The following is a 55,986-nucleotide window of genomic DNA, read 5'->3' on the forward strand; positions in this document are numbered from 1 at the left end:
CGACTACACGGGCCAAAATCTCGTCGTCGGTTTTATTTGGGCTGTTGTGAGGTCGCCGGGACAGTTCGGATAAAGACCTCAAGTCGCCGTCGTGCCGGGCAATCCACTTATCGACGGTAGGTCGGCTAACGTCAAAGCGGCGTGCCAACTGGCTTTTGGTGAAGTTGCCAGAAAGCCAATCAGCTACCAGCTTGATTCTTTGATTCATGGGGGACTCTTGGTTCCAGGGCATGATCAGTTACCTCCTGATCATGCGTATTAGCCTGTAAACCATGTCCCCGGTTAGAAATGTAAACGATGTCCCCGGTTTGTACCGGGGCAAGCCCCCTCCCACACTCGACCGCATTCCAAAGGATGTACTCGGTTAAATGTGGGAGGGGGCTTGCCCCCGATAGGGCCATCAGCTACGCAGCGTAATCACCGGCCAACCCCGCTTCTCGGCTTCAGCGCGCAGATTCGGATCCGGATCCACCGCCACCGGATGCGTCACCTGCTCCAACAGCGGCAGGTCATTCATCGAGTCGCTGTAGAAGTAACTGTCTTCCAGGCTGTACCCCGTCTCTTCCAACCACCGATTCAAGCGCGTCACCTTGCCTTCACGGAAGCACGGCACATCAGTGCTGCGCCCGGTGTAGCGGCCATTTTCCATCTCGCACTCGGTGGCGATCAGCGTCTCGACGCCCAGGCGTGCGGCAATTGGCGCGGTGACGAAACGGTTGGTGGCGGTGATGATCACCAGCTTGTCGCCAGCGGCGCGGTGCTTGGCCAGCAGTTCAGCGGCCAGGGGCAGCATGATCGGCTCGATGCAGTCGCGCATATAGTCGTTATGCCATTCGTCCAACTGGGCCATCTCGGTGCGGCCGAGGATTTCCAGGCAGAAGTTCAGGTAGGCGGCGTTGTCCAGCTTGCCGGCCAGGTAGTCCTGGTAGAACTCGTCGTTGCGGGCTTTGTAGGCGACCGCGTCGAGAATCCCCCGTTCGCAGAGGTAATCGCCCCAGGCGTGGTCGCTGTCACCGCCGAGAAGGGTGTTGTCCAAGTCGAATAAAGCCAGGCGCATTGCAGTTACTCGCTGAAAAGTCTGTAAAAAGGCGTCCAGAATACGGTCTTTTCACAAGAGTGCACATAAGGTAAGAAGCCTCGTTGCCGCTGGAACAACCTTTGTGGAACAATGCGGCGACATGCGTTTGCGAGGTTGTTGCCGTGATCGACCCCGATGGTTTCCGTCCTAATGTCGGGATTATTCTTACGAATGATGCCGGACAGGTGCTATGGGCTCGCCGAATCAACCAAGATGCCTGGCAGTTTCCTCAAGGCGGAATCAACCCCGACGAAACCCCTGAAGACGCCTTGTACCGTGAGTTGAACGAAGAAGTCGGCCTTGAGCGTGAAGATGTGCAGATTTTGGCCTGTACCCGGGGCTGGTTGCGCTATCGTTTGCCGCAACGCCTGGTGCGTACCCACAGCCAACCGCTGTGCATCGGCCAGAAGCAGAAATGGTTTCTCCTGCGCCTGATCTCCAACGAGCAGCGGGTGCGGATGGATTTGACCGGTAAACCGGAGTTCGATGGCTGGCGTTGGGTCAGTTATTGGTACCCGTTGGGCCAGGTGGTGACATTCAAGCGCGAGGTTTATCGTCGCGCTCTCAAAGAGCTTGCCCCGCGCCTTTTAGCGCGCGACTGACGACGGAGTTCGACCCCGAGCCATGCTCAATACGCTGCGCAAGATCGTCCAGGAAGTTAACTCCGCCAAGGATCTCAAGGCGGCGTTGGGGATTATTGTGTTGCGCGTCAAGGAAGCCATGGGCAGCCAGGTCTGCTCGGTTTACCTGCTGGACCCAGAGACCAACCGTTTTGTGCTGATGGCCACCGAGGGCTTGAACAAGCGCTCCATCGGCAAGGTCAGCATGGCGCCCAATGAAGGTCTGGTGGGCTTGGTGGGGACGCGTGAAGAACCCCTGAACCTTGAAAACGCGGCCGATCACCCGCGTTATCGCTACTTTGCCGAAACCGGCGAAGAGCGCTACGCCTCGTTCCTCGGCGCACCGATCATTCACCACCGCCGCGTCGTCGGCGTATTGGTCATCCAGCAAAAAGAACGTCGCCAGTTCGACGAGGGCGAAGAAGCCTTCCTCGTGACCATGAGCGCGCAGCTCGCCGGGGTTATCGCCCACGCCGAAGCCACTGGCTCGATTCGCGGCCTGGGCGGCCAGGGCAAGGGGATCCAGGAAGCCAAGTTCGTCGGTGTACCGGGTTCACCGGGGGCGGCGGTCGGTACTGCCGTGGTCATGTTGCCGCCGGCCGACCTCGATGTGGTGCCGGACAAACACGTCGACGACATCGACGCTGAAATCAAACTGTTCAAGACGGCCCTGGAAGGCGTGCGCGCCGACATGCGCAACCTGTCGACCAAGCTGGCCACCCAGCTGCGCCCCGAAGAGCGCGCGCTGTTCGACGTGTACCAGATGATGCTCGACGACGCGTCCCTCGGGAACGAAGTCAAGACCGTGATCAAGACCGGCCAGTGGGCCCAGGGCGCGCTGCGCCAGGTGGTCACCGATCACGTCAACCGTTTCGAATTGATGGACGACGCCTACCTGCGCGAGCGGGCCTCGGATGTGCGTGACCTCGGCCGCCGTCTGCTGGCCTACCTGCAGGAAGACCGCACCACCAACCTGGTCTATCCCGACAACACCATCCTGATCAGTGAAGAACTGACCGCCACCATGCTCGGCGAAGTGCCTGAAGGCAAGTTGGTGGGCCTGGTCTCGGTCCTCGGTTCGGGTAACTCCCACGTCGCGATCCTGGCCCGGGCCATGGGCATTCCGACGGTGATGGGCCTGGTGGACCTGCCGTACTCCAAGGTCGATGGCATCGACATGATTGTCGATGGGCATCGCGGCGAGGTGTTTACCAACCCCAGCGAAGTCCTGCGCAAGCAATACGCCGAGGTGGTGGAAGAAGAGAAGCAACTGGCGCTCGGGCTCGATTCCTTGCGCGAACTGCCGTGCGTGACCCTCGACGGCCACCGTGTACCGCTGCTGGTCAACACCGGCCTGCTGGCCGATGTGGCCCGCGCGCAACAGCGCGGCGCCGAAGGCGTGGGGCTGTACCGCACCGAAGTGCCGTTCATGATCAACCAGCGTTTCCCGAGTGAGAAGGAGCAGCTGGCGATTTATCGCGAGCAACTGTCCGCCTTCCACCCCTTGCCGGTGACCATGCGCAGCCTGGACATCGGCGGCGACAAGTCACTGTCGTATTTCCCGATCAAGGAAGACAACCCCTTCCTCGGCTGGCGCGGTATTCGCGTTACCCTCGACCACCCTGAAATCTTCCTGGTGCAGACCCGTGCCATGCTCAAGGCCAGCGAAGGCCTGAACAACCTGCGCATCCTGCTGCCGATGATCTCCGGCACCCATGAGCTGGAAGAAGCCTTGCACCTGATCCACCGTGCCTGGGGCGAAGTGCGCGACGAAGGCGCCGACGTACCGATGCCGCCGATTGGCGTGATGATCGAAATCCCGGCGGCGGTGTACCAGGCCAAGGAACTGGCGCGGCAGGTGGACTTCCTGTCCGTGGGCTCCAACGACCTGACCCAGTACCTGCTGGCCGTGGACCGCAACAACCCGCGGGTAGCCGACCTCTACGACTACCTGCACCCGGCGGTGCTGCAAGCCCTGCAACACGTGGTGCGCGACGCCCATGCCGAAGGCAAGCCGGTGAGTATCTGCGGTGAAATGGCCGGCGACCCGGCGGCGGCGGTACTGTTGATGGCGATGGGCTTTGACAGCCTGTCGATGAACGCCACCAACCTGCCGAAGGTGAAGTGGATGCTGCGCCAGGTTGAACTGAGCATGGCCAAGGATCTGCTGGCGGAGTTGATGACCATCGACAACCCGCAGGTTATCCACAGCTCGCTGCAATTGGCGCTGAAAAACCTGGGGCTGACGCGGATGATCAACCCGGCGTCTGCCAAGACCCTTTAATGGCGATACGCAGCCCTCGCCCGTAGCAGCTGTCGAGCGCAAGCGAGGCTGCGTCGGGCGCGCTGCTGGGTAAGACGGCATCAGCGTCAGAACTTGAGTTCTACCTCTCCGAGCCGCCCACCATGCGGTCCAAAGCTGCGCTCCACCATCCGCCGCGTGCCATCGGCATTCACAATCAACGCGGTGCTCGCCCGTGTCCCATAACTGGGGCTGGCGATAAACACACTCGACAGCAAACTCTCCGTCGCCAACCCCACGCCGGTATCCGGCAGCTCGGCAAACGGTGCAGTCTGCGGATCGCTCAGAATCTCCAGTAGCGCTTCGGGCTGGGGATCGTTCAGCAACTCACTCAGCGCGGCTTTGGCCTTAAGCAGTTTCGGCCAAGGTGTATCCAGCCCTGCATTGGATAACCCATACACGCCCGCTTTCAACTGCGTCGGCTCGGTGTGATTGGCGTTGTAATGCCACAACTCTTCCCGCGTCCCCAGCAGCAGGTTAAACCCGGCATATTCAATCGAACGGCCGTTAACGTCGGCCAAATACTGGTCAATCGGCAGCGAACCACTGAGAAACCGTGCCACCAGCTCCCCGCGGGACTTGCGTGCCGGCGGCTGGTGCGGATCACGGATATTGGTCAGGGCCGCAAACCGCCCATCGGCATTCACGCCCAGCCAGGTGCCGCCCGCTTCCTGGTCGCGGCCGGCGTAGACTTCGGGCGCATCCGGCCACTGCGCCAGCGGCAGGCTGGGGCGGGCGTAGAACTCATCACGGTTGGCCGCGACGATCAGCGGCTGGGCATGGCCCGGCCGCCAGGCAAAAACAATCAGGCACATCAGGCGATTCCCGTTTGTGTTTTTTGCCACTCTACCCACACCGGCAGCGGCGTTCCATCGTATCCAGTTGGGTCGCATGCCTTCCATCCGTTAACATGCCGGACCTGGTTTGGGGGCTCCCATGGAATTTCTGCTGTATTTGCTGCTGGGCGCGTGCGCGGGCGTGCTCGCCGGGCTGTTTGGCGTGGGCGGCGGGATCATCATCGTGCCGGTGCTGGTGTTCAGCTTCACCTTGCAGGGCTTCGACCCGCAGGTGCTGACCCACCTGGCCGTGGGCACCTCCCTGGCGACGATCATCTTTACCTCGGTCAATGCCGTGCGTGAGCACCACCGACGTGGCGCGGTGCGTTGGCCGATCTTTGTCTGGATGACCGTGGGTATCCTGCTTGGCGCCGGTTTTGGTGCGCTGACCGCCGAGGCGATTTCCGGCCCCCACTTGCAGAAGATCATCGGCGTATTCGCCCTGATCATCGCCGTGCAACTGGCTCTGGAGGTCAAGCCCAAGGCCAGCCGCACGGTGCCGGGCAAGCTCGGCCTGACGGTGGCCGGTACGGTGATCGGCTGGGCTTCGGCGATTTTCGGCATCGGCGGCGGCTCGCTGACCGTGCCGTTTTTGACCTGGCGCAGCGTGCCGATGCAACAGGCGGTGGCCACCTCGTCCGCCTGTGGCCTGCCGATTGCCCTGGCCAGTGCGTTAAGTTTCATGATTCTGGGCTGGCATGACCCGCTGTTGCCCGCTCATAGTCTAGGGTTCGTGTATTTGCCGGCACTGCTGGGCATTGCCCTGACCAGCATGGTGTTTGCCCGTTTCGGCGCACGCCTGGCGCACCGGTTGTCGCCGCGCTTGCTCAAGCGGTTGTTCGCCGGTTTGCTGTTTTGTGTCGGTTTGAATTTTTTGCTGTAACGCAGGCTTAATCGCGCCCGGGCATGGTCCGGTCGCCATAACGAATGATTTAACGAGGAGTCGCAATGCTGCCTTACCCGCAGATCGACCCGGTGGCCCTGGCCATCGGTCCGCTGAAAATCCACTGGTACGGGTTGATGTACCTGATCGGCATCGGCGGTGCATGGCTGCTGGCCTCCCGGCGCCTGAACCGTTTCGACCCGACCTGGACCAAGGAGAAGCTCTCCGACATGGTGTTCTGGTTGTCGATGGGGGTGATCGTCGGCGGGCGCCTGGGGTATGTGCTGTTTTACGATCTCTCGGCCTACATCGCCAACCCGACGCTGATCTTCGAAGTGTGGAAAGGCGGCATGGCATTCCACGGTGGCTTTATCGGCGTGATGATCGCGGCCTGGTGGTTTGGCCGGCGCAACGGCAAGTCGTTCTTCCAACTGATGGACTTTGTCGCGCCGCTGGTACCGATCGGCCTGGGCGCCGGGCGCATCGGCAACTTCATCAACGCCGAGTTGTGGGGCAAGCCGACCGATGTGCCGTGGGCCATGGTGTTCCCTCCGTTCAGCGACCCGGCGCAACTGCCGCGCCATCCGTCGCAGCTGTACCAGTTCGCGTTGGAAGGCGTGGCACTGTTCCTTATCCTGTACCTCTTTTCGCGCAAACCGCGCCCGACCATGGCCGTTTCCGGCATGTTCGCGCTGTTCTACGGGATCTTCCGTTTCATCGTCGAGTTCGTGCGCGTGCCGGATGCCCAACTGGGTTACCTGGCGTGGGGCTGGCTGACCATGGGACAAGTGCTCAGCCTTCCGATGATCCTGATCGGCCTGGGCCTGCTGTGGTGGGCGTACAATCGCCCGCAACCGCTGAAGCACACCGCGCTTTAAATTCGAATGCCGAGGCCCGCGAGGTCTCGGCTTCAACGATACGGGTAATGACATGAAGCAATATCTCGAACTACTGAACGACGTCGTGACCAATGGCCTGACCAAAGGCGACCGTACCGGCACCGGCACCAAGGCCGTGTTCGCCCGTCAGTATCGGCATAACTTGGCCGACGGCTTCCCGCTGCTGACCACCAAGAAGCTTCACTTCAAAAGCATCGCCAACGAGCTGATCTGGATGTTGAGCGGCAACACCAACATCAAGTGGCTGAACGAAAACGGTGTGAAAATCTGGGACGAGTGGGCCACCGAAGACGGTGACCTGGGCCCGGTGTATGGCGAGCAGTGGACTGCCTGGCCGACCAAGGATGGCGGCACGATCAACCAGATCGACTACATGGTGCACACACTCAAGACCAACCCCAACAGCCGTCGCATCCTGTTCCACGGCTGGAACGTCGAATACCTGCCGGACGAAACCAAAAGCCCCCAGGAAAACGCGCGCAACGGCAAGCAAGCCCTGCCACCGTGCCACCTGCTGTACCAGGCGTTTGTGCATGACGGCCATCTGTCGATGCAGTTGTACATCCGCAGCTCCGACGTATTCCTCGGCCTGCCGTACAACACCGCCGCCCTGGCGCTGCTGACCCATATGCTGGCCCAGCAATGCGACCTGATTCCCCACGAGATCATCGTCACCACCGGCGACACCCACGCCTACAGCAACCACATGGAGCAGATCCGCACCCAGCTGGCGCGCACGCCGAAGAAGCTGCCGGAACTGGTGATCAAGCGTAAGCCGGCGTCGATCTACGATTACAAGTTCGAAGACTTTGAAATCGTGGGCTATGACGCCGATCCAAGCATTAAAGCCGATGTCGCCATTTAAGGGCTGTCTCGGTCAAAATGTGGGAGGGGGCTTGCCCCCGATAGCGGTGGATCAGTTAAGTGAAGAATGACTGACACACCGCCATCGGGGGCAAGCCCCCTCCCACATTTTGATTCGGTTACCAGGCTGAATTAATGGCCATGGCTTCTGCCTACGTGTGAGGGCTCTGCCTCGCTGGCGGCCACACCGCCGTTGACCTCCAGCCGTTGCAAAATCCCGCAGTGATCCCCGCCGCCACAGCGTTGGCGCAGGTCCAGCAATTGCTCCTGCAACGCCAGCAGCCCGTCAATCCGCGCTTTTACATGGTGGATATGCTCGTCGATCAACGCATTCACGTTTTCACACTGGTCCTGGGGGCTGTCCCGTAGCCCGAGCAGGCTGCGGATTTCTTCCAGAGTCATGTCGAGGCTGCGGCAGTTGCGGATAAAGATCAGCCGCTCGGTGTGCGCCTGGGTGTACACGCGGTAGTTGGCTTCGGTGCGTGCCGGGGGTGGCAGCAGGCCTTCCTTCTCGTAATAACGGATGGTTTCCACCGGACAGTCGGTCAGTTTGGCCAGTTCGCCGATCTTCATTACAGCAATCTCCAAATGGGTGCTTGACCCTATAGTGGCTACAGGGTCTTTACTTGGCAACAGGCACCTTACGGACGCGACCTGATGAGCGACTCCATTCACACCCCGCACAAACACGACCATGACCATGATCATGGGCCGAAGAAACTCACCCCCGTGCACGATCACGGCCATGGCGGTTCCTGCTGTTCCGGCGCGCCCGCGCCTGCGCTGGTGCAGTTGAGCGAGGCGCTCACCGCCGGCTCGCGCCTGAGTACCTTCCGCATCGAAGCCATGGACTGCCCCACCGAGCAGACGCTGATCCAGAACAAACTGGGCAAGCTGGCCGGTGTGCAGCAGCTGGAATTCAACCTGATCAACCGCATCCTCGGCGTTACCCATGACCTGCCGAGTACCGCGCCGATCATCGATGCGATCAAATCCCTGGGTATGCAGGCCGATCCGATCGTGGAGGGCACCCCGGCCGCCGAGCCGCCCGCCAAGAAGCATTGGTGGCCGCTGGCGTTGTCCGGTGTGGGGGCGTTGGGCGCCGAAGTACTGCACTTCACCAATGCCGCGCCCACTTGGGTGATTGCGCTGGTAGCGCTGGTGTCGATCCTCAGCGGCGGCCTCACCACTTACAAGAAGGGCTGGATCGCCCTGAAAAACCTCAACCTGAACATCAACGCCTTGATGAGCATCGCGGTCACTGGCGCGGTCCTGATTGGCCAGTGGCCGGAAGCGGCCATGGTGATGTTCCTGTTTACCGTGGCCGAGCTGATCGAAGCCAAGTCCCTGGACCGTGCGCGCAATGCCATCAGTGGCTTGATGCAGATGACACCGGAACAGGCCACGGTTCGGCAGGCTGATGGAAGCTGGGTCGAAATGGAGGTCAAAAGCATTGAGCTGGACGCAATCGTGCGGGTAAAACCCGGCGAGCGTATCGGCCTTGACGGTGAAGTCACCGCCGGCCAGTCCACCATCGACCAAGCGCCGATCACCGGTGAAAGCCTGCCGATTGAAAAGACCGTCGGCGATAAGGTCTTCGCCGGCACCATCAACCAGGCCGGTTCCCTGGAGTACAAGGTCACGGCGGCTGCCAACAACTCCACCCTGGCCCGCATCATCCACGCGGTGGAGCAGGCCCAGGGCGCACGGGCACCGACCCAGCGTTTTGTCGACAGCTTCTCGAAAATCTACACCCCGGCCGTGTTTCTGTTCGCCTTGGGCGTGGCCGTAATCCCGCCGCTGTTCATGGCCGGCGCCTGGTTCGACTGGATCTACCGCGCCCTGGTGCTGCTGGTGGTGGCGTGCCCGTGCGCGCTGGTGATCTCCACCCCGGTGACGATTGTCAGCGGCCTGGCGGCTGCAGCGCGCAAAGGCATCCTGATCAAGGGCGGTGTGTACCTGGAGGGCGGTTACAAGCTTGACTACCTGGCCCTCGACAAGACCGGCACGATTACCCACGGCAAGCCGGTGCAAACCGATTACCTGGCACTGTTCCCCACTGTCGAAGACAGCGCCCCGGCCCTGGCCGCCAGTTTGGCCGGGCGCTCCGATCACCCGGTGTCCCTGGCGATTGCCAATGCGGCTGTGGATAAAAACCTGCCGGTGCACGTTGTGGATAACTTCGAAGCCCTGGCCGGTCGCGGCGTGCGCGGCGATATCAATGGTCAGACCTACCACTTGGGTAACCACCGCCTGGTGGAAGACCTTGGCCTGTGTTCGCCGGAGCTGGAAGAAAAGCTGTTCGCCCTGGAAAAACAGGGCAAGTCCGTGGTGCTGCTGCTCGACAAGTCCGGTCCGCTGGCGCTGTTCGCCGTGGCCGACACGGTCAAGGACAGCAGCCGCGAAGCCATCCAGCAACTGCATGAGCTGGGCATCAAGACCCTGATGCTCACCGGCGACAACACCCACACCGCCCAGGCGATTGCGGCCCAGGTCGGCATCGATCAGGCCCAGGGCGACCTGTTGCCCACCGACAAGCTGCACGCCATCGAAACCCTCTACGGCCAAGGCCACCGGGTGGGCATGGTCGGCGACGGCATCAACGACGCCCCGGCCCTGGCGCGCGCCGAGATTGGCTTTGCCATGGCCGCGGCAGGTACCGACACCGCTATCGAGACGGCCGACGTGGCCTTGATGGACGATGATTTGCGCAAGATTCCGGCATTCATTCGTTTGTCGCGGCAAACGTCGAGTATCCTCAAGCAGAACATCACCCTGGCCCTGGTGATCAAGGCGATCTTCCTGGTGGTCACGTTCCTGGGCTTGGCGACCATGTGGATGGCGGTGTTCGCCGACATGGGCGTGGCCCTTCTGGTGGTGTTCAATGGCCTGCGCCTGTTGCGCAAATAGAGGATGAGAGGGTGGTGTGCTGAGTGCCGAGCTGAAGGCGTTTTTTATGGTTGCCCGCCTGGGCAGCATCACCCAGGCGGCGAAAAAACTCGGCCTGAGCCAGCCCACCGTTACCACCCAGATTCGCAACCTGGAAAGCCAGTACGGCGTCGAGCTGTTCTACCGTGGCGGGCGCCGCCTCACCGTCAGCGACGAGGGCGCGCGCCTGCTGCCGATGGTCAAGACGCTGTTGCAGCAGGAAGCGGATATCGAGTTTTTACTGCGCAACAGCGGCCAGGTCCAGGGCGCACTGAGGATTGCCGCCACGGCGCCGTACTACATCCTCGACCTGGTCAAAGCCTTTCGCGAACGCCTGCCGCAGGTGGAGGTGTCGGTGGAAATCGGCAACTCCCAGCAGGTGCTTGAAGCCTTGGATGACTACCGCGTCGATGTCGCTGCGTCCTCGCAGTTGCTCGAAGACCCGCGCCTGATCCGTCGTGTACTGGGCACCGACCCGTTGGTGCTGGCGGTACACCGTAACCACCCACTGGCCAAGCTCGACCATGTGCCGCTGAGTGCCTTGGCCGGGCATACGTTGTTGATGCGTGAAGCCGGCTCCACCACGCGACGGCTTACGGAAGAGATGCTGCAAGGCGCCGGCGTGAGTTACGGGCCACTGCTGGAAATCGGCAGCCGTGAATCGATCCGCGAAGCGGTGCTGCGCAATATCGGCATCAGCATCATCGCCCGCCAGGAAGTGCCCCATGACCCGCAGCTGAAGGTGCTGACCCTCGAGCATGCGCCGCAGATTCCCGAGTACCTGTACTGCCTCAAGGAAAGAAAAGGCGCTCGTCTGCCGGCGGCGTTTCTGGGGTTGGCGCAGGAAATGTCGCCGATCTAAAGCCTTTTAGTGGCTTTGGGGACCAATCGGGGGCAAGCCCCCTCCCACAGGTGCCCGCATTTCCATGTTGGAACTCGGTCAAGTGTGGGAGGGGGCTTGCTCCCGATTGCGGTAGACCAGGCAGCTTACCGCTAAGCGTCCTACACAAATCTGCGAATACCACTATCGCCGCCTTTTGCCTTCCTGCCATAAGAGCGACGCATTGCCTGCCTAGCATCGCCTTCATCAGTTTGATGAGGTGCCACCATGAACACAGCCCTGACCCAACCCGGCGCGCCGATGCAAGTGCGCGGTATCCAGAAACGCTTCGGCGCCTTTACGGCGTTGGACAATGTGTCACTGGACGTGGCTGCCGGCGAGCTGGTGTGCCTGCTCGGCCCTTCCGGCTGCGGCAAGACCACGTTGCTGCGCTGCATCGCCGGCCTGGAACGCCAGGACAGCGGCGAACTTTACCTGGGTGACCGCGATGTTTCCCTGCTGCCGCCCCAGGCTCGCGACTACGGCATTCTGTTCCAGTCCTACGCGCTGTTTCCCAATCTCACCGTCGAAGCGAACATCGGCTACGGCCTCACCGGCAGCGGTCGTGATGAAGTGCGCCAGCGCGTCGGCCAGATGCTTGAACTGGTGGGGCTGCTTGGCAGTGAAAAGAAATACCCCGGCCAACTCTCCGGCGGCCAACAGCAGCGGGTCGCCCTGGCCCGTGCGCTGGCACCGGCGCCGTCATTGCTGTTGCTGGATGAGCCGATGTCGGCCCTCGACGCCCGCGTGCGCGAGCATCTGTGCACCGAGCTGCGCCAGCTGCAACGGCGCCTGGGTATCACCACCCTGATGGTCACCCACAACCAGGACGAAGCCATGTTGATGGCCGACCGCATCGCCGTGATGAACAACGGCAAGGTCGAGCAATACGCTACGCCCCAGGAAATCTACGACCGCCCGGCCACGCCGTTTGTGGCGGAGTTTGTCGGCCAGGGCAACTGGCTGCCGTTCAGTCGCAACAGTGCCAGCCATGCCCAGGTCGGTGGGATGAACATGCGCCTGGCCGAGGACGCCGGCGTGGCCAGGTCCGGCCGGCTGTTCTGCCGCCCGGAAGCGATCAGCGTCAACCCGGCGGTGCATGAGGAGAACCTGTTCCCGGCCAAGGTCCGCGAGATCACTTTCCTCGGCAACCGCTGCCGCATGAGCTTTGAGCTGGAGCAACTGCCCGGCCATCCGCTGCTTGCCGAACTGGCCCCGGAAGCCATGCCGCGCCTGGGCGCCCAGGACATCTGGGTAGCCTTGCCGCCGCGCAGCCTGCAGGTGTTTGCCTGAGATGGCCGCTGTCTTGACTCTGGCGCGTCAAACGTCACGCGCCGAAACCGGCGACCGTATTTTCGTGGTCGGCGGCAAACTGCTCTGGCTGGTGCTGCTGGGCATCGCCGTATTGCTGCCACTGTTGGCGATCTTCTGGCGCGGTTTCAGCAGCGAGGCCGGGCAGGGCGGTGGCCTGGTCGCCGCACGGGAGTTGGTCACCAGTGCCAACTTCCACTGGCTGCTGGGCAATAGCCTGAAAGTCTCCCTCAGCGTGGCGGCCATTGTCGTACCGCTGGCCTACCTGTTTGCCTACGCCCTGCAACGCACGTTGATTCCCGGCAAGGCCCTCTGGCGCGGTATGTCGCTGCTGCCATTGATGGCGCCGTCGATGCTGCCGGGGATTGCACTGGTCTACCTGTTCGGTAACCAGGGCCTGTTGCGCGGGCTGTTCTCGGACAACATCTACGGCTTCTGGGGCATTGTCCTCGGTGAGGTGATCTACACCTTCCCACATGCCCTGATGATTTTGCTGTCGGCGCTGTCCCTGGCCGATGCGCGTTTGTTCGATGCGGCCTCAAGCATGGGCGCCAGTCCTGCCCGGGCGTTTCGCAGCATCACCTGGCCGGCCACGCGCCAGGCGGTGTTTGCCGCGTTTTGCCTGGTGTTCACCTTGACCATTACGGATTTCGGCGTGCCCGTGGTGGTGGGCGGGGATTACCAGGTGCTGGCGCTGGAAGCCTACAAGGCGGTGGTCGGCCAGCAACAGTTCGGTCGCGGTGCGTTGATCGGCATGGTGCTGCTGCTGCCGGCGCTGTTCAGCTTTGGCGTCGATGCCTGGTTGCGTCGTCGCCATGGCGAGGCCATGAGTGGCCGCGCCCAGGTCTTCCAGCCGGCGCCGTCGCGTTTACGGGATGGCTGCTACCTGCTCATCGTGCTGCTGATCTGTGCCGTGTTGCTGCTGGTGTTCGGCATGGCGGTGTACTCCTCGCTGGTGAAGTTCTGGCCGTACAACCTGTCGCTGTCGCTCAGCCACTACCAGTTCGAAGACACGGCCGGCGGCGGCTGGCTGGCCTATCGCAACAGCTTGACCCTGGCGTTGTGCACGGCGTTGATCGGCAGCGTATTGATCTTCACCGGCGCCTACCTGATGGAAAAGACCAAGGGCCAGAAGGGCCTGAACCTGGCGCTGCGCATGCTCAGCTTTGTGCCGATGGCCGTGCCGGGGTTGGTGCTGGGCCTGGGCTACGTGTTCTTTTTCAACCTGAGCGGCAACCCGCTGCATGTGTTCTACGGCACCATGACCCTGCTGGTGGTGTGCACCATTGCTCACTACCTGACCACCGCGCAGATGACCGCCACCACCGCGCTGCGCCAGCTGGACGCCGAGTTCGAAGCGGCGGCGCTGTCGCTCAAGGCGCCGCTGTATCGCCATTACTTGAAAGTCACGGTACCGATCTGCCTGCCGGCACTGCTGGACATCGTGCGCTACCTGTTTGTGTCGGCGATGACCACCGTGTCCGCCGCGATCTTCCTCTACAGCCCCGACACCATCCTCGCCGCCGTCGCCGTGTTGAACATGGACGACGCCGGCAATGTGGGCGGCGCGGCGGCCATGTCGACCCTGATCCTGTTCACCTCAGGCAGCGTTTCGCTGCTGCTGGCGTGGGCTTCACGTGGCGCCTTGCGCCGCTCCCAAGCCTGGCGCCAGACCGCGCCCGGCCAATAACCATCCCTGAAGGAGGTGCTCCATGTTCAAGCCCCTGGCGCTGGTCGCTGCCGTACTCACTGCATTCAGCCTGAATGCCTTCGCCAAGACCGAGTTGACCGTGTACACGGCCCTTGAAGCCGAGCAGTTGAAGACCTACAAAAAAGCCTTCGAGCAGGCCAACCCTGACGTCGAGATCAAATGGGTCCGCGACTCCACCGGCATCATTACCGCCAAGCTGCTGGCAGAAAAAGACCGCCCGCAGGCCGATGTGGTCTGGGGCCTGGCCGCGTCGAGCCTGGCGATCCTCGATCAGCAAGGCATGCTCGATAACTACGCGCCGAAGGACCTGGACAAGATCGGCAAGAATTACCGTGACGCCGCCAACCCACCGGCCTGGGTCGGCATGGATGTGTGGGCGGCAACCATTTGCTTCAACACAGTCGAAGCCGAGAAACAGGGCCTGACCAAGCCGGTGAGCTGGCAAGACCTGACCAAGCCCGAGTACAAGGGCAAGATCGTGATGCCCAACCCGGCCTCGTCCGGCACCGGCTTCCTGGATGTGAGCGCCTGGCTGCAAACCTTCGGCGAGAAGCAGGGCTGGCAGTACATGGACGACTTGCACCAGAACATCGGCCAGTACGTTCACTCCGGTTCCAAGCCGTGCAAGCTGGCGGCTTCCGGTGAGTTCCCGATTGGTATTTCCTTTGAGTATCCGGCCGTGCAGCTGAAGCGCCAGGGCGCGCCGCTGGACATCATCCTGCCGAAGGAAGGCCTGGGCTGGGACATCGAAGCCACTGCCGTGATCAAGGGCACCGCCCATGCGGACGCCGCCAGAAAGCTCGCCGACTTCTCCGCCAGTACAGCGGCGATGGACCTGTACAAGGACAACTTCGCCGTGCTCGCCCAGCCGGGGATCGCCAAGCCGCAGACCGAATTGCCGGCCGACTACGAGCAGCGGTTGATCAAGAACGACTTCGGCTGGGCGTCGAAGAATCGCGACAGCATCCTGGCTGAGTGGCGCAAGCGCTATGACGGGAAGTCGGAGAAGGTGGCGGGGCAGTAAGGTTTTCGTTAGGGCTACTGGCCTCATCGGGAGCAAGCCCCCTCCCACACTTGACTGCATTCACAAATCGAAATGTGGGAGGGGGCTTGCCCCCGATAGCGGTCTTGAAAACAGGACATCACTAAATGACACACCACAGCGACCTGCTCATCATCGGCGCCGGCATCCTCGGCCTGTCCCACGCCTACGCCGCCGCCAGGCGCGGGCTCAAGGTCAAGGTGTTCGAGCGCAGCGCCACACCCCTGGGCGCCTCGGTACGCAACTTCGGCCAGGCGCTGGTCACCGGGCAGCCGCCGGGGCCGATGCTTGAGCTGGCACGGCAAAGCCGTGATATCTGGGGGCAATGGGCTCGGGTTGCCGGCCTGCAGCTCAAGCGCAACGGCTCGTACCTGTTCGCCCGTACCGAAGCCGAAGAGCATCTGCTGGAAGCCTTCTGCGCCGGCCGCGCGCGTGAACACGGCTATAACGTCGACCTGTTGCAAGGCGCGGCGTTGAAGGATCTGTATGGCGGCCAGTTCCGCCATCACCGCGCCGCGCTGCATGGCCGGGACGACCAGCAACTGTATTCGCGTGAGGCGATACCGGCGCTGATCCACTACCTGAGCCAGCAACTGGGTGTGGAATTTTACTTCTCCACCCTGGTGCGCGATGTCGAACCGGGCCAGGTGCACAGCACGGCGGGCAGTTTTCGTGGCGAGCAGGTCATCGTCTGTTCCGGCCACGATTATCAAACCCTGTTGGCCGAGGCCATCGCCGAACTCAACCCGCAGATCTGCCGCCTGCAAATGCTGCGCGCGCGGCCTGCGTTCAACCTGAACCTGCAACACGCCTTGCTCACCGGCCTCAGTTGCGTGCACTACGGCGCTTTTGCCGACCTGCCTGAGGCCGCGCCGGTACAGGCGCAGATCCTGCGCGAGGCGCCGCACTTGCACGAGCACGGGATTCACCTGCTGATCAGTCCGACGCCCCATGGCGAACTGATCATCGGCGACTCCCACGACTACGGCAGCGATGCCTCGCCGTTCAATGCCGAGCAGGTGGATGACTGGATGATCGAGTTGGCCGAACAGACCTTGGGTTGCAAGATCCAGGTGATGGAACGCTGGCAGGGCGTCTACGGCGCCAGGGGCCCGGCGCCGTTTTCATTTGTGCAGGCCGCACCTGGCGTGAGCGCCGCCTTGATGCACACCGGTGTGGGCATGAGCGTGGGGCCGGCGATGGCCGAGCGCAATATCACAACCCTGTGGGGGCCGGCGTGATGAGCCCGGAACAGGCGATTGCCACAATCTTCGCTTTGTACGAGCAGCACGGCGCGGCGGATTACATCGGCGAGCCGGTGTCGCAAATCGAGCACATGTCCCAGGCCGCGCAGTTGGCCATGGCCGAAGGCTTCGATGATGAAGTGGTGCTGGCGGCGTTTTTCCACGATATCGGCCATCTGTGTGGCCAGGGTGGCGAGAACATGGGCGGTTATGGCGTGGTCAGCCATGAACGGTTGGGCGCGGATTATTTGCGCCGCGCAGGCTTCAGTGAGCGCCTGGCCAGGCTGGTGGAGTACCACGTCCAGGCCAAGCGCTACCTGACGTTCAGCCGGCCGGACTACTACGCATGCTTGAGCGAGGCGAGCCGCCGCACCCTGGGTTACCAGGGCGGCGTGATGACGGCCGAGGAGGCCTGCGCCTTTGAACAAGACCCGCTGTGCCAGATCAGCCTGCGCCTGCGCCACTGGGACGAACAGGCCAAGCAAATGCACGTGCCGGTGCTCGACCTGCAAGTGCTCAAGGCCAAGGCTCGGCAGCTGCTGGCGGCTTAAGCCTCGTCGAGGCGCTGGGCCAGGGCTCCGACCTGTTCCTGGCGTTCTGCCTGGCTCAGTCTGGCCTGGGGGTTGAGGGACGACCATTGCGGGTGGGCGCGGGCCTTGTGCAACGCGTCCGGCAATTTGCCTTCGCGCCAGGTCTTGTCCTGGGGCGTATCGACCTTGATGCTGTGCATCGCCGCATGGCCGCGCAGGTTCAGGGCCTTGAGCAACTGGCGCTGGCGCAGGGCGAGCAGGCGCAGCACGCTGTCATCCACGGTCAGCTCGCGCTGGCCCTTGATCTTGCCCAGCAGGCGGCTGCCGTAGCTGCGCGCGGTCTGCAATGCGCCACCGGCGATGGCGCCCGCCAGGGCGGCGGCGCCGAGGGTCAGCCCGCCGACCAGCAGGTCCACACCGGCTCCGGCCGCTGCGCCTGCAGCGATGCCACCGCCGACGCGCACGCCGAGTTGCTTGAGGGTTTCCGGGTTGAACAGGTCATCCCCCCAGCGGCCGTCGAGCAACGGCAAGTCGCTGGCGGCGGCGTCCTGGGGGCGGAAGCCGAACAGCTTGAGCAAGGCCTCCACGCATTTTTGTTCGCGCTGACGCACCGCCTTGCGCAAATCGCTGATGGCTTGTTGCTCATCTTCAGTCACCACGCTGCGTCGGCACGCGGCGCAGTCGATCAGCAATTCGGCAATCAACCGCGCGGCACTCTGTTGACGGGCCTGGCGTTGGGCTTCTTGGTCGAGGATCAGGCGCTGCAACTGCGGCCGGGCGTTTTCCAGCAGCAGGGCGAGACTTTCATACAGGCGACGTTCGCCGTCTTCCGGCGGCGCGACGCTGTCGAAACGCACCAGCGCATGCAGGCCCAGGCGTGCCAGGGCTTCGCGCCAGTCCGGCTCGCGGTGGTCGCTGCTGCTGACGAAGTTGAGCACCGGCAGCAACGGTTTGCCACAGCTGGCCAGCACTTGCAGTTCATCACGGTACTTGGCCAGCACCGGTTCGCGAGCGTCGATCACATACAGGCCGGCGTCCGAGGCCAGCAGTTGGCGCAGCACCTTGGCTTCCTGTTCAAAGCGCTGGCGGGCTTCGCTGCCTTCCAGGAACCGGGCCAGGCGGGCCGGGCCGTCCAAGCGTTCACCGGGGCGATCCAGGCGTTCCAGGTAGTCGAGCAGGGCGATGGCATCTTCCAGGCCGGGGGTGTCATAGAGATCGAGCAAGGCTTCGCCGTCGACCGACAAGCGCGCGCCTTCGACATGCCGCGTGGTGCTGGGGCGATGGGAGACTTCACCGAACCCGACGTCACGGGTGAGGGTGCGCAGCAACGAGGTCTTGCCGACGTTGGTGTGGCCGACCACCGCGAGTTTCAGTGGCTTAGTCATGACCGGTCTCCAGCCAGTTCAACGGCGCGCAGTCGGCGAACGGCAGCTCCAGTTGTTGCAGCGCGCTGTGCCAGTCGCCCAGGCGCTCGGCATCCAGCGCCTGGCCGGGCGGGGCTTGCAGCAGCCAGACACGGGTGGCGGCTGCGCTGCGTGCGAGTTCGGCGATCAGTGCCAGGCTGCCACGGTCCGGCGAGCGGCGCGGGTCGCAGACGATGGCCAGGCGCGCGGGCGGGAAGCGGCTGAGTTGCTCCAGGAGCTTGTTGCGCGATTCGCGGCTGTCGAGGATGCCGGCGTTCTTAACCTTCGCCGGCAACTTGGGCGGCCAGGGATGTTGATCGTCCAGTTCGATGGCGACGAGCAAGGCGCCGTCGCTTTCCAGCGCACTGACGCCGCCTGTGACGGGGTGCAGTTGTTCCGGCGCGGCGTCGTTGACGCCAAGGCGCTCGCTGCTGGGCATCAGGCGTTCGCGCAGTGGGCTGTAGCCGGGCAGGTTGAGGTCGAGATGCAAGGCGGCGCGCCCGCGTTTCCAGCGCCACAGGCACAGCAGGGCTAGGATCAAGCGGGGCAGCAGGCCGTAGACCAGCAAGACGCCGACCAGCCAGGCGGCCCATGCCTGGCGGGCGCTTTCGATGTTCAGTGCGGAGTCGCCGCTGGCGCGGATCATCTCGACGGACGGTACGTTGAAGCCCAGCAGGGCGGGCAGGGTGCCGAGGGCCTGAGTCACGGCGACGAAGGTGTCGGCGCCGAGGATAGTGGTTTCCCACACAAAGCCGTAACGGCGGGTGGCGAGCAGCGTCAGCAGAATCACCAGCGCGCTGAGCAGCGCCAGCAACCACAGGCTGTTGACCAGCACACCGACCGCCCAGCGATTGAGTTTCTGCCGTTGCAGCAACAGCAGCAACGCCGGGGCCAACTGGGCGGCCTTGGCATCGCGCGCAAGCTTTTCACTGAGCCACAGCCACAGCCGCCCGAGACTGGCGCCGTGCTCGCCGGCAAACAGCAGCCCCAACGCCCAGCTCAACAGCAGGATCAGGTTCAGGCCGAGCAGGCTGCCCAGGGCCCAGAACACATTCACCGGGGCCAAGCCGTTGCCCAGCGCAGCAAAGGCCAGGCCCGCGCCGCTGATGACGGCCACCACCGCCAGCAGCACCAGGGCCAGGCGTGCGCCTTGCAGCCAGCGCGTGAGGGCGGCGGTCAGGCCATCGCGCTCGGCCAGGTGCAGGGCGCGCTGCTGGATGCGCGTCGGCAGATCGCCGCCCGCCGTGCGGGCGAGGCGATTGGCTTCCTGGTCTTCCAGGGGGCCGGCGTGTTCTTCACGCAGGCGCACGGTTTCCGTCAGCCAGAGTTTTTGCAGGGGGGTCAGTGCGGTCACGCGTCTTCCTGTCGTGCAAGTGAGCTTGGAGCATAACCGCTGGTTCGTGGCTCTGGTATTCTCGTCGCCATGAAAAAAACTCTCCCTTTAAGCCTGATCGCAGCCCTCGGTGAAAACCGCGTGATCGGCGTCGACAACAGCATGCCCTGGCATTTGCCGGGGGATTTCAAATATTTCAAGGCCACCACGCTCGGCAAGCCGATCATCATGGGGCGCAAGACCTGGGACTCCCTGGGCCGACCGCTGCCGGGGCGCTTGAACATTGTGGTCAGCCGTCAGACCGACCTGGCGCTGGAAGGTGCGGAAGTTTTTCCGTCACTCGATGCCGCCGTGGCGCGGGCTGAAGCCTGGGCGTTGGAGCAGGGCGCGGATGAGCTGATGCTGATCGGCGGTGCGCAGTTGTATGCGCAGGGGCTGGAACAGGCGGATCGCCTGTACCTGACACGCGTGGCGCTGAGCCCGGAAGGGGATGCGTGGTTTCCGGCGTTTGATGCGAGCCAGTGGAAGTTGGTGTCGAACGTCGAGAATCCGGCGGAAGGGGACAAGCCGGCGTACAGTTTTGAGGTTTGGGAAAAGGCCTGACTGGCACCCGATTAGTCAGACTTGCAAAAGAAGCCTCGATGCGCCACTGTAATGACCAATGTCTTTACAGTGAGGGCTGCCCCATGGCCTCTATCAACGTACGTATCGACGACGACCTTAAGGCTCGTGCTTATCACGAGTTGGAAAAGCTCGGCGTCACCCCATCGGAATTAATGCGTCAAGCCTTGCAGTACGTGGCAGACCGCGGCCAGTTACCTTTCAAGCCTGTCCTCATGACTGAAGAGGATGAGGCATTGTTGGCAACAGTTCGGGAACGGCTGGCTGCGCCCCAGCGGGTGAAGGTCTCACTGGATGACCTATGAACTGGGTTTCGATGCACGGGCTTTGAAGGAATGGCACAAACTGGGCGATACCGTTCGTCAACAGTTTAAAAAGAAGCTGGTCGAGATCCTGAACAATCCACGTATTGAAGCCAGCCGTCTGCATGGCTTGCCCGATTGCTACAAAATCAAGCTACGCAGCACCGGTTATCGGTTGGTGTATCAAGTCATTGATCAGGAGATCACGGTGTTTGTCGTGGCTGTCGATAAGCGTGAGCGTGATGAGGTTTACCGAAAGGCTGCTGATCGTTTGAGCTAGCAGGGAGTGAGGTCCCTGCTAGCTTATTCCGTCAGGCCTGCGCCAACTCCCCATGCTCATCCGCATCCAACAACGCTTTATCCGTCTGCCCCATGATCTGGCTGGTAATTGCCCCCGCCGTCATCGAGCCATTCACGTTCAGCGCCGTACGACCCATGTCGATCAGCGGCTCCACGGAAATCAGCAGCGCCACCAGTGACACCGGCAAGCCCATGGCCGGGAGCACGATGAGTGCGGCAAAGGTCGCGCCGCCGCCCACGCCCGCCACACCGGCCGAACTCAGGGTCACAATCGCCACCAGGGTCGCGATCCACAGCGGGTCCAGCGGGTTGATGCCCACGGTCGGCGCCACCATCACCGCCAGCATGGCAGGGTAGAGGCCGGCGCAGCCGTTCTGGCCGATGGTCGCGCCAAATGAGGCGGCGAAGCCGGCGATGGATTGCGGGATGCCCAGGCGGCGGGTCTGCGCCTCAATGCTCAGCGGGATGGCCGCCGCGCTGGAGCGGCTGGTGAAGGCAAAGGTCAGTACCGGCCAGACCTTGCGGAAGAAGCGCAGCGGGTTGATCCCGGCCAGGGACAGCAGCAGGCCGTGCACCACGAACATCAGGCCCAGGGCCAGGTACGACACCACCACAAAACTGCCGAGCTTGATGATGTCCTGCAGGTTGGAACCGGCGACCACCTTGGTCATCAGCGCCAGTACACCGTACGGCGTCAGCTTCATCACCAGGCGCACCAGGCGCATCACCCAGGCTTGCAGGGTGTCGATGGCGTTGAGCACCTTCTGGCCTTTTTCCACGTCATCCTTGAGCAGTTGCAGCGCGGCAACCCCGAGGAAGGCGGCGAAAATCACCACGCTGATGATCGACGTCGGCTTGGCCCGGGCCAGGTCGGCGAACGGGTTGGCCGGCACGAACGAGAGCAGCAACTGCGGGATATTCAGGTCGGCGACCTTGCCGGCGTAATCGCTCTGGATCACTTGCAGGCGTGCCATTTCCTGGGTGCCGGCCACCAGGCCTTCGGCGGTGAGGCCGAACAGGTTGGTCAGGCCGATACCGATCAGCGCTGCAATTGCTGTGGTGAACAGCAGCGTACCAATGGTCAGGAAGCTGATCTTGCCCAGGGACGAGGCGTTATGCAGGCGCGCCACGGCACTGAGGATCGAGGCGAATACCAGCGGGATCACGATCATTTGCAGCAGTTGCACGTAACCGTTGCCGACCAGGTCGAACCAGCCAATGGAGGATTTGAGCACGGGGTTGCCGTCGCCGTAAATGGCGTGCAAGGCCGTACCGAACGCTACGCCGAGGACCAGGGCGAACAGAACCTTCTTGGCGAGGCTCCAGTGGGTGCGACGGGTTTGTGCCAGGCCCAGCAACAGGGCCACGAACACCAGCAGGTTGAGAATCAGGGGCAGATTCATTGAAGCTCCGTTGAGAAGGCAGCCAATCGCGTGAGCCTGCGATTGCGAACCGGAAATCCTAACAGCTTGAAATATATTGATTTAATACCAATATGGAATGGTGACTGTCGTTTTTGGAATAAGCTGCTGACGCTCCGGCGTATGTCCGTGACGGAATCAGGACGCACACCGTCGTGCTTGCGTTGGGAACTGTCACAGGGATTTGTTAGCGTCCATGTCTTTCACTCAGGGAGACAACGCCTATGAAGCTCGCGCCGAAATTACTAGCCGCCGCATTCTGCCTCGGACTCGCCAGCCAGGTGTTCGCCGCCACCGAGTTGAAACACTGGCCGGCACCCGCCGCCAAACAACTGAACGAGATGATCGCCGCCAACGCCAACAAGGGTAACTTCGCGGTGTTCGACATGGACAACACCAGCTACCGCTACGACCTCGAAGAATCCCTGCTGCCCTATATGGAAAACAAGGGCCTGATCACCCGCGACAGCCTCGACCCGTCGCTCAAGCTGATGCCGTTCAAAGACACCGCCGACCATAAGGAAAGTCTGTTCAGTTACTACTACCGCCTTTGCGAAGTCGACGACATGGTGTGCTACCCGTGGGTTGCGCAGGTGTTTTCCGGCTTCACCCTCAAGGAACTCAAGGTCCAGGTGGATGAACTGATGGCCTCCGGCAAACCAGTGCCGGTCAGCTATTTCGAAGGCGACGTGGTCAAGCAGTCCGAGGTACAGCCGCCGAAGGTCTTCACCGGCCAGGCCGAGCTGTACAACAAGCTGATGGAAAACGGCATCGAGGTGTACGTAATGACCGCCGCGTCGGAAGAACTGGTGCGCATGGTCGCCGCCGATCCGAAGTACGGCTACAACGTCAAACCCGAGAACGTGATCGGCGTGACCACCCTGCTCAAGGACCGCAAGACCGGCGAACTGACCACCGCACGTAAACAGATCGCCGCCGGCAAATACGACGAAAAAGCCAACCTCGGCCTGGAGCTGACCCCCTACCTGTGGACCCCGGCGACCTGGATGGCCGGCAAGCACGCGGCGATCCTCACCTACATCGATGAATGGAAAAAACCGGTGATCGTCGGCGGCGATACGCCGACCAGCGACGGTTACATGCTGTTCCACGATGTGGACGTGGCCAAGGGCGGCATCCACCTGTGGATCAACCGCAAGGACAAATACATGACCCAACTCAACGGCATGATCGCCAAGCATGCGGCGGCCCAGGCCAAGGAAGGGTTGCCGGTGACGGCGGATAAAAACTGGGTGATCGTCAAGCCGGACGAGATTCAGTAACACCGGGTCGCCTGCATCCCAGGCAAGCCAGCTCCCACATTTTTAAGGTGTTCACACATCAAAAGGTGGGAGGGGGCTTGCCCCCGATGGCTGTCTGAATAGCACTACAAAACCCAGCCTAAAATAGATATCAATTGCGAACCAATCTCATCCTCTGCTAGCGTGCGCACTTCCTGAACCCTCCGTTCTTCTCAAGGTAGTGCTGTGCCCTCCTGGAATTCGCAGATCGCGCGCCTGTTCGCGGAGCAGAAGAAAGCCCTCGAAGCCTTCGTCACTCGCCGCACCGGCAGCGCCCAGGTGGCCGCCGACCTGACTCAGGAGTCGTTCCTGCGCCTGGCTCGCATGGACTGCGGCGAAAAGATCGATAACCTTCCAGCCTTCCTCTTCACCATCGCCAGCAACCTGGTGCGCGATCACCAGCGCCAGGCCATCCGCCGTGAGCGCCTGGACGCGGGCGAGCCCAGCGAAGAGCTGCCGTGCAGCAATCCGGGGGCCGACGAGCAATTAGCCGCCTACCAACAGGAACAACTGATGCAGGATGCGATCCTGGCGTTGCCCCCAGCGACTCGGCAGATCTTCCTGCTTTATCATGTCGACGAACTTTCCTACCGCGAGATTGGCGAACGTCTGTCGATCACGGCACGCAGTGTGGAATACCAACTGCGTCGCGCCTTGATTGAATGCCGCGCGTACATCAAGACGCGGCTTGCCTGCGATGAACAAGGACGTCGCTCATGACCGCCACCCCCACTGCCGACGTGTTGTTCGACGAAGCGTCCGGCTGGTATTTCCGCCTGCAGGCCGAGGACGTGACGCCGGCCGACATGGACGCCTTTGCCGCCTGGCTGGGGCAAGGCCCGGCCCAGGATGACGCCTGGCAGGAAGTGCAGGCGATGCTCGGTGGACTGCGCGAACCTGCGCGGGTGATTCGCCGCGCCGAACAGGCCGCCTGGCGCAAACCGGCGCGAGCCTGGCAGCGTTGGGCGTGTGCTGCGGCGGTGCTGCTGGCCGTGGGGCTTACCGTGCAGAACACGCCATGGCTCGATCGCCTGCGCGCGGACTACGCCACCGGCACCGGCGAGTCGCGCAGCATCGAACTGGCCGACGGCTCGCACCTGCAACTCAACACCGACAGCGCGGTGCAGATCCGCTTGAGCGGGGGCGAACGGCAAATCCGTTTGCTGCGTGGCGAAGGCTTTTTCGACGTCACCAAGGATCCGACACGGCCGTTCGTGGTGCAGTCCGGCGACGGCTGGGTGAGGGTGGTCGGGACGCAGTTCAGCGTTGCGCGGCGCGATGCGCAGACGCGGGTGCAGGTGGCGCAGGGCAAGGTGCAGGTCAGTGCCGGCAGCGGTGAACCGGTGTACCTGGAGCCAGGGCGGGCCGTGGAATATCAAGGCCAGCGCCTGGCCGAGGTGCATGCTTTCGACCCGGCCAGCGGCTTTGCCTGGCGCCAACGGCAACTGGTGTTCCGCCAGCAGCCGCTGTCGGAAGTGGTGAGCGAGTTGAATCGCTATTGGCCCGGCAAGACTCTGGTGCTAGGTGATGCGCTGCGCAACCGCGTGGTGTCGGGTGTGTTTGAAATCGACAAGCCCGAAGCCGTGATCAAAGCGCTGGAGTACACCCTCAACCTGCGTGCCGAGCACTACACCCCGTATTTACTGGTGTTGCGCGAAGGCAAGGCATCGTAATCGCAACTTTTTGAAAAAACTTTCAGGGTTTCTCCCCAGGCACTCGTCCTTGATCACTGAGGCGTAAATAGTAAGCACTCTCAAGTAGTGCGGCGCCGATCACAGACTTTTTGCACCGGGGAGCACCATCCATGGCACATCGATTCGCCGCACGGTCCTTGTTGGCACTGGCCATTTCCATGGCCTGTGGCACTGCGCCGCTGTATTTGCAGGCCGCCGAAACCACCCAGGCCCAGACCTACCGTTTCGATATTGCAGGGCAAAGCCTGGACGGTGCGCTGGCGGCGTTTTCGGCGGTGACGCGAGTTCAGGTGCTGGTGTCGGGTGAGTTGACCCAGGGCGTGCTGTCGCCGGGTGTCAAAGGCAACTTCGGCCAGCGCGAAGCCTTGGGGCAACTGCTCGGCGGTACCGGGCTGAGTGCGGCGTTTATCAACGCGGACACCGTGACCCTGGAAAAGCGCATGGACACAGGCTCCGCCATCGAAGTCGGCGCCACCACCATCAGCGCCGAACACCTGGGCGCCACCACCGAAGGCAGCGGCTCCTACACCACCGGCGCAGTGACCCTGGGCAAGGGCGAACAGAAACTCAAGGACATCCCGCAATCGGTCAGCGTCATGACCCGCAAGCAGATGGACGACCAGAACACCACCAAGCTCTCCGAAGTGGTCAAGCGCACGCCCGGTCTGACCGCGACCAAATCCCCGGGCCCCGGCATGTTCATCTTCTCCCGTGGCTTCGAGATCGGCACCCTGCAATACGACGGCGTCGGCATCCCGCGTAACACCTACGCGCTGGGCAGCTACCTTACCGAAAACATGGCGATCTACGACCGCGTCGAAACCCTGCGTGGCCCGGCCGCCTTGCTGCAAGGCGCCAACAGCCCCGGTGGCACCATGAACCTGGTGCGCAAGCGCGGCCAGCAGGCGCCTACGGTGACCGTCACCGCCAAGGCCGGTTCGTGGGATCACTATGGCACCCAGGTGGATGCGGGTGGTCCGCTGAACGCCGAAGGCACGTTGCGCGGCCGCTTTGTGGCGGATTACGACACCACCGATTCCTTTGTCGACTATGCCGGCGGCTGGAATCAGACGGTCTACGGGGCGGTGGACTACGACTTCACGCCTGACACCAGCGTGGGTGTTGGTATCAGCAACCAGAAAGGCCATTCACGCCCCAACTTCATGTCGCTGCCCCGTTACGCCAACGGCAACGATATTGGCCTGTCACGCTCCACCTTCGTCGGTGCCAGCTGGAACCGCGCCGTCAACAACCAGACACAGGTGTTCGCCGACATCGAGCATCGCTTCAACGACGACTGGAAAGTGAAAGCCGCCCTCGTGGCGATGGACGAACATAACGACGCGACATACCAAGCGACGTGGGACGCCATCCCCAACCCCGGCGACACCGGTAACGTGCGCTATGTGGACTGGGTTACCGACTTCAATACCAAAAGTCGCGGTGCGGATGTGTATGTCAACGGAGAGTTTGAAGGCCTGGGTCTCCAACAGGAGATGGTGTTGGGCGCCAACTATTCCAAGCTCACCACAGACGACCAATGGGCCCGTGCGGCGACGGCTGGCGCCGATATTTTCAACATCGACCACAACCGTCCGCAGCGCGATAAGTACCAGCTGTTTCAGGCAGGAAATGCGTCGAGGAGCTGGTACGACATTCGTCAGAAAGGTATCTACGGCACCTGGCGCGTGAAAGTGCTCGATCCGCTGACCTTGATCGTTGGTGCACGTACCAGTTGGTATGACTATTCCTACATCGACCAGAGTGGTTCCAGGGGGGTGTACGGCAGTCCGTCCGGAAGCGCCACTCAGACGAATGGCAAGGTCACGCCGTATGCGGGCCTGGTATATGCCCTCAATGACCAATGGTCTGCCTATGCCAGTTACGCCGATGCGTTCGAACCACAAACCAACCGGACAACTTCCGGCTCCTTGCTCAAGCCTATCGAGGGCAAGAACTACGAGCTGGGTCTCAAGGGTGAGTTGGCGGATGGTCGTCTGAATACCTCGTTCGCGATCTTCCGTTATGATCAGGAAAATCGCGGCGTCCAAGACCTTCAAGGGCCGATGAACTGCGATGGCTGGTACTGCTCGGTCGCCTCGGGCAAAGTCCGCAGCCAGGGGTTTGAAGCCACGTTAGGCGGCGAAGTGCTGCCGGGTTTGCAACTGGTCTCCAGTTACACCTACAACACGACCAAATTCCTCAAGGACGACACCTACGAAGGCAAGGTCTTCAGTACCTGGACGCCCAAGCACTTGCTCAAGGTCTGGGGCGATTACCAATTGCCGGGGGACTGGAATAAAGTCAGCGTCGGCGCCGGGGTGACCGCGCAAAGCAGTACCGTGGCCTACGACCGCACCTTCAGTGTGCCGGGCAACGCACTGTGGGATTCGCGGGTGGCCTACAAGATCAACCAGGAGTTCACCGTCGCGGCGAACCTGTACAACCTGTTCGACAAGAAGTATTACATCCCTGCCTACAACGCGAACTGGGGCAGCAACTACTACGGCGATCCGCGTAATGTGATGTTTACGATGACCTACACGCCGCAGTTCTGATTACATCCGGATATAAAAATGCCCCGCATTCGGCGGGGCATTTTCATGTGTGGCGGTTAGCCCTTACAGCCCATCCAGCATTGCCTTGTTACGTACCGCACCCTTGTCGGCACTGGTCGCCAACAGGGCATAGGCCTTCAAGGCGGTCGTGACTTTGCGCGGGCGCTTCTCCACCGGCTTCCAACCTTTCTTGTCCTGCTCGACCCGGCGCGCTGCCAGCTCTTCATCGCTGATCAACAGGTTGATCGAGCGGTTCGGAATGTCGATCAGGACCTTGTCGCCGTCCTGCACCAGGCCAATCGCACCGCCGGCAGCGGCTTCAGGTGACGCGTGGCCGATGGACAGGCCCGAGGTGCCGCCGGAGAAGCGGCCGTCGGTCAGCAGGGCGCAGGCTTTGCCCAGGCCCTTGGACTTCAGGTACGACGTCGGGTAGAGCATCTCTTGCATACCCGGGCCGCCTTTCGGGCCTTCGTAGCGGATGATCACGATGTCGCCTTCTTTGACTTCGTCGGCGAGGATGCCGCGTACCGAGCTGTCCTGGCTTTCGTAGATCTTGGCGCGGCCTTCGAAGACGTGGATGGATTCATCCACGCCGGCGGTTTTCACCACGCAACCGTCGAGGGCAATGTTGCCGTACAGCACGGCCAGGCCGCCTTCTTTGGAGTAGGCGTGCTCGACACTGCGGATGCAGCCGTTTTCACGGTCGGCGTCCAGGGTGTCCCAACGGGTCGACTGGCTGAACGCGGTCTGGGTCGGGATACCGGCCGGGCCAGCCTTGAAGAAGGTGTGCACGGCTTCGTCGTCGGTCAGGGTGATGTCCCACTTGGCGATGCCTTCGGCCAGGGATTTGCTGTGCACGGTCGGCAGGTCGGTGTGCAGCAGGCCGCCACGGGCCAGGGAGCCTAGGATCGAGAAGATCCCGCCGGCGCGGTGCACGTCTTCCATGTGGTACTTCTGGATGTTCGGCGCGACCTTGCACAGTTGCGGCACATGGCGGGACAGACGGTCGATGTCGCGCAGGTCGAAATCGATCTCGGCTTCCTGGGCCGCGGCCAGCAAGTGCAGGATGGTGTTGGTGGAACCGCCCATGGCGATGTCCAGGGTCATGGCGTTTTCGAACGCCTTGAAGTTGGCGATATTGCGCGGCAACACCGACTCATCGTTCTCGCCGTAGTAGCGCTTGCACAGCTCGACGATGGTGCGGCCGGCCTGCAGGAACAGCTGCTCGCGGTCGCTGTGGGTGGCCAGGGTCGAACCGTTGCCCGGTAAGGCCAGGCCGAGGGCTTCGACCAGGCAGTTCATCGAGTTGGCGGTGAACATGCCGGAGCACGATCCGCAGGTCGGGCAGGCGCTGCGCTCGTATTCCGCGACCTTCTCGTCAGAAGCGCTGGAATCGGCGGCGATGACCATGGCGTCGACCAGGTCCAGGCCATGGGAGGCGAGTTTGGTCTTGCCGGCTTCCATCGGGCCGCCGGAGACGAAGATCACCGGGATGTTCAGGCGCAGGGCGGCCATCAGCATGCCGGGGGTGATCTTGTCGCAGTTCGAGATGCACACGATGGCGTCGGCGCAGTGGGCGTTAACCATGTACTCCACGGAGTCGGCGATGATCTCGCGGCTCGGCAGCGAGTACAGCATGCCGTCATGGCCCATGGCGATGCCGTCGTCCACGGCGATGGTGTTGAATTCCTTGGCTACACCGCCGGCGCGCTCGATCTCGCGGGCGACCAGTTGGCCCAGGTCCTTGAGGTGCACGTGGCCGGGTACGAACTGGGTAAAGGAGTTGGCAATGGCGATGATCGGCTTCTTGAAGTCGTCATCTTTCATCCCCGTGGCACGCCACAGTGCGCGGGCGCCGGCCATGTTGCGGCCGTGGGTGGATGTTTTCGAGCGGTAATCTGGCATGGAGCACTCCGGGCGGCTAATCAGGTACTAAACAGGGGAGTGAGCTTCTATTGACGTCTGGAGCACTCAGAAATAGCCGTGTGTCCGGAGGTTGCCTCAAACGCTGCGGGATCGCCGCGCGCAGTGGCCTTGAGCTCATAAACCCGCCGGGGGATGACTGGCGATGAATAGGGCCGATTCTACACCGCTGGCGGCTGGAGGGAACGGGATACTCAGGGCTGCTGGCTTTGTTTAGACTGGCGGCCCTTTGCCCCGCCCCCTCTCCAAAGGAATTGGAATGCCCGGTATCCATCGTTTTCTTGGGTTCTACCTGCTGATCGGTCTGATCCAGGGAATCGTCTTCTATTACTCCGATCAGCTCTATCGCTTGAGCGAAACCGTGTTTTTTGTCACCTACACCGTGGTGTTGGTGGGTGGTACCACCTTGCAGTTGCTGGGGGAAAAAGCCCGACAGTGGCGGTCGTTGCTGCCTACGCTGGCATTCACCCTTTTGATGGGTGGCATGACGCTGTGGGTCTGCTACGGCCTCGACCATGTCGGCAATAACCGCTGGGCGATCAATTCCTGGTTTATCAGCGTGGTGGTGTTGAGCTATGTCTGTGCCACGTTTCTGTTCGCCTGGCCCGCCGAAAAAGGGCAACGGTGGCGTTATGAGGACCTGTTCCAGCAGGCCTGGAACAGCGTATTCATCGTGCTGTATGCCCTGATCCTGGTGGGGGTGTTCATGTTGCTGCTCAAGCTATGGGGCCGACTGTTCCTGATGCTGGGCATCGAATTTTTTGAGCGCCACTTCTGGAGCCAGCTATTCCTGTGCATCAGCTTGCCGTTGGTGTTCGCCTTGGGCATGTACCTGGCGGCGCGCAGCGAGAAAGTCATCGGCCAGATGCGCGGCATGCTGTTCAGCGCCTGTGGCTTGTTGTTGCCGTTGATAGCCCTGATCAGCCTGCTGTTTACCCTGACCTTGCCGTTCACCGGGCTCGGGCGGATTTGGGCGACGGGTTATTCCACGCCGATTCTGCTGGTGCTGGCGGGGGCCCAGCTGTTCTTGCTCAATGGTGTTTTTCAGGAGGGCGTTCAACCTCCACCGTACCCCAAATGGTTAACGCGGTTTATCGAATTGAGCCTGCTGTGCCTGCCGGTTCTCGCCGCCCTGGCGTTTTATTCGAGCTGGTTGCGGGTCGAGCAATATGCCTTATCGCCACAGCGCTTCATTGCATTGGCGGCGGCGTTACTCTGTGGTTTGTATGGCCTGGCGGCCGTGTGGGCGGTGGTGTTGCGTTCGCCGGTCTGGCTGGCCAACCTGCGTGTTACCAACCCGGCCTTGGCGCTGCTGTTTTGTGGGCTGGTGGTGTTGGTCAACACGCCGATCCTCGATCCGGTGCGCCTGAGCGTCGACGATCAGGTCCGGCGTTTGCTCGACGGGCGTACCAAGGCTGAAGCGTTTGACGCGCACTACCTGCGTTTTGGCCTGGAGAAGGCTGGGGAGGCGGCGTATGCCAAGTTGCAGGTCGACCTGGACCAGGAGCGCATTCTGGACCCGGAATCGCGCCGTGCCTTGCGTGAGCGGATGGAAGACACCTCGCTAAGTTTCAGTGAACAGTATGAAAAAGAGCGTGCCCGCCGGCCCAAGCCCGAGCTGGAATGGATCGGCCCTGAGCCCAAGGGCAGCGAGCAGTTTGCCGAGCTTAGCCTGAACACTGACTCTGGGTGCGAGCCCGGCTGTGTGTTGTGGGCGGTGGACTTCGATCAGGACGGGCAGCCCGAAGTGCTTGCGATACCGCGCACCAGTTATCGCCATGACTTCAAGCCGCCGCGCATTTTTGTCCTGGACGATAAGGGCGAATGGGACGATCGCGGCCCTCTCGTATGGACGCAACTGCCCGACGGCTATGTGGACACCGAGACCCTGATCCACGATATCCGTGAGGGCAAGATCTCGTTGGTCAAGCCTCGTTACCGGCAGTTGCAGTCCAGTGACATGTTGCTCACGCCGGTGGTTCGTGAGCCGTAGTCCGCCGATTGGTCACCAGCCCCCAGAGGCTGAATCCGATAAAACCGAGGGCGATGCTCATCAATAGATGATCGCCGGCCTGGGCCAGTGCCGCGCTGACGACAGCGGCAGTGAGAAACATGATGCTATTGCCCGCCGACGCCGCCGTGCCCGCGCTGCTGGAGAACAACAGCATTGCTGCGGAAATCGCGGCTGGCCTGACCAGGGTGACGGCCAGGGCGCTGATCAGCATTGGGATCAACAAGGTCACGGTGGTCAGGGCTTCAATGCTGACGATCAGCGTTAACAGCGCGCCTGCGACGAGCAGCAAGCCAAGACCGATATTGATTTGCCGGGACAGCGCCATGCGTTTTTGCAGGTACGAGGCAGCAACGCCGCCGAGCAGGTAGGCCAGGCCGTACACCATCAGCACCAGCGCATATTGGTATTCGGACAGCTTCAGCGCATCCATGAAAATCAGCGGCGTCACGCTGATCAAGGCGAAGTAGCAGGCAAATACCAGGGCGGCGATCCACCAATAGCGCAGAAAGTCCCGATTGTGCGCCACGGCCTTGAGTGTGCCGATGATGGATACCGGTTCGCGGTGTGGGCTGGAGGACTTCGACGGCAGGATACAGAGCGCATGGATCAACATGCCCGATGCCATCAGCGCAAACCCATAGAAGCTCCCTTGCCAGTCGAAGGTGGTTTGCAGCCAGGAGCCGATCAGCGGCGACAGCGCGACAAACGAGCCGCTCAGGGTCATGTAATAGAGGCGCACCCGGGCTCGGTCCTGTTCGTCGAACAGGTCTTCCACCAGTGCATGGCCCAGTACGAAGAAGCCGCAGCCCATGGCCTGGACCGTGCGAAACAGCAGGAAGGTCAGGTAATCCGGCGCCATGGCGCAACCTATCGCCCCGAGGATCGACAGCGTGATACAGCCGAGCAGGACTTCCTTGCGCCCCCATTTATCCGAAAGCGGACCGGCGAGCAGTTGGGAGATGGAAAAGACCAGGGTGAACAGGCTGATGGACAGTGCGATGTCTGCGCTGGGCGTGTCGAACCGGGCGGACAGGGCGGGGAACGACGGGAGCAGGATATTGATCGGGAAAAAGCTGATCAGTGAGATGCAGGTGATGAGGATGAAGCGGGAGAGGGTGGGCCCAGACATTGTTTTTGTTTTCCGGAGTAAAACCAGAAACCGATACTAGTCTGCGAAAAGTGGAATTCAATCAAAAGTGTTGAGAGAAATTTCCTGAATTGACGTGGCTTGCTTGGGTAGGAAAAGTTTTCACGGCAACCACAAAACAAATGTGGGAGGGGGCAAGCCCACTCCCACATTTTTATCTGTGCTTGGCTTTAGCTGTTTGGCAACAACCGGCACGTAATGCTCTTGATATACCGCGTCTCGACAATCGCCGGATGCACCGGATGATCCGGGCCCTGGCCGCCACGTTCCAGCATCTGGATATTGCGGTCCAGGTGGCGGGCGCTGGTCAGCAGGATGTTCTGCAGGTCATCTTCCGGCAGGTGCATGGAGCACGAGGCGCTGACCAGGATGCCGTCCTTGCTGAGCAGGCGCATGGCTTGCTCGTTCAGGCGGCGATAGGCGCCTTCGCCGTTCTTCATGTCTTTCTTGCGTTTGATGAAGGCCGGTGGGTCGGCGACGATCACGTCGAAGCGTTCTTCGCTGGCTTTCAATTCCTTGAGGGCTTCGAAGACGTCGCCTTCGATGCAGGTCATCTTCTCGGCAACGCCGTTCAGCGCGGCGTTGCGCTCCACGCCATCGAGGGCGAAGGCCGAGGCATCGACGCAGAACACTTCACTGGCGCCGAAGGCCGCGGCTTGCACGCCCCAGCCGCCGATGTAGCTGTACAGGTCGAGTACGCGTTTGCCTTTGGCATACGGGGCCAGGCGCGCGCGGTTCATGCGGTGGTCGTAGAACCAGCCGGTTTTCTGGCCCTGGATCACCGGGGCTTCGAATTTCACGCCGTTTTCTTCCAGTGCGACCCACTCCGGCACCAGGCCGAACACGGTTTCGACGTAGCGGTTGAGGCCTTCGGCGTCGCGCGCGGCGGAGTCGTTCTTGAACAGGATGCCGCTCGGCTTGAGCACTTGGGTCAGGGCGGCGATCACGTCGTCTTTATGGGCTTCCATGGTCGCCGACGCGATCTGCACCACCAGAATGTCGCCGAAACGGTCGACCACCAGGCCCGGCAGCAGGTCGGAGTCGCCGTAGACGAGGCGGTAGAACGGCTTGTCGAACAGGCGATCACGCAGGGACAGGGCGACGTTCAGGCGGTGCACCAGCAGCGACTTGTCCAGCGGCAACTTGATGTCGCGCGACAGCAGGCGTGCGCAGATCAGGTTGTTCGGGCTCATGGCCACGATGCCGAGGGTCTTGCCGCCGGCCGCTTCCAGGATGGCCTGGTCGCCCGCCTGGAAGCCGTGCAGAGGGGTGGCGGCCACGTCGATTTCGTTGCTGTAGACCCACAGGTGGCCATTGCGCAAACGACGATCGGCGTTGGCTTTGAGACGCAGGCTTGGCAGGGACATGACGTCGCTCCGGAAAAAAGAGCGGGAGTATACCTTGTTATGTAGGAAATGGCCGGGCTGCCGGATGTGCGGGGAGGTGTCAGCCGAGGGTTGATAAGGGTTAGAATCCCCACCTAGCCCAGAGTGTGTACTTATGTCCCAAGAGCTTTCCGCCGAACAGATCCAGCAGGCCCTCCAAGGCATCAGCGTGCCGCCCCAGCCGCAAATCATGGTGGATTTGCAGATGGAGCAGTACATGCCCGACCCGGACCTGGAAGTGATCGCGCGGTTGATCTCCCAGGACCCGGGCCTGTCCGGCGCGCTGCTGAAGATCGTCAACTCGTCCTATTACGGGCTGAGCAACAAGATCGCCTCGATCCAGCGCGCGGTGAACCTGCTGGGCAGCCGCTCGATCATCAACCTGATCAACGCCCTGTCGATCAGGGGCGAGATGAGCGACGACACCATCGTCACCCTCAACCGCTTCTGGGACACCGCCCAGGACGTGGCCATGACCTGCCTCACCCTGGCCAAGCGCACCGGCGCCCAGGCGGTGGACGAGGCCTATGCCCTGGGGCTGTTCCACGACTGCGGCGTGCCGCTGATGCTCAAGCGTTTCCCCAATTACATGACGGTGCTCGAAGAGGCTTACGCCAACGCCGGCCCCGACTGCCGCGTGGTCGACACCGAAAACAATGCGTTCAACACCAACCATGCGGTGGTCGGCTACTACACCGCCAAGTCCTGGCGCCTGCCGGAGCATGTGACCGACGCCATCGCCAACCACCACAATGCCCTGGCGATCTTCAGCGATGAGACGTCGCGCAATCCGCAGCTGAAAAACCTGCTGGCGATCCTGAAGATGGCCGAGCACATCGGCTCGTCCTATCGCGTGCTGGGCAACCAGTCGGTGGACCATGAGTGGAATGCCATCGGCCACTTGGTGCTGGACTACGTGGGCCTGTCGGACTACGACTTCGAAAGCCTGAAGTTGTCGATCCGCGAACTGGGCGCGCACTGATCCCCCCTTCACGAGGTACACATGCCCGAGTTACCAGAAGTCGAAACCACCCGGCGTGGGATTGCGCCGCACCTGGAAGGCCAGCGGGTCAGTCGCGTGGTGGTGCGTGAGCGGCGCCTGCGCTGGCCGATCCCGGAAGATCTGGATGTGCGCCTGTCCGGCCAGCGCATCGTGCTGGTGGAGCGGCGGGCCAAGTACCTGTTGATCAATGCCGAAGTGGGCACCTTGATCAGCCACCTGGGCATGTCGGGCAACTTGCGCCTGGTCGAGGTCGGCATGCCGGCGGCCAAGCATGAACATGTGGATATCGAGTTGGAATCCGGCCTGGCCCTGCGCTACACCGACCCTCGGCGTTTCGGCGCGATGCTCTGGAGCCAGGACCCGCACAACCATGAACTGCTGATTCGCCTGGGGCCGGAGCCGTTGACCGAGCTGTTTGACGGTGAGCGTTTGTTCCAGCTGTCCCGCGGCAAGTCGATGGCGGTGAAACCCTTCATCATGGACAACGCGGTGGTGGTGGGCGTAGGCAACATCTATGCGACTGAGGCGTTGTTTGCGGCGGGGATTGATCCGCGTCGCGCGGCCGGCGGCATTTCACGCGGGCGTTATTTGAAGCTGGCGATCGAGATCAAGCGCATTCTGGCGGCGGCAATCGAGCGTGGCGGCACCACGTTGCGGGACTTTATCGGTGGCGATGGGCAGCCGGGGTATTTCCAGCAGGAATTGTTCGTCTACGGCCGCGGTGGCGAGGCGTGCAAGGTCTGCGGGACTGAGCTGCGCAATATGGTGCTGGGGCAACGGGCGAGTGTGTTTTGCCCCAGGTGCCAGCGCTGATTGCTGTGTAGTGGCTGATATCGCTATCGGGGGCAAGCCCCCTCCCACACTTTGATTTGTGAATACGTTCAAAATGTGGGAGGGGGCTTGCCCCCGATGAGGTCTTTCCAGGCACTAAAGAAGCTCAAGCCTTACCGGTAATCTTCCGGTACTTCTCCATCAACTGCTCTTCCGTCTCCGGATGGGCTTCATCCAGCGGAATGCAATCCACCGGACACACCTGCTGGCACTGCGGCTCGTCGTAGTGACCGACGCACTGGGTGCACAGGTTAGGGTCGATCACGTAGATCTCTTCGCCCTGGGAGATGGCGGCGTTCGGGCACTCGGGTTCGCAGACGTCGCAATTGATGCAATCGTCGGTGATGATCAGGGACATGGAAACTCCTGCCAGGGCTGTCAGCCAAGGCATCTGAAAACTAATGCTCGCAATTGTGCCGCATTGGCGCCCGCAGTGCGAGCTGTGGTGAGCGGGGCAAGCCCGCTCACCACATTACTTCTTGAAGCGCAGCGTCAGCGCATCAGCCACGGCCGGATGCACGAACTTGGTGATATCCCCGCCCAAAGCGGCAATTTCACGGACCAACGTCGAGGAAATGAACGAATAACGTTCCGACGGCGTGAGGAACAGGCTTTCCACGTCCGGCGCCAGTTGGCGGTTCATGTTGGCCAGCTGGAATTCGTATTCGAAGTCCGACACCGCGCGCAGGCCACGCAGGAACACATTGGCGTTCTGCTCCTTGGCGAAATGCGCGAGCAACGTGGAAAAGCCCACCACTTCCACGTTGGGCAGGTGCTTGGTGACCTCACGCGCCAGCTCCACGCGCTGTTCCAGGGGAAACAGCGGGTTTTTCTTGGGGCTGGCCGCGACTGCGATGATCACATGGTCGAACAAACGAGAGGCGCGTTCGACCAGATCGCCATGGCCTTTGGTAATCGGGTCGAAGGTACCTGGGTACAACACTCGGTTCATCGCGTCGTCCTGGCGGAGTCCGTTGGGGAACCGGATGGTATCGCAGCCATCCCGGTCGGCCAAGTCAACTTATGCATAAGAAAGCCGTATAGACACCGTGAATAGCGTGTTTTTTCACGCTGTTTTCAGACGTTCGGCCAAGGCTGTCGCCAGTTGAGCGGTTAATCCGTACACCGATAATTGCGGGTTGGCCCCAATACTGGTGGGGAATAACGAACCGTCGTGGATCGACAGGTTGCGCAATTGGTGATGGCGACCGAGGCTGTCAGCCACCGCATTTTTGGGATCTTCGCCCATGGCACAGCCGCCCATCACATGGGCGCTGCCCAGGGTTGTCCGGTGCAATTCCAGATTCAAACCCTCAATGACGCTGCGTGCCTCGGCCAAGGTGTTCACGAACCGTGCGTCATGGTGCATGGGCTTGACCGACTTGGCGCCCGCCGCGAACTGGATCTCGGCCATGCTGTGGAAGGCCCGGCGCAGGCCATCCCAGGCGTAGGGCGAGACCTGATAGTCGAGCACCGGCGTACCGTCACCGCGTAAATCCACGCTGCCGCCCTGGCTGTCGGGGTGAAAGCCGTCACGCAACAGCGCGAGCATGGCGTGGGTATGCGGCAATTGGCCCATGTCCAGGGCGTTCTGCGTGCCATAGCCGCCGAACAAGGTGCTGGCCAATGCTGGATGCAAGGGCGGCGCCTCAAGCTTGTAGGACATTTTGCCGGTGGTGCCGTCCTGCCACTGGAAATGGTCGGAGTAGATCGACTGCGGCGCGCCGTAGAACGGGTTGATCACCTCGTCGAACAATGCGGCGGAGAAGTTCACCAAGTGCAGAAAGGTGCGCTTGCCCAGCCGCGAATGCGGGTCGGGGGCATCCGAGCGCATCAGCAGCGCCGGGCTATTGATGCCGCCGCCCGACAGCACGTAATGCTTGGCCTTCACGCTGATCCTGCGTCCGGTAGGCGCCACGCAGCGCGCGTCCATCGCTACGCATTCCAGGCTGCTGATGGTGTCGCCGCTGTATTTGAGCTGCTCGGCGCGGGCCAGGTACAGCAGCTCGCCGCCTTTTTCCAGGGTCGACGGGATGGTGGTCACCAGCATCGACTGCTTGGCGTTGACCGGGCAGCCCATGCCGCAATAACCCAGGTTGAAGCAGCCGCGGACGTTGCGCGGGATCACATGCCAGCTGTAGCCGAGCTTTTCGCAGCCTTTGCGGATCACATCATTGTTGGCATTCGGTGGGATGGCCCATGGTGCGATGCCCAGGCGCTGCTCCATCTTTTCGAACCACGGTGCCATCTCTGCACTGCTGTGGCCTTTTACCGCGTACTCGCTGGCCCAGTGGCTGAGGGTGGCGTCCGGGGTACGGAAGCTGGAGGTCCAGTTGATCAGCGTGGTACCGCCCACCGCGCGACCCTGCAGGATGGTGATGGCGCCGTCCTTGCTCATGCGGCCGATGCCTTCCTGATACAGGCTGGCATAGGCCTCGTCCTCCAGCAGCTTGAAGTCGCTGCTGGTCTTGAGCGGGCCCTCTTCGATCAACAGCACTTTGTAGCCGGCGGCGCTGAGGATCTCGGCAGTGGTGCCGCCACCGGCGCCGCTGCCGATGATGGCCACGTCGGCTTCCAGGGTGAGGTCGCTGTCGAGGGCGGCGCCATTGTGGGTTTTCCAGCCGCGGGCCAGGCCGTCGCGGAACAGATCGGGTACGGGCATCAGGGTCGTCTCTTGTTTTTATTGTGAGGGATGCGAATCAGATCTTCGGCGGGCCGGGGTAGCCGCAATGCGCCCAGGCGGCGGGCCGGAAGTACCAGGCCATGATCACCAGCTTGAGCAGCGAGCCCTGGCCCATGCGCAGCAGGTTCAGGTAGCTGTTTTCCCAGCGGTACAGGAAGTTGCGGATCTGTTCCGCGCTGGCGTTTTCCCAACTGCCCCAGATGCCGGTCAACGGGCCGCGTGTAATACCCATGCCGAGCACATCGAACAACTGCTGGGTGAGCTTGAACATCTCCGGCGACAGGTGCTGCAGGCTGTAGTCGAGTTTTTTCAACGTGTCTTCAATCCCGGCGACCACATCCTGGGCGCTGGCCACGCCTTCGAGCAGCACCGGGATCACCGCGCGCAGGAACGGCAGGTCACTGCTGCGCAACATGGCAAAGCCGCTGGCCGGGGTGCTGCTGGAACAGCCGCTGAGGCTGGCGCCCAGCCCGGCCGTGGCCAGGAAGGCGCCGGCACATAGGCCGATTTTCAAGACGCCGCGCCGCGACAGCGCGGGTGAATCAGTCAGGCTAGGGTTCATTGTTATTGTTATCCCGTGGGTGGCGGTGTCAGCGGACGAACAACTTCTGGATCAGTTTCTGGATCGATTTGCCGTAGGGCGGGTAGATCAATTTCGCCGCGTTCAGGCGCTGTTTCACCAGCACGCCCTTGGCCTTGCTGAACGTCAGGAACCCTTCATGGCCGTGGTAGTGGCCCATGCCCGAGGGGCCGATGCCGCCAAAGGGCATGTCGTCCTGGGCCACGTGCAGGAGGGTGTCGTTCAGGCAGACACCGCCGGAATGGGTCTCGTGGAGGACGCGGTCCTGCTCGCGCTTGTTGTAGCCGAAGTAATACAGGGCCAGCGGGCGAGGGCGCTGGTTGATGTAGGCAAAGGCTTGGTCGATGCCGCGATAAGGCACGATCGGCAGCACCGGGCCGAATATTTCGTCCTGCATCACGGTCATGTCATCGCTGACATTCAGCAGCAGGCTATGGGCCATGCGCCGTGCCTGGCCCTGGTCGTACAGCGGGATCAGGGTGGCGCCCTTGTCGGTGGCGTCCTTGACGTAGGCATTGAGTCGGGCCAATTGACGTTCATTGATGATGGCGGTGTAGTCCGGGTTGTCGGCCAGCGTCGGATAAAACCCGCGAACCGCCTTGCTGTAGGCCTCGACGAAACCCTCCACGCGTTCCTCCGGCACCAGCACGTAGTCCGGGGCCACGCAGGTTTGCCCGGCGTTCAAGGCTTTACCGAAGGCGATGCGTTCGGCGGCGTCCTTGAGCGGTACGTCGGCGGAGACAATGGCCGGCGACTTGCCGCCCAGTTCCAGGGTGACCGGCGTGAGGTGTTCGGCAGCGGCGCGCATTACGTGCTTGCCGATACTGGTCGCGCCGGTAAACAGCAGGTGATCGAAGCGCAGCTTGGAAAACGCCATGCCCACCTCGGCCTCGCCGAGCACCACGCACACCAGGTCCTCGGGGAAAATCCTCGCCAGTAACGCCTTGAGCAGTTCGCCGGTAGCGGGCGTGGATTCGCTGAGCTTGAGCATCACCCGGTTGCCTGCCGCCAACGCACCGACCAGTGGGCCGATGGCCAGGTACAGCGGGTAGTTCCACGGCACGATCACGCCGACCACGCCCAGGGGTTGGTAAATGACTTTGGCTGACGCGGGTTGGAAGGCCAGGCCTACAGCGCGGCGGGAAGGTTTCATCCAGCCTTTTAGATGTTTGCTGGCGTAGTGAATGCCATGCAGGCTGGGCATCAGTTCGGCGAACAGGGTTTCGTCGGCGCTGCGCTGGCTGAAATCCTGGCTGATCGCATGGATCAGTGCCTGGCGCTCGTCACTGAGCACATCCCGCAAGGCCTTGAGCCACTGCTGGCGCTGTGCAGCTGGCGGCATCGGGTTGGCGGCGTAGGCGCGGCGTTGGGCGTCGAACAGGTCCTGGAGTTGATCCAGCGCCTGGGCATCTTGCAGGTAGGCAACGTTGGCAGACATGGCGCAGCACCGATTGTTATTGGTCTGCGTGGATTTTTAGAGTCATTGCTCTAAATTGTCAAATAACATTGCAGCAACATGCAGATTTATCCTGGCAAGGATAGGCCGTAAGATGCCCTATCACGTGTACAGAAGCTGATTCCCCTATGGCACCACGAGTAAAGACCAGCGAGCGTATTGTGCAAACCAGCCTGGAGCTTTTTAACCAGCAGGGCGAGCGCAGTATCAGCACCAACCATATCGCCGCCCATATGGAAATTTCGCCGGGCAACCTGTACTACCACTTCCCCAACAAGCAAGCGATCATCTCCGTGCTGTTTCGCGAATATGAAGCGTTGGTGGACAGTTTCCTGCGTCCGCCCCAGGGGCGTGCAATGGTCGTGGAGGACAAGCGCTTTTATCTCCAGGCCGTACTGGCCGGCATGTGGCGCTACCGTTTTCTGCACCGCGACCTTGAACACCTGCTGGAGAGCGACCCGGAGCTGGCCACCGGCTATCGGCGTTTTTCCCAGCGTTGCCTGATCCAGGGCGGCGCCATCTACCAGGGGTTTGTCGATGCAGGCATCCTGAATATGGACCCGGTGCAAACCGAAGCCCTGACCCTCAATGCCTGGATCATCCTCACTTCCTGGGTGCGTTTCCTGTGCACCACCAATGAAAACTCCGCCCACCTGAGTGCCGAAGCCATCAAGCGCGGTGTTTATCAGGTGCTGGTGCTGGAGGCGGGCTTTGTCACGCCCCAGGCAAAAGGGGCGGTGGATGCACTGTTCAAAGAGTTTTACGTGCCGTTGAACCAGGCACTGGAAGAAGTGAAGTAGGACCTTTCCCGAATCTGTTCACAGGAGTCCATCATGCCGCTTGCCCAACTGATCAGCCCCCAGCAATTGGCCGAGCGCCAGACGTCGGCGGGGCTGGTGATCCTGGATTGCCGTTTTGCCCTGGAAGACCCGGATTACGGGCGTTGCAGCTACGCTGAAGGGCATATCGACGGTGCGCAATATGCTGATCTTGAGCGCCATCTCAGCGGGCCGGTGATCAAGGGCGTGACCGGTCGTCACCCGTTGCCGGCGGCGGGCACCTTTGCCGAGCAACTGCGGGCCTGGGGTGTGAGTGCCGATACCGACGTGGTGCTTTACGACGACGGTCCTGGTGCCTATGCCGCCCGCGCCTGGTGGTTGCTGGCCTGGCTGGGCAAGCGCGACGGCGTATTTATCCTGGATGGGGGGCTCAAGGCCTGGCATGCGGCGGGTTTCCCGTTGAGCCTGGATGCGCCGGTCGTCGAGCGCGGGACGTTTGCCGGTACACCGGACAATCACCTGCTGCTGGATGCCGAACACCTGCAAAAACGTCTGGGCCAACCCGGCCTGACCCTGATCGATGCCCGCGCCCAAGCGCGTTTTCGCGGTGAAGTTGAGCCCATTGATCCGATTGCCGGGCATATCCCCGGTGCGCAATGTGCGGCGTTCAACGAAAACCTGGGCAGTGACGGGCGTTTCCTGCCGGCCGAGCAACTCAAGCAGCGCTTCGCCGCGCAGTTGCAGGGGCGCTCGCCGGAGGAACTGGTGGCGTATTGCGGCTCGGGCGTGACGGCCTGTCACAACCTGTTCGCCCTGAGCCTGGCGGGTTACCCATTGGGCAAGTTGTATGCGGGGTCGTGGAGCGAGTGGATTACCGATCCGACGCGGAAAATCGCTACGGGTGACTGAGTTCCCGGCCGTGTAAACCCAATCCTAATATGGGAGGGGCTTATCCCTCCCACATGTTTAACCGTGTCGTGCCAATAACCATTGTGGGATGCGCCGCTCCAGGTAGTAGCCTGGGCGTTTCAGCGAGCCATCGACGAAGCCCACGTGCCCGCCCTTGGTCGTCAGCTCAAACTCGGTGCACGCCGACAGCTCGCTGGCCTCGGGCAAGCTGTGGGCGAATACGAACGGGTCGTCGGCCGCCTGGATAATCAGCGTCGGCGTGCGGATCGCGCCCAGGTAGTAGCGACTCGACGCGCGACGGTAATAGTCCTCGGCACTCAAGAACCCATGCAGCGGCGCGGTAACCCGGCCGTCGAAGTCCCAGAAGGTGCGCATCTTCTCCAGCGAGCCAAGCGCTTCCAGGGTTTTCAGCCCGTCCGCACGGCCATCCTGTAAAAAACGGCTTTGTTTGACGCGGATATACGCGAGCATTTCACCCATGAAGTGCTTTTGGTAAACCCGCGAGAAACCTATCCCGATGCGGTCCGCACACTGGTCCAGGCGAAACGGCACCGACACCGCCGCTGCGCCTTGCAGCCCGGACGCCTCGCCGGTTTCCCCCAGGTGCTTGAGCAGCACATTGCCCCCCAGCGAATAACCCACCGCATACAGCGGCGCCAACGGCCGCTTGGCGCGCAGGTGCGCAATCGCGGCGGCGAGGTCTTCGCTGGCGCCTGAGTGATAGCTGCGTGCCAACAGGTTGGGCTCGCCCGAACAGCCGCGCCAGTTCAAGGCCGCACTGGCCCAGCCTTGGGCGCCGAGGACTTTTTGCAGGCCGGCCACATAGGGGGAATTGGATGAGCCGGTCAGCCCATGCAGCACCAGCACCAACGGCGCCTGCGCGTCATGCGGGCCATGCCAGTCGAGGTCGAGAAAGTCGCCGTCTTCCAGCCACAGGCGTTCGCGTTGGCGTTCGATATGGGTAGTCGGGCGCCACAGCGGCCCCCACAGGGTTTGCAGGTGAGGGTTGCCGAGGCCGAAGGCGGGGGTGAACAGGTCGGAGGACGGTGTCATGACACTCTCAGTTTTGAGCTAACTCACTGTCTGTGGTGAGCGGGCTTGCTCACCACAGATTTTAAGCGACGCTTTCGACCAATCGATGCCACAACGCGTAATACACACGACCGGATTTCTGCTCCCGGTGCAGGCGCCAGGCGCCCGGCAAGCCCAGGGTAGACGGCGCGGTCTCGCTTTCAGTGTAGATCCACGCGTCCGGTGCCAGCCATTGGCGCTCTTCGAGCAAGGCGCACACGGTCGGCAACAGGTTCTGGTTGAACGGTGGGTCGAGGAACACCACGTCGTAGGCACTGGGCGCCTGGGTTTCCAGGTAGCGCAGGGCGTCGGCGGTCTGCACCTGGCCATTGGTGCAGCGCAGGGTGCCCAGGTGTTCCTTGAGGCTGGACACCGCGACATTGCTCGCATCCAGCGCCTGGGCCTGGGCCGCGCCACGGGACAGCGCCTCCAGGAACAGCGCGCCACTGCCGGCGAACGGGTCCAGCACCTTGGCGCCAGCAATGTACGGCGCCAGCCAGTTGAACAGGGTTTCACGTACGCGGTCCGGCGTCGGGCGCAGGCCCACGACGTCGGGGAAGCTCAGCTTGCGGCTGCCCCATTCGCCGCCAATGATGCGCAGCTGGCCCACACCGTTATGCACGTTGTGGACAGGTTTTTTCGGGCGAGATGAACTGGCCATTAATGCTCCGGAACCCCGAGCGGCTGCTCGGCAGGTTTATCAGTGGGGGGCGGTAGTGGCTTTTGCGCAGTCGTTGGGCCGGCGGTCACGATGACCATCTTGTCGGCGCTCAAGTGTTTGTTCAAGGCCGCCTTGACCTGCTCTACGGTCAGGGCCTGGGATTGTTTCATGAAATCTTCCAGATAGCTCAGCGGCAGGTTGTAGAAACCCATGGCGCCCAGCTGCCCGACGATATCGGCGTTGCTGGCGGTGGACAGCGGGAAGCTGCCGGCCAGCTCGCGCTTGGCGTCATCCAGTTCCTTTTGCGTCGGACCGGTCTTGAGGTAGTCGGCGAGCACGTCTTCGACCAGGCGCAGGGTGCCGCCGCTCATTTCGGCGCGGGTCTGCAGGTTGATCATGAACGGGCCACGCACTTGCATCGGCGAGAAGCCGGAATACACCCCATAGGTCAGGCCACGTTTCTCGCGCACTTCGCTCATCAAGCGGGTGCCGAAGCCGCCGCCGCCGAGGATCTGGTTGCCCAGGGACAGGGCGGCGTAGTCCGGGTCGGCGCGGTCGATGCCCAATTGGGCGAACAGCAGGTGAGTCTGTTTGGACGGAAACTCGATATGGCTCAGGCCGGCCTTGGGCTCGGTTGGCTGGGCGATTTTCGCCATGGCCGGGCCCTTGGGCAGCGAAGCGGACACTTTGGCCGTCATCGCTTCGGCTTCGGCGCGGGTCAAGTCACCGACCACGGCAATCACCGCATTACCCGCCGCATAAGCCTTGGCGTGGAACGCCTGCAGCTGCGCGAGGGTAATCTTCGGAACGCTTTGCGGCGTGCCTTCGCTCGGGTGAGCGTAGGGGTGATCGCCGTACAGGCGCTTGAACAGCTCCAGGCTCGCCAGCTTGCCGGGGTTCTGCTTCTGGTATTCAAAGCCGGCGAGGATCTGGTTCTTGATCCGCGCCAGGGAATCGGCGGGGAAGGTCGGCTTGCCGATCACCTCGTCAAACAGCGCCAGGGCGGCCTCGCGTTTAGCGCTGTCGCTGAGGCTGCGCAGGGACACCAGCGCCATATCGCGATAAGCGCCATTGCCAAAGTCGGCGCCCAGGCCTTCAAAACCACTGGCAATCTGGCTCACATCCTTGCCCGGTACACCTTCGTTGAGCATGGCGTTGGTCATCAGCGCCAGGCCCGGCACGTTGCCGTCCTGGCTGCTACCGGCGGCGAACAGGATGCGCATGTCGAACATCGGCAGTTCATGGGCTTCGACAAACAGCACCTTGGCGCCTTCGGCGGTGGTCCAGGTTTGCACGTCGAGCTTGCGGTTGGTCGGCGCCTTGCCGTCCAGCTCCGCCAGGGATTGCAGTTTGTTGGCCGATTGAGCCTTGTCCAGCGCCTGGCTGGCAACGGACTCACTCGGGCGCAGGAAATACACGGCACTCGCCGCGACCAGGGTGACGGCGATCAGGCCCGGCAGGATCAGGCGGCTGCTTTTGCGATCACTCATGAGCGGTCTCCTCAGGCAAAACATGGGCGACGCTCAGACGTTCGCGGGTGAAATAGGTGCGCGCGGCCTTCTGGATATCTTCCGGGGTCACGCTTTGCAGGTCGGCCAGTTCGGTGTCCATGAGTTTCCAGGACAGGCCCACGGTTTCCAGGGAGCCAATGGCCGTGGCCTGGCTGGTGATGGAATCGCGTTGGTACACCAGGCCGGCGATGACCTGGGCACGGATGCGTTCCAGTTCTTCGGCGGTCGGTGGCTTGGCCTTCAGCTCTTCCAGCAGGCGCCACAGGCCGGCTTCGGCTTGGGCAACGGTCTTTTTCTTCTGCTGGTTCGGGGTGGCCGAGAGGGTGAACAGGCTGTCGCCCCGGGTGTAGGCGTCGTAGTTGGTGGACGCGGCGGATACCAGCTCTTCACCCCGCTCCAGTTGCTCGGAAATACGCGCACTGTAGCCGCCGTCCAGCAGGGCTGAGATCAGGCGCAGGGCCTGGACCGAACGCTTGTCTTCGGCGGTGGCCAGGCCAGGTACGTTGAAGCCCAGGATCACGCTCGGCAATTGGGTCTGCACATGCATGGTCAGCAGGCGCTCGCCGGGCTCGGCCAGCTCCATCGGAATCTTGGCGGGCGGTACGTCACGCTTGGGGATCGGGCCGAAGTAGCGCTGGGCCAGGTTTTTTACCTCGTCCGGGGTGACGTCGCCGACCACCACCAACGTGGCGTTGTTCGGTACATACCAGGACTGGTACCAGTGGCGCAGTTCCTCGACCTTCATGCGGTCGAGGTCGGCCATCCAGCCGATGGTCGGTGTGTGGTAGCCGCTGGCCGGGAAAGCCATCGCCTTGAAGCGCTCGAAGGCCTTGGACATCGGGTTGTCGTCGGTGCGCAGGCGGCGTTCTTCCTTGATCACCTCGATTTCGCGGCTGAACTCGTCGGCCGGCAGGCGCAGGCTGGCCATGCGGTCGGCTTCCAGTTCGAAGGCAACGCCCAGGCGGTCACGGGCCAGCACCTGGTAGTAGGCGGTGTAGTCATCGCTGGTGAAGGCGTTTTCTTCGGCCCCCAGGTCACGCAGGATCAGCGAGGCTTCGCCGGGGCCGACCTTGGCGCTGCCCTTGAACATCATGTGCTCCAGGGCGTGGGACAAACCGGTCTGGCCCGGGGTTTCATAGCTCGAACCGACCTTGTACCAGACCTGGGAAACCACCACCGGCGCGCGATGGTCTTCGCGCACGACCACCTTGAGGCCGTTATCCAGGGTGAATTCATGGGTGGGTTGTGGGTCGGCAGCCAAGGCTGAAAGGGGCAGACAAACTGTGCTGAACAGCAGGCCTGCGGCGTGGCGGGCTAGAGCATTCATTCGTTTTTAAACCTGTTGGGCTGCCCGCTTGGTCTTAGCGTCGGCGGGCGAGGAGGTGCTAGGATACTGATCCGACCTAGGGACGGCCACTGCGGCTGTCTTGTTGAGGCCCTATTTAGGCCTTACAAAATGTTGCGCATGAACGAGCTGGCTAAAAAACAGTCTGTTACGCATCGAATTTTATTTACCGATGCGCCCCTTGGCGCGTCGCTACCTTGAGATAGCCGTCTCCATGTTTGGTTCCAACGACGACAAGAAGACCCCAGCTGCGGCTGGCGAGAAGAAAGGCCTGTTCGGATGGCTGCGCAAAAAGCCGCAGGAAACCGTCGCTGAACAGCCACAGGTTCAAGCTGAGCCGATCCCCGAGCCTATAGTAGAAGCCGAGCCCGTTGCCGAAGCACCGGCGCCGGTGGTGTTGCCGATGGCTGAGCCGGTGTTGCAGCCGGTGGCCGAGGTGGAGCCTGAGCCCGAACACAAGCCGTGGCCTGAGCTGCCGGTGCCTGAAGAGCCTGTGGCGCTGGTTGAAGATGTGCAGGCCGAGCATGTGGTGCCGCCGATTCCGGTGACCGTTGAGCCACAGCCGGTCGTTGTCGAAGCTCCCGCCCCCGTGTCTGTGCTAGTGGAGCCGGTGGTTGCCGCTCCCGCCGTCGTCGAAGCGCCCGTCGCTCCCACCGAAACCAGCAAGACCGGCTTCTTCGCCCGCCTCAAGCAAGGCTTGAGCAAGACCAGCGCCAGCATCGGCGAAGGCATGGCCAGCCTGTTCCTCGGCAAGAAGGTGATCGACGATGAGCTGCTGGAAGACATCGAAACCCGCCTGCTGACCGCCGACGTGGGCGTCGAAGCCACCGCCGTGATCATCCAGAGCCTGACCCAGAAGGTCGCGCGCAAGCAGTTGACCGATGCCGACGCTCTCTACAAATCCTTGCAGGCCGAGCTGGCGGCGATGCTCAAACCCGTGGAAGCACCGCTGGTGATCACCCCGAACAAGCCGTTCGTGATCCTGGTCGTGGGCGTCAACGGCGCCGGCAAGACCACCACCATCGGCAAACTGGCCAAGAAGCTGCAGTCGGAAGGCAAGAAAGTCATGCTCGCCGCCGGCGACACCTTCCGCGCCGCTGCCGTCGAGCAATTGCAGGTCTGGGGTGAGCGCAACAAGATCCCGGTCATCGCCCAGCACACCGGTGCCGATTCCGCCTCGGTGATCTTCGACGCCGTGCAAGCCGCCAAGGCCCGTAACATCGACGTCCTGATCGCGGATACCGCCGGTCGCCTGCACACCAAAGACAACCTGATGGAAGAGCTGAAGAAAGTCCGCCGCGTGATCGGCAAGCTCGACGCAGACGCCCCACACGAAGTGCTGCTGGTGCTGGACGCCGGTACCGGGCAGAACGCCATCAGCCAGGCCAAGCAATTCAACCAGACGGTCCAACTGACCGGCCTGGCCTTGACTAAGCTCGACGGAACGGCCAAAGGTGGCGTGATCTTCGCCCTGGCCAAGCAGTTCGGGTTGCCGATTCGTTATATCGGCGTCGGTGAAGGCATCGACGACCTGCGCACCTTTGAAGCCGAACCCTTTGTCCAGGCACTGTTTGCCGAGCGGGAGCGTTCATGATTCGATTCGAACAGGTCGGTAAACGCTATGCCAACGGGCATGTGGGCTTGCATGAGCTGAGCTTTCGAGTGCGCCGCGGCGAGTTCTTGTTTGTCACCGGTCACTCGGGGGCCGGCAAAAGTACGCTGTTGCGCCTGCTGCTGGCCATGGAACGCCCGACCACGGGCAAGTTGCTGCTGGCGGGCCAGGACCTGGCTACCATCAGCAATGCGCAGATCCCGTTCCTGCGCCGCCAGATCGGCGTGGTGTTCCAGAACCACCAGTTGCTGTTCGATCGCACGGTGTTCAACAACATTGCCCTGCCGTTGCAGATTCTTGGGCTGTCCAAGGCCGAAATCGTCAAGCGTGTGGATTCGGCCCTGGAGCGCGTGGCGCTGTCGGACAAGACCGACCTCTACCCCGGCGACCTGTCCACCGGCCAGCAACAGCGCGTCGGCATTGCCCGCGCCATCGTCCACCGCCCGGCCTTGCTGCTGGCGGACGAACCCACCGGTAACCTCGACCCGCGCCTGGCGGCCGAGATCATGGGCGTATTCGAAGACATCAACCGTCTGGGCACCAGCGTACTGATCGCCAGCCATGACCTGGCGCTGATCGCCCGCATGCGCCATCGCATGCTGACCCTGCAACGCGGTCGCCTGATCGGTGACGGGGAGGCTGGCGTATGAGTGCAACACGTAGCCCCAAGGTTTCCGAGCGCGTGGCGCCGAAACCGGCTGATCCGCAGCCGAAAAAGAAAAAACACGACGACGATGACGGCCCGGACTTCAGCACCCTGCTGCGCGCCTGGATCGAAAGCCATCGCGCCAGCCTGCTGGACAGCCTGCGTCGCCTGGGCAAGCAGCCGATCGGCAGCTTTTTTACCTGCCTGGTGATGGCCGTGGCCCTGAGCCTGCCGATGGGCTTGTCGCTGCTGCTTAATAATGTCGAGCGCCTGGGCGGTTCCTGGCAGCGTGCGGCACAGATTTCCCTGTACCTGAACCTCGATGCCAGCACCAAGGAAGGCGAAGCGCTACGGGACGATATCAAGAACATGCCGGGCGTCGCGGACGCCGAGTACGTCAGCCGCGACCAGGCCCTTGAGGAGTTCCAGCAACAGTCCGGTCTGGGCGAGGCGCTGAAAGAGCTGCCGCAGAACCCGCTGCCGGGCGTGGTGCTGGTGACGCCGAATGAAGTCGACAAGGCGGGCCTTGAAGCCCTGCGACAAAAACTCGCAGAGATGCCGAAGGTGCAACAGGCGCAACTTGATCTAGTCTGGGTAGAGCGCCTGGCGGCGATCCTCAAGCTGGGCGATCGGTTTGTGTTCGGCCTGACAGTGCTGTTGGTGTCTGCATTACTTTTGGTGATAGGTAATACCATTCGTCTTCATATTGAAAACCGTCGCACCGAGATAGAAGTGATTAAACTGGTCGGCGGCACGGACAGCTATGTGCGTCGGCCTTTTCTGTACATGGGTGCGCTTTATGGCCTGGGTGCGGGGATTTTGTCCTGGGGCGTGCTGGCGTTCGGCCTGAACTGGCTGAACGACGCGGTTGTCGGGCTTGCCGGCTTGTACGGCAGCGATTTTGCCCTGGCCGGGGTGCCGGTTGCCGATGGTCTGTCGCTCTTGCTTGGCGCGGTATTGTTGGGTTATATCGGTGCCTGGATTGCGGTCGCACGGCATTTACGCGAGCTGGCGCCGAAGTAGTTAATGTCAGGGTAATGTGGTTTCGTTTGTATTGACCGTATCAGTGGTTTAGGGAACTTGTCCTACGGTTCCCGGTCAATTTTCGCAGTGCTGAACTGCACGAGTTATGTGAGTCGGAGGTTTTTTCGTATGACCACTTCTTTGCAACCTGCTTATGCCTTGGTCCCGGGTGCGAACCTGGAAGCCTATGTGCACACGGTCAACAGCATTCCATTGCTGACGCCCGAGCAGGAGCGTGAACTGGCCGAGAGTCTCTACTATGAGAAGGATTTGGGGGCGGCTCGGCAGATGGTGCTCGCCCACCTGCGTTTTGTCGTACATATCGCCCGTAGCTATAGCGGCTACGGCCTGGCCCAGGCTGACCTGATCCAGGAAGGCAACGTCGGCCTGATGAAGGCTGTAAAGCGCTTCAACCCTGAGATGGGCGTGCGCCTGGTGTCGTTTGCCGTGCACTGGATCAAGGCGGAAATCCACGAGTTCATCCTGCGCAACTGGCGCATCGTGAAAGTCGCGACCACCAAGGCCCAGCGCAAGCTGTTCTTCAACCTGCGCAGCCAGAAAAAACGCCTGGCGTGGCTGAACAACGAGGAAGTCCACCGCGTGGCCGAAAGCCTCGGCGTGGAGCCCCGTGAAGTGCGCGAGATGGAAAGCCGCCTGACCGGCCATGACATGGCCTTCGACCCGGCCGCCGAAGCGGACGACGACAGCGCTTTCCAATCGCCGGCCAACTACCTGGAAGACCACCGGTACGACCCGGCGCGTCAACTGGAAGACGCCGACTGGAGCGACAACTCCAACCACAACCTGCACGAAGCGCTGGAAGTGCTGGACGATCGCAGCCGTGACATCCTCTACCAGCGCTGGCTGGCGGAAGAAAAAGCCACGCTGCACGACCTGGCGCAGAAGTACAACGTGTCGGCCGAGCGCATTCGCCAGCTTGAGAAAAGCGCGATGAACAAGCTGAAGTTGTCGATCGCCGCCTGAACATGTGGGAGGGGGTAAGCCCCTCCCACATTTGTTTTGTGTTGTATCAGTCGGACCAAGGCGCTTTGCGGGAATTGTTCAGCTCCACCAGGTAACCCTCTCCGCCCAGCTGGCTCATCTGCTGGCGAATCCAGGCTGCCCGTCGCGCCACATACGCGGTCGGATGGCTGGCACTCCACACCCGTGGATTAGGCAACACCGCCGCCAGGTAGCTGGCCTGCTGCCGCGATAACCCCTTAGCGCTCACTCCAAAGTGATGTCGCGCCGCCGCTTCCGCGCCAAACACGCCTTCATCCCATTCCACGCTGTTGAGGTACACCTCAAGAATCCGCTGTTTGGGCCACAACACCTCGATCAGCCCGGTAAACCAGGCCTCCATGCCTTTGCGCAAATAACTGCGACCCGCCCACAGGAACAGGTTTTTCGACACTTGCTGGCTCAGCGTGCTCGCGCCACGGATCGAACCGCCGCGTTCGTTGTGCAGGAGCGCCGCCTGGATCGCGCCGAAATCAAAGCCCCAATGCTGCGGGAAACGCTGGTCTTCACCGGCCATCACCGCCACTTTCAGGTCGTCGGAGATCTCGTCCCACGGCACCCAGGTGCGTTGCAGGTCAATGGGTTCGCCGTCGAACCAGGATTCGACCTTGCGCTCCACCATCAGCGCGGTGAAGGGCGGCGGGACGACACGGAACAGCAGCACCAGCAGAACACTGCCAATGGCAAACCATTTCACGACGGTGAGAAAGCGTTTGAAGAGGACACGCAGCATAGAGATGGCTTGGCCGAACCCGTTGAGCGGGCCATTATACAGACCCTGCCCAATGAGTCTGACTGGAGTTCCTCATGCTGCGTAGCTTTCTGATGCTGGCTGCCTTTTTCGGCTTCACCGGTGTCGCCCTCGGTGCGTTCGCCGCCCATGGCCTGAAAAGCCGCCTGAGCGCCGAGTACCTGGCGATCTTTCACACCGGCGTGACCTATCAGTTGGTGCACACCCTGGCGCTGTTCGGCGTGGCGCTGCTGCTGGCGCACATCCCGGGGCGCCTGGTGACGTGGGCGGGCGTGTCCTTTGTCGTCGGTATCCTGCTGTTCTCCGGCAGCCTGTACGTGCTGACCACTACGGGGATCAGCAAACTCGGCATCATCACGCCCTTCGGCGGATTGGCGTTCCTGCTGGGCTGGTTCTTCCTGGGCCTGGCGGCCTGGCGCATGCAACTGACCGCTTGACGCTTGGAGCTGACCTTCAGGTGCCAATCGAGCTAGAATGCTGGCCCCTAAAAACGATGGCGGCCCGTGGCATGCGCATTCAGTTGAACGGCGAATCCCTTGAACTGCCCGACGGCGAAACCGTTGCGGCCCTGCTGACCCGCCTGGACCTGACCGGGCGTCGCGTCGCAGTGGAACTCAACCTGGATATCGTCCCGCGTAGCCAGCACGCCGAGACCACGCTCACCGAGGGTGACCAGGTCGAAGTGGTCCACGCCATCGGCGGCGGCTAGTCCCGCGCGTTTATGTAGCCCCGGATTCTGCAGAACCTCACCCCATTTCGAGGATTTCCCATGAGCATCGTTCGTAGCGACAAGCCCTTCGTCCTGGCCGGTCGTACCTACCAGTCCCGTCTGCTGGTCGGCACCGGCAAGTACCGCGACATGGAAGAAACCCGCCAGGCCATCGAAGCCTCGGGCGCCGAGATCGTGACCTTCGCCGTACGCCGCACCAACCTCGGCCAGATCGAGGGCGAGCCGAACCTGCTCGACGTGCTGTCGCCGGATCGCTACACCTTCCTGCCGAACACCGCCGGTTGCTACGACGCTATCGAAGCCGTGCGTACCTGCCGCCTGGCCCGTGAACTGCTCGACGGCCACAACCTGGTCAAGCTGGAAGTGCTGGCTGACCAGAAAACCCTGTTCCCCAACGTGATCGAAACCCTCAAGGCCGCAGAAACGCTGGTCAAGGAAGGTTTTGACGTGATGGTCTACACCAGCGATGACCCGATCATCGCCCGCCAACTGGCCGAAATCGGCTGTATCGCCGTGATGCCGCTGGCCGGCCTGATCGGTTCCGGGCTGGGTATCTGCAATCCGTACAACCTGCAGATCATCCTTGAAGAAGCCAAGATCCCGGTCTTGGTGGACGCCGGTGTCGGTACCGCCTCCGACGCCACCATCGCCATGGAACTGGGCTGTGACGCGGTGCTGATGAACTCGGCCATCGCCCACGCCCAGCAACCGGTGCTGATGGCCGAAGCCATGAAACACGCCATCGTCGCCGGCCGCCTGGCCTACCTTGCCGGGCGCATGCCAAAAAAACTCTACGCCAGCGCCTCTTCGCCGCTGGATGGTCTGATCAAGTAAGAGCCATTGATGACTGAATCAAACGAAACGCCGAACACCGTGGAAGAAGGCGACGAGTCCAAGCACCGCCGCATCAAGAGTTTTGTGATGCGCGCCGGCCGCATGACCGAGGGCCAGCAAAAGGGCCTGGAGCAAGGTGCGCCGCTGTTCGTCCTGCCCCTGGCCGATGCGCCGGTGGACTATGACCAGGTGTTCGGCCGTTCGGCCCCACGCTCCCTGGAAATCGGGTTTGGCATGGGCCACTCCCTGCTGGAAATGGCCGCAGCCTCGCCGGAACAGGATTTCATCGGCGTGGAAGTCCACCGCCCAGGTGTCGGTGCGCTGCTCAATGGCGTGCTGACTCAAGGCCTGACCAACCTGCGGGTCTATGACTGCGACGCGATCGAAGTGCTCAACCGCTGCATCGCCGACAACAGCCTCGACCGCCTGATGCTGTTCTTCCCCGATCCATGGCACAAGAGCCGTCACCACAAGCGCCGCATCGTCCAGGCCTCCTTCGCGGAACTGGTGCGCAGCAAGCTGAAAGTCGGCGGTATCCTGCATATGGCTACCGATTGGGAACCCTATGCCGAATACATGCTGGAAGTGATGGACGTTGCCCCTGGCTACCGCAACCTGGCGCAAGACGGCAAATGCGTACCACGCCCGGCCGAACGCCCGATCACCAAGTTCGAGCGGCGTGGTGAGCGGTTGGGGCATGGGGTTTGGGATTTGAAGTTCGAGAAGCTGGCGTAACTCGCCACTGATTTGAAATGCAATTCAATGTGGGAGGGGGGCAAGCCCCCTCCCACAGTTGTTTTGTGTTGGATTTGAGGTCAGCGGCGATCGGCGACGACGCCAATCAATACCAGCACCACCACCAGCACCGGCGCCAGGCTGTAGTTATTGAACTGGCTCAACCCCCGCACAATCCACGGCGTGGCGTAGATCAGCGCCGCACCGCTGCCGATCATGCACAGCAGGGCCATCAACGGTACGCGCAACGCGCCGGCAACGCTGCCCAGGCGTGCTTCGACCCAGCCCTTGATGTCGGCGCCAAACAGCACCAGCAAACAGCCCACAAGGGCCAGGGAGATTTCCGATAGGTTGCTGCGGCTCCAGCGGGATACGGTGGCGAGCAGGTCGAGTACCAGATCCATTCGATTTCCTTAGAGCGATCAGCTCAAAAACTTCTGCAACAGGTCATTGAGAAAGAGTTGCCCGCGGTCGGTGGCCGCCAGGCGTGACGGTTCGACCTGCATTAAGCCACTTTGTTCTGCCTCGCGCCGCGCCTCGTCGAGGCTCGCCAGGTCGAGGCCGGTGCGCTCGGCGTAGAGCGTGGCGTCGACGCCCGCGGTGAGGCGCAGGGCGTTCATCAGGAACTCGAACGGCAACTCTTCGTTGGTCAGCTCCTTCGCCCCGGCCTGGAAGCTTTTGGCCGGGTTGAGGTAGTCCTTCGGCGCGCGGGTCTTCCAGGTGCGCACAATGCGACCGTCCGGATGGCTGAGCTTGCCGTGGGCCCCGGCGCCGATGCCGATAAAGTCGCCGAAACTCCAGTAGTTGAGGTTATGCCGCGCCGGGCGCCCAGGCTGGGCGTAGGCCGACACTTCGTATTGTGCGTAACCGTGCTCGGCCAGCAGCGCCTGGCCGGCTTCCTGGATGTCCCACAGGGTATCGTCTTCCGGCAGCGCGGGCGGCTGGTTCCAGAACACGGTGTTGGGTTCCAGGGTCAACTGGTACCAGGACAGGTGTGTGGGTTTGAGCGCGATAGCCTGGCGCAGGTCGCTCAACGCATCGTCCAGGGACTGGTCGGGCAAACCGTGCATCAGGTCCAGGTTGAAGTTATCGAACCCGGCGTGGCGCGCCATCCCGGCGGCGCGTACGGCTTCGTCGCCGTTGTGGATGCGGCCCAGGGCCTCAAGCTTTGCCTGCTGGAAGCTCTGGATGCCGATGGACAGCCGGTTGATACCCAGCGCGCGGTAGGCGACGAACTTCTCTTGCTCGAACGTGCCGGGGTTGGCTTCCAGGGTGA

Annotated in this window: 54 protein-coding genes (1 of these 54 only partly in view); 32 read left to right on the forward strand and 22 right to left on the reverse strand. The window is 62.1% G+C overall.

The features are described from left to right. Both BM416_RS21605 and BM416_RS21610 read right to left on the reverse strand, forming a co-directional pair. Positions 1-232: helix-turn-helix domain-containing protein (locus BM416_RS21605; protein ID WP_139237769.1), on the reverse strand; the 232-nt coding region annotated here is incomplete at its 3' end. A 168-nt stretch (positions 233-400) separates the two neighbouring features. After that, a complete protein-coding gene (locus BM416_RS21610) occupies positions 401-1,057 on the reverse strand; it encodes a histidinol-phosphatase (protein ID WP_092489400.1) in 657 nt (218 codons plus the stop codon). 143 nt (positions 1,058-1,200) lie between these two features. On the opposite strand from BM416_RS21610, the gene BM416_RS21615 reads away from it, so the two are divergent. Together BM416_RS21615 and ptsP are read left to right on the forward strand one after the other, a co-directional pair. Next, positions 1,201-1,680, forward strand: a complete 480-nt coding sequence (locus tag BM416_RS21615) for an RNA pyrophosphohydrolase (RefSeq protein ID WP_003176750.1) — start codon at positions 1,201-1,203, stop codon at positions 1,678-1,680. Positions 1,681-1,702: 22 nt separating this feature from the next. Then, on the forward strand, positions 1,703-3,982 hold the full coding sequence (gene ptsP / locus BM416_RS21620) for a phosphoenolpyruvate--protein phosphotransferase (RefSeq protein ID WP_092489401.1): 2,280 nt from the start codon (positions 1,703-1,705) through the stop codon (positions 3,980-3,982). Positions 3,983-4,068: 86 nt separating this feature from the next. On the opposite strand, the gene BM416_RS21625 is transcribed toward ptsP, so the two are convergent. Then, positions 4,069-4,815, reverse strand: a complete 747-nt coding sequence (locus BM416_RS21625; protein ID WP_092489402.1) for an NRDE family protein — start codon at positions 4,813-4,815, stop codon at positions 4,069-4,071. Between the two features lie 121 nt (positions 4,816-4,936). On the opposite strand from BM416_RS21625, the gene BM416_RS21630 reads away from it, so the two are divergent. The 3 genes from BM416_RS21630 to BM416_RS21640 all read left to right on the forward strand — a co-directional run bounded on the left by BM416_RS21630 (position 4,937) and on the right by BM416_RS21640 (position 7,483). Then, the gene (locus BM416_RS21630) at positions 4,937-5,719 is read left to right on the forward strand and encodes a sulfite exporter TauE/SafE family protein (protein WP_065924347.1); all 783 of its coding nucleotides are present in this window, start codon (positions 4,937-4,939) and stop codon (positions 5,717-5,719) included. Positions 5,720-5,784: 65 nt separating this feature from the next. Beyond that, positions 5,785-6,597: a prolipoprotein diacylglyceryl transferase gene (lgt, locus tag BM416_RS21635; RefSeq protein WP_092489403.1), complete on the forward strand. Its 813-nt coding sequence runs from the start codon at positions 5,785-5,787 to the stop codon at positions 6,595-6,597. A gap of 52 nt (positions 6,598-6,649) precedes the next feature. Then, a complete protein-coding gene (locus tag BM416_RS21640; RefSeq protein WP_015886389.1) occupies positions 6,650-7,483 on the forward strand; it encodes a thymidylate synthase in 834 nt (277 codons plus the stop codon). 131 nt (positions 7,484-7,614) lie between these two features. Here the strand turns inward: BM416_RS21640 and cadR are convergent, their stop codons facing one another. Beyond that, positions 7,615-8,055 carry a Cd(II)/Pb(II)-responsive transcriptional regulator gene (gene cadR / locus BM416_RS21645; RefSeq protein ID WP_027606134.1) on the reverse strand — a complete coding sequence of 147 codons (441 nt, stop codon included), beginning with the start codon at positions 8,053-8,055 and terminating at the stop codon, positions 7,615-7,617. Positions 8,056-8,139: 84 nt separating this feature from the next. On the opposite strand from cadR, the gene BM416_RS21650 reads away from it, so the two are divergent. The 7 genes from BM416_RS21650 to BM416_RS21680 all read left to right on the forward strand — a co-directional run bounded on the left by BM416_RS21650 (position 8,140) and on the right by BM416_RS21680 (position 17,149). Continuing rightward, positions 8,140-10,392, forward strand: a complete 2,253-nt coding sequence (locus BM416_RS21650; protein ID WP_092489404.1) for a heavy metal translocating P-type ATPase — start codon at positions 8,140-8,142, stop codon at positions 10,390-10,392. Between the two features lie 16 nt (positions 10,393-10,408). After that, positions 10,409-11,272, forward strand: coding sequence for a LysR family transcriptional regulator (locus tag BM416_RS21655; RefSeq protein WP_092489405.1), 864 nt, complete (start codon positions 10,409-10,411; stop codon positions 11,270-11,272). Positions 11,273-11,518: 246 nt separating this feature from the next. Then, entirely contained in the window at positions 11,519-12,583 is a 1,065-nt protein-coding gene (locus BM416_RS21660) for a putative 2-aminoethylphosphonate ABC transporter ATP-binding protein (protein ID WP_092489406.1), read from the forward strand. A gap of 1 nt (position 12,584) precedes the next feature. Then, positions 12,585-14,291 carry a putative 2-aminoethylphosphonate ABC transporter permease subunit gene (locus BM416_RS21665; RefSeq protein WP_092489407.1) on the forward strand — a complete coding sequence of 569 codons (1,707 nt, stop codon included), beginning with the start codon at positions 12,585-12,587 and terminating at the stop codon, positions 14,289-14,291. A 22-nt stretch (positions 14,292-14,313) separates the two neighbouring features. Further along, positions 14,314-15,336 (forward strand): putative 2-aminoethylphosphonate ABC transporter substrate-binding protein, encoded by a 1,023-nt coding sequence (locus BM416_RS21670; protein WP_065938090.1) that lies wholly within the window; start codon positions 14,314-14,316, stop codon positions 15,334-15,336. 125 nt (positions 15,337-15,461) lie between these two features. Further along, positions 15,462-16,595, forward strand: a complete 1,134-nt coding sequence (locus tag BM416_RS21675) for a TIGR03364 family FAD-dependent oxidoreductase (protein ID WP_092489408.1) — start codon at positions 15,462-15,464, stop codon at positions 16,593-16,595. Then, on the forward strand, positions 16,595-17,149 hold the full coding sequence (locus BM416_RS21680) for a phosphonate degradation HD-domain oxygenase (protein ID WP_092489409.1): 555 nt from the start codon (positions 16,595-16,597) through the stop codon (positions 17,147-17,149). Before BM416_RS21675 ends, BM416_RS21680 begins: the two co-directional genes overlap by 1 nt. Here the strand turns inward: BM416_RS21680 and BM416_RS21685 are convergent. Both BM416_RS21685 and BM416_RS21690 read right to left on the reverse strand, forming a co-directional pair. Then, positions 17,146-18,513, reverse strand: a complete 1,368-nt coding sequence (locus BM416_RS21685) for a DUF3482 domain-containing protein (protein WP_092489410.1) — start codon at positions 18,511-18,513, stop codon at positions 17,146-17,148. The two genes, BM416_RS21680 and BM416_RS21685, sit on opposite strands and share 4 nt — an antisense overlap. Then, positions 18,506-19,885, reverse strand: coding sequence for a DUF2868 domain-containing protein (locus BM416_RS21690; protein WP_092489411.1), 1,380 nt, complete (start codon positions 19,883-19,885; stop codon positions 18,506-18,508). The genes BM416_RS21685 and BM416_RS21690 overlap by 8 nt, the downstream gene beginning before the upstream one ends. 69 nt (positions 19,886-19,954) lie before the next feature. Here BM416_RS21690 and BM416_RS21695 point away from each other — a divergent pair, with 69 nt between their 5' ends. From BM416_RS21695 to BM416_RS21705, 3 genes are all read left to right on the forward strand, one after another. After that, positions 19,955-20,467 (forward strand): dihydrofolate reductase, encoded by a 513-nt coding sequence (locus BM416_RS21695; RefSeq protein WP_065946531.1) that lies wholly within the window; start codon positions 19,955-19,957, stop codon positions 20,465-20,467. Positions 20,468-20,550: 83 nt separating this feature from the next. Beyond that, positions 20,551-20,790, forward strand: coding sequence for a type II toxin-antitoxin system RelB/DinJ family antitoxin (locus BM416_RS21700; RefSeq protein ID WP_092489412.1), 240 nt, complete (start codon positions 20,551-20,553; stop codon positions 20,788-20,790). Then, on the forward strand, positions 20,780-21,067 hold the full coding sequence (locus BM416_RS21705; RefSeq protein ID WP_092489413.1) for a type II toxin-antitoxin system RelE family toxin: 288 nt from the start codon (positions 20,780-20,782) through the stop codon (positions 21,065-21,067). Before BM416_RS21700 ends, BM416_RS21705 begins: the two co-directional genes overlap by 11 nt. Before the next feature lie 31 nt (positions 21,068-21,098). Here the strand turns inward: BM416_RS21705 and BM416_RS21710 are convergent, their stop codons facing one another. Continuing rightward, a complete protein-coding gene (locus BM416_RS21710) occupies positions 21,099-22,490 on the reverse strand; it encodes an L-cystine transporter (RefSeq protein ID WP_092489414.1) in 1,392 nt (463 codons plus the stop codon). Positions 22,491-22,732: 242 nt separating this feature from the next. Here BM416_RS21710 and BM416_RS21715 point away from each other — a divergent pair, with 242 nt between their 5' ends. From BM416_RS21715 to BM416_RS21730, 4 genes are all read left to right on the forward strand, one after another. Continuing rightward, positions 22,733-23,791 carry an HAD family hydrolase gene (locus tag BM416_RS21715; protein ID WP_092489415.1) on the forward strand — a complete coding sequence of 353 codons (1,059 nt, stop codon included), beginning with the start codon at positions 22,733-22,735 and terminating at the stop codon, positions 23,789-23,791. A gap of 204 nt (positions 23,792-23,995) precedes the next feature. Then, positions 23,996-24,529 (forward strand): RNA polymerase sigma factor, encoded by a 534-nt coding sequence (locus BM416_RS21720; protein WP_092355721.1) that lies wholly within the window; start codon positions 23,996-23,998, stop codon positions 24,527-24,529. Next, entirely contained in the window at positions 24,526-25,482 is a 957-nt protein-coding gene (locus BM416_RS21725; RefSeq protein WP_092489416.1) for a FecR family protein, read from the forward strand. The genes BM416_RS21720 and BM416_RS21725 overlap by 4 nt, the downstream gene beginning before the upstream one ends. A gap of 131 nt (positions 25,483-25,613) precedes the next feature. Continuing rightward, positions 25,614-28,061 carry a TonB-dependent siderophore receptor gene (locus BM416_RS21730; RefSeq protein ID WP_092489417.1) on the forward strand — a complete coding sequence of 816 codons (2,448 nt, stop codon included), beginning with the start codon at positions 25,614-25,616 and terminating at the stop codon, positions 28,059-28,061. Positions 28,062-28,124: 63 nt separating this feature from the next. On the opposite strand, the gene ilvD is transcribed toward BM416_RS21730, so the two are convergent. Beyond that, positions 28,125-29,966, reverse strand: a complete 1,842-nt coding sequence (gene ilvD, locus BM416_RS21735; protein ID WP_027606118.1) for a dihydroxy-acid dehydratase — start codon at positions 29,964-29,966, stop codon at positions 28,125-28,127. A 277-nt stretch (positions 29,967-30,243) separates the two neighbouring features. Here ilvD and BM416_RS21740 point away from each other — a divergent pair, with 277 nt between their 5' ends. Then, entirely contained in the window at positions 30,244-31,977 is a 1,734-nt protein-coding gene (locus tag BM416_RS21740) for a DUF4153 domain-containing protein (RefSeq protein WP_092355713.1), read from the forward strand. Here BM416_RS21740 and BM416_RS21745 read toward each other — a convergent pair. After that, on the reverse strand, positions 31,952-33,127 hold the full coding sequence (locus BM416_RS21745) for an MFS transporter (RefSeq protein ID WP_092489418.1): 1,176 nt from the start codon (positions 33,125-33,127) through the stop codon (positions 31,952-31,954). The genes BM416_RS21740 and BM416_RS21745 overlap by 26 nt on opposite strands. Positions 33,128-33,315: 188 nt before the next feature. Continuing rightward, positions 33,316-34,512: a class I SAM-dependent rRNA methyltransferase gene (locus BM416_RS21750; protein ID WP_015373227.1), complete on the reverse strand. Its 1,197-nt coding sequence runs from the start codon at positions 34,510-34,512 to the stop codon at positions 33,316-33,318. Between the two features lie 187 nt (positions 34,513-34,699). Here BM416_RS21750 and BM416_RS21755 point away from each other — a divergent pair, with 187 nt between their 5' ends. Together BM416_RS21755 and mutM are read left to right on the forward strand one after the other, a co-directional pair. Continuing rightward, positions 34,700-35,512 (forward strand): HDOD domain-containing protein, encoded by an 813-nt coding sequence (locus BM416_RS21755; protein ID WP_175539089.1) that lies wholly within the window; start codon positions 34,700-34,702, stop codon positions 35,510-35,512. 21 nt (positions 35,513-35,533) lie between these two features. Beyond that, positions 35,534-36,346 carry a bifunctional DNA-formamidopyrimidine glycosylase/DNA-(apurinic or apyrimidinic site) lyase gene (gene mutM, locus BM416_RS21760; protein WP_092489420.1) on the forward strand — a complete coding sequence of 271 codons (813 nt, stop codon included), beginning with the start codon at positions 35,534-35,536 and terminating at the stop codon, positions 36,344-36,346. A 124-nt stretch (positions 36,347-36,470) separates the two neighbouring features. On the opposite strand, the gene BM416_RS21765 is transcribed toward mutM, so the two are convergent. The 5 genes from BM416_RS21765 to BM416_RS21785 form a co-directional block, all read right to left on the reverse strand. Then, on the reverse strand, positions 36,471-36,722 hold the full coding sequence (locus BM416_RS21765) for a YfhL family 4Fe-4S dicluster ferredoxin (protein WP_003195146.1): 252 nt from the start codon (positions 36,720-36,722) through the stop codon (positions 36,471-36,473). Positions 36,723-36,836: 114 nt separating this feature from the next. Further along, positions 36,837-37,316 carry a pantetheine-phosphate adenylyltransferase gene (coaD, locus tag BM416_RS21770; RefSeq protein ID WP_003176711.1) on the reverse strand — a complete coding sequence of 160 codons (480 nt, stop codon included), beginning with the start codon at positions 37,314-37,316 and terminating at the stop codon, positions 36,837-36,839. A gap of 114 nt (positions 37,317-37,430) precedes the next feature. After that, positions 37,431-39,026, reverse strand: coding sequence for a GMC family oxidoreductase (locus tag BM416_RS21775; RefSeq protein ID WP_092489421.1), 1,596 nt, complete (start codon positions 39,024-39,026; stop codon positions 37,431-37,433). 37 nt (positions 39,027-39,063) lie between these two features. Continuing rightward, positions 39,064-39,609, reverse strand: a complete 546-nt coding sequence (locus tag BM416_RS21780) for a twin-arginine translocation pathway signal protein (RefSeq protein ID WP_092489422.1) — start codon at positions 39,607-39,609, stop codon at positions 39,064-39,066. 28 nt (positions 39,610-39,637) lie between these two features. Further along, entirely contained in the window at positions 39,638-41,065 is a 1,428-nt protein-coding gene (locus BM416_RS21785; RefSeq protein ID WP_092489423.1) for a coniferyl aldehyde dehydrogenase, read from the reverse strand. Between the two features lie 146 nt (positions 41,066-41,211). Between BM416_RS21785 and BM416_RS21790 the strand changes: the two genes are divergently transcribed. Both BM416_RS21790 and BM416_RS21795 read left to right on the forward strand, forming a co-directional pair. Beyond that, on the forward strand, positions 41,212-41,883 hold the full coding sequence (locus BM416_RS21790) for a TetR/AcrR family transcriptional regulator (RefSeq protein WP_092489424.1): 672 nt from the start codon (positions 41,212-41,214) through the stop codon (positions 41,881-41,883). A gap of 33 nt (positions 41,884-41,916) precedes the next feature. Continuing rightward, entirely contained in the window at positions 41,917-42,771 is an 855-nt protein-coding gene (locus BM416_RS21795; protein WP_092489425.1) for a sulfurtransferase, read from the forward strand. A 57-nt stretch (positions 42,772-42,828) separates the two neighbouring features. Here the strand turns inward: BM416_RS21795 and BM416_RS21800 are convergent, their stop codons facing one another. The 4 genes from BM416_RS21800 to BM416_RS21815 all read right to left on the reverse strand — a co-directional run bounded on the left by BM416_RS21800 (position 42,829) and on the right by BM416_RS21815 (position 47,341). Beyond that, complete coding sequence (locus tag BM416_RS21800) at positions 42,829-43,824, reverse strand: hydrolase (RefSeq protein WP_092489426.1); 996 nt, start codon at positions 43,822-43,824, stop codon at positions 42,829-42,831. 61 nt (positions 43,825-43,885) lie between these two features. Continuing rightward, entirely contained in the window at positions 43,886-44,503 is a 618-nt protein-coding gene (gene rsmD / locus BM416_RS21805) for a 16S rRNA (guanine(966)-N(2))-methyltransferase RsmD (protein WP_027606107.1), read from the reverse strand. Then, the gene (locus tag BM416_RS21810) at positions 44,503-45,993 is read right to left on the reverse strand and encodes a M16 family metallopeptidase (RefSeq protein WP_092489427.1); all 1,491 of its coding nucleotides are present in this window, start codon (positions 45,991-45,993) and stop codon (positions 44,503-44,505) included. The genes rsmD and BM416_RS21810 overlap by 1 nt, the downstream gene beginning before the upstream one ends. Further along, the gene (locus tag BM416_RS21815; RefSeq protein WP_065923859.1) at positions 45,986-47,341 is read right to left on the reverse strand and encodes a M16 family metallopeptidase; all 1,356 of its coding nucleotides are present in this window, start codon (positions 47,339-47,341) and stop codon (positions 45,986-45,988) included. The genes BM416_RS21810 and BM416_RS21815 overlap by 8 nt, the downstream gene beginning before the upstream one ends. 232 nt (positions 47,342-47,573) lie before the next feature. Here BM416_RS21815 and ftsY point away from each other — a divergent pair, with 232 nt between their 5' ends. The 4 genes from ftsY (at position 47,574) to rpoH (ending at position 51,624) form a co-directional block, all read left to right on the forward strand. Beyond that, entirely contained in the window at positions 47,574-48,953 is a 1,380-nt protein-coding gene (gene ftsY / locus BM416_RS21820) for a signal recognition particle-docking protein FtsY (protein WP_092489428.1), read from the forward strand. After that, positions 48,950-49,621 carry a cell division ATP-binding protein FtsE gene (gene ftsE, locus BM416_RS21825; RefSeq protein ID WP_003213784.1) on the forward strand — a complete coding sequence of 224 codons (672 nt, stop codon included), beginning with the start codon at positions 48,950-48,952 and terminating at the stop codon, positions 49,619-49,621. The genes ftsY and ftsE overlap by 4 nt, the downstream gene beginning before the upstream one ends. Beyond that, the gene (ftsX, locus tag BM416_RS21830; RefSeq protein ID WP_065923857.1) at positions 49,618-50,640 is read left to right on the forward strand and encodes a permease-like cell division protein FtsX; all 1,023 of its coding nucleotides are present in this window, start codon (positions 49,618-49,620) and stop codon (positions 50,638-50,640) included. The genes ftsE and ftsX overlap by 4 nt, the downstream gene beginning before the upstream one ends. A gap of 129 nt (positions 50,641-50,769) precedes the next feature. Continuing rightward, a complete protein-coding gene (rpoH, locus tag BM416_RS21835) occupies positions 50,770-51,624 on the forward strand; it encodes an RNA polymerase sigma factor RpoH (RefSeq protein ID WP_092489429.1) in 855 nt (284 codons plus the stop codon). Between the two features lie 46 nt (positions 51,625-51,670). Here the strand turns inward: rpoH and mtgA are convergent, their stop codons facing one another. Then, on the reverse strand, positions 51,671-52,393 hold the full coding sequence (gene mtgA / locus BM416_RS21840) for a monofunctional biosynthetic peptidoglycan transglycosylase (protein WP_092489430.1): 723 nt from the start codon (positions 52,391-52,393) through the stop codon (positions 51,671-51,673). A gap of 74 nt (positions 52,394-52,467) precedes the next feature. Between mtgA and BM416_RS21845 the strand changes: the two genes are divergently transcribed. From BM416_RS21845 to trmB, 4 genes are all read left to right on the forward strand, one after another. Beyond that, the gene (locus BM416_RS21845) at positions 52,468-52,848 is read left to right on the forward strand and encodes a DUF423 domain-containing protein (RefSeq protein ID WP_065938111.1); all 381 of its coding nucleotides are present in this window, start codon (positions 52,468-52,470) and stop codon (positions 52,846-52,848) included. 71 nt (positions 52,849-52,919) lie between these two features. After that, positions 52,920-53,120 (forward strand): sulfur carrier protein ThiS, encoded by a 201-nt coding sequence (thiS, locus tag BM416_RS21850; RefSeq protein ID WP_049711100.1) that lies wholly within the window; start codon positions 52,920-52,922, stop codon positions 53,118-53,120. Between the two features lie 60 nt (positions 53,121-53,180). After that, positions 53,181-53,975 carry a thiazole synthase gene (locus BM416_RS21855; protein ID WP_027606099.1) on the forward strand — a complete coding sequence of 265 codons (795 nt, stop codon included), beginning with the start codon at positions 53,181-53,183 and terminating at the stop codon, positions 53,973-53,975. Between the two features lie 9 nt (positions 53,976-53,984). Next, on the forward strand, positions 53,985-54,710 hold the full coding sequence (trmB, locus tag BM416_RS21860) for a tRNA (guanosine(46)-N7)-methyltransferase TrmB (protein WP_092489431.1): 726 nt from the start codon (positions 53,985-53,987) through the stop codon (positions 54,708-54,710). Between the two features lie 80 nt (positions 54,711-54,790). Here trmB and BM416_RS21865 read toward each other — a convergent pair whose 3' ends face one another. Next, the gene (locus BM416_RS21865) at positions 54,791-55,114 is read right to left on the reverse strand and encodes a DUF3392 domain-containing protein (RefSeq protein ID WP_010207241.1); all 324 of its coding nucleotides are present in this window, start codon (positions 55,112-55,114) and stop codon (positions 54,791-54,793) included. Positions 55,115-55,132: 18 nt separating this feature from the next. Next, on the reverse strand, positions 55,133-55,986 hold the 3' portion of the coding sequence (gene hemW / locus BM416_RS21870; RefSeq protein WP_218190228.1) for a radical SAM family heme chaperone HemW. The gene runs 286 nt beyond the window's last position; the window shows 854 of its 1,140 coding nt (coding positions 287-1,140); its start codon lies beyond the right edge, outside the window — the gene reads right to left on this strand; its stop codon occupies positions 55,133-55,135.

The organism is Pseudomonas sp. NFACC42-2, from assembly GCF_900116055.1.
GTDB lineage: Bacteria > Pseudomonadota > Gammaproteobacteria > Pseudomonadales > Pseudomonadaceae > Aquipseudomonas > Aquipseudomonas marginalis.

Bases quoted from the DNA above. Each gene is read 5' to 3' on its own strand.
- BM416_RS21610 (WP_092489400.1), bottom strand. From the start codon at position 1,057: ATGCGCCTGGCTTTATTCGACTTGGACAACACCCTTCTCGGCGGTGAC.
- ptsP (WP_092489401.1), top strand. From the start codon at position 1,703: ATGCTCAATACGCTGCGCAAGATCGTCCAGGAAGTTAACTCCGCCAAG.
- BM416_RS21625 (WP_092489402.1), bottom strand. From the start codon at position 4,815: ATGTGCCTGATTGTTTTTGCCTGGCGGCCGGGCCATGCCCAGCCGCTG.
- BM416_RS21630 (WP_065924347.1), top strand. From the start codon at position 4,937: ATGGAATTTCTGCTGTATTTGCTGCTGGGCGCGTGCGCGGGCGTGCTC.
- lgt (WP_092489403.1), top strand. From the start codon at position 5,785: ATGCTGCCTTACCCGCAGATCGACCCGGTGGCCCTGGCCATCGGTCCG.
- BM416_RS21640 (WP_015886389.1), top strand. From the start codon at position 6,650: ATGAAGCAATATCTCGAACTACTGAACGACGTCGTGACCAATGGCCTG.
- cadR (WP_027606134.1), bottom strand. From the start codon at position 8,055: ATGAAGATCGGCGAACTGGCCAAACTGACCGACTGTCCGGTGGAAACC.
- BM416_RS21650 (WP_092489404.1), top strand. From the start codon at position 8,140: ATGAGCGACTCCATTCACACCCCGCACAAACACGACCATGACCATGAT.
- BM416_RS21660 (WP_092489406.1), top strand. From the start codon at position 11,519: ATGAACACAGCCCTGACCCAACCCGGCGCGCCGATGCAAGTGCGCGGT.
- BM416_RS21665 (WP_092489407.1), top strand. From the start codon at position 12,585: ATGGCCGCTGTCTTGACTCTGGCGCGTCAAACGTCACGCGCCGAAACC.
- BM416_RS21670 (WP_065938090.1), top strand. From the start codon at position 14,314: ATGTTCAAGCCCCTGGCGCTGGTCGCTGCCGTACTCACTGCATTCAGC.
- BM416_RS21675 (WP_092489408.1), top strand. From the start codon at position 15,462: ATGACACACCACAGCGACCTGCTCATCATCGGCGCCGGCATCCTCGGC.
- BM416_RS21680 (WP_092489409.1), top strand. From the start codon at position 16,595: ATGAGCCCGGAACAGGCGATTGCCACAATCTTCGCTTTGTACGAGCAG.
- BM416_RS21685 (WP_092489410.1), bottom strand. From the start codon at position 18,513: ATGACTAAGCCACTGAAACTCGCGGTGGTCGGCCACACCAACGTCGGC.
- BM416_RS21695 (WP_065946531.1), top strand. From the start codon at position 19,955: ATGAAAAAAACTCTCCCTTTAAGCCTGATCGCAGCCCTCGGTGAAAAC.
- BM416_RS21700 (WP_092489412.1), top strand. From the start codon at position 20,551: ATGGCCTCTATCAACGTACGTATCGACGACGACCTTAAGGCTCGTGCT.
- BM416_RS21705 (WP_092489413.1), top strand. From the start codon at position 20,780: ATGACCTATGAACTGGGTTTCGATGCACGGGCTTTGAAGGAATGGCAC.
- BM416_RS21710 (WP_092489414.1), bottom strand. From the start codon at position 22,490: ATGAATCTGCCCCTGATTCTCAACCTGCTGGTGTTCGTGGCCCTGTTG.
- BM416_RS21715 (WP_092489415.1), top strand. From the start codon at position 22,733: ATGAAGCTCGCGCCGAAATTACTAGCCGCCGCATTCTGCCTCGGACTC.
- BM416_RS21725 (WP_092489416.1), top strand. From the start codon at position 24,526: ATGACCGCCACCCCCACTGCCGACGTGTTGTTCGACGAAGCGTCCGGC.
- BM416_RS21730 (WP_092489417.1), top strand. From the start codon at position 25,614: ATGGCACATCGATTCGCCGCACGGTCCTTGTTGGCACTGGCCATTTCC.
- ilvD (WP_027606118.1), bottom strand. From the start codon at position 29,966: ATGCCAGATTACCGCTCGAAAACATCCACCCACGGCCGCAACATGGCC.
- BM416_RS21740 (WP_092355713.1), top strand. From the start codon at position 30,244: ATGCCCGGTATCCATCGTTTTCTTGGGTTCTACCTGCTGATCGGTCTG.
- BM416_RS21745 (WP_092489418.1), bottom strand. From the start codon at position 33,127: ATGTCTGGGCCCACCCTCTCCCGCTTCATCCTCATCACCTGCATCTCA.
- BM416_RS21750 (WP_015373227.1), bottom strand. From the start codon at position 34,512: ATGTCCCTGCCAAGCCTGCGTCTCAAAGCCAACGCCGATCGTCGTTTG.
- mutM (WP_092489420.1), top strand. From the start codon at position 35,534: ATGCCCGAGTTACCAGAAGTCGAAACCACCCGGCGTGGGATTGCGCCG.
- BM416_RS21765 (WP_003195146.1), bottom strand. From the start codon at position 36,722: ATGTCCCTGATCATCACCGACGATTGCATCAATTGCGACGTCTGCGAA.
- coaD (WP_003176711.1), bottom strand. From the start codon at position 37,316: ATGAACCGAGTGTTGTACCCAGGTACCTTCGACCCGATTACCAAAGGC.
- BM416_RS21775 (WP_092489421.1), bottom strand. From the start codon at position 39,026: ATGCCCGTACCCGATCTGTTCCGCGACGGCCTGGCCCGCGGCTGGAAA.
- BM416_RS21780 (WP_092489422.1), bottom strand. From the start codon at position 39,609: ATGAACCCTAGCCTGACTGATTCACCCGCGCTGTCGCGGCGCGGCGTC.
- BM416_RS21785 (WP_092489423.1), bottom strand. From the start codon at position 41,065: ATGTCTGCCAACGTTGCCTACCTGCAAGATGCCCAGGCGCTGGATCAA.
- BM416_RS21790 (WP_092489424.1), top strand. From the start codon at position 41,212: ATGGCACCACGAGTAAAGACCAGCGAGCGTATTGTGCAAACCAGCCTG.
- BM416_RS21795 (WP_092489425.1), top strand. From the start codon at position 41,917: ATGCCGCTTGCCCAACTGATCAGCCCCCAGCAATTGGCCGAGCGCCAG.
- BM416_RS21800 (WP_092489426.1), bottom strand. From the start codon at position 43,824: ATGACACCGTCCTCCGACCTGTTCACCCCCGCCTTCGGCCTCGGCAAC.
- rsmD (WP_027606107.1), bottom strand. From the start codon at position 44,503: ATGGCCAGTTCATCTCGCCCGAAAAAACCTGTCCACAACGTGCATAAC.
- BM416_RS21810 (WP_092489427.1), bottom strand. From the start codon at position 45,993: ATGAGTGATCGCAAAAGCAGCCGCCTGATCCTGCCGGGCCTGATCGCC.
- BM416_RS21815 (WP_065923859.1), bottom strand. From the start codon at position 47,341: ATGAATGCTCTAGCCCGCCACGCCGCAGGCCTGCTGTTCAGCACAGTT.
- ftsY (WP_092489428.1), top strand. From the start codon at position 47,574: ATGTTTGGTTCCAACGACGACAAGAAGACCCCAGCTGCGGCTGGCGAG.
- ftsE (WP_003213784.1), top strand. From the start codon at position 48,950: ATGATTCGATTCGAACAGGTCGGTAAACGCTATGCCAACGGGCATGTG.
- ftsX (WP_065923857.1), top strand. From the start codon at position 49,618: ATGAGTGCAACACGTAGCCCCAAGGTTTCCGAGCGCGTGGCGCCGAAA.
- rpoH (WP_092489429.1), top strand. From the start codon at position 50,770: ATGACCACTTCTTTGCAACCTGCTTATGCCTTGGTCCCGGGTGCGAAC.
- mtgA (WP_092489430.1), bottom strand. From the start codon at position 52,393: ATGCTGCGTGTCCTCTTCAAACGCTTTCTCACCGTCGTGAAATGGTTT.
- BM416_RS21845 (WP_065938111.1), top strand. From the start codon at position 52,468: ATGCTGCGTAGCTTTCTGATGCTGGCTGCCTTTTTCGGCTTCACCGGT.
- thiS (WP_049711100.1), top strand. From the start codon at position 52,920: ATGCGCATTCAGTTGAACGGCGAATCCCTTGAACTGCCCGACGGCGAA.
- BM416_RS21855 (WP_027606099.1), top strand. From the start codon at position 53,181: ATGAGCATCGTTCGTAGCGACAAGCCCTTCGTCCTGGCCGGTCGTACC.
- trmB (WP_092489431.1), top strand. From the start codon at position 53,985: ATGACTGAATCAAACGAAACGCCGAACACCGTGGAAGAAGGCGACGAG.
- BM416_RS21865 (WP_010207241.1), bottom strand. From the start codon at position 55,114: ATGGATCTGGTACTCGACCTGCTCGCCACCGTATCCCGCTGGAGCCGC.